General features: G+C 59.9%; 55 protein-coding genes and 4 pseudogenes (1 of these 59 running past the window's edge). 31 read left to right on the forward strand and 28 right to left on the reverse strand.

Features of this window, described 5'->3' with window-relative positions:
- A pseudogene (gene chrA, locus GNZ13_RS43595) lies at positions 1-742 on the forward strand (chromate efflux transporter); the annotation flags it as partial.
- Positions 743-798: 56 nt separating this feature from the next.
- Positions 799-1,854, forward strand: coding sequence for a Cj0069 family protein (locus GNZ13_RS43600; RefSeq protein ID WP_172176691.1), 1,056 nt, complete (start codon positions 799-801; stop codon positions 1,852-1,854).
- 169 nt (positions 1,855-2,023) lie between these two features.
- Here GNZ13_RS43600 and GNZ13_RS43605 read toward each other — a convergent pair whose 3' ends face one another.
- Entirely contained in the window at positions 2,024-3,013 is a 990-nt protein-coding gene (locus GNZ13_RS43605; RefSeq protein ID WP_172176693.1) for a LysR substrate-binding domain-containing protein, read from the reverse strand.
- A 220-nt stretch (positions 3,014-3,233) separates the two neighbouring features.
- On the opposite strand from GNZ13_RS43605, the gene GNZ13_RS43610 reads away from it, so the two are divergent.
- The 3 genes from GNZ13_RS43610 (at position 3,234) to GNZ13_RS43620 (ending at position 6,657) form a co-directional block, all read left to right on the forward strand.
- Positions 3,234-4,223, forward strand: coding sequence for an alpha/beta hydrolase family protein (locus GNZ13_RS43610; protein WP_216675254.1), 990 nt, complete (start codon positions 3,234-3,236; stop codon positions 4,221-4,223).
- 151 nt (positions 4,224-4,374) lie between these two features.
- Positions 4,375-5,163, forward strand: a complete 789-nt coding sequence (locus tag GNZ13_RS43615) for an enoyl-CoA hydratase/isomerase family protein (RefSeq protein ID WP_172176697.1) — start codon at positions 4,375-4,377, stop codon at positions 5,161-5,163.
- A gap of 120 nt (positions 5,164-5,283) precedes the next feature.
- Complete coding sequence (locus GNZ13_RS43620; protein ID WP_172176699.1) at positions 5,284-6,657, forward strand: MFS transporter; 1,374 nt, start codon at positions 5,284-5,286, stop codon at positions 6,655-6,657.
- Positions 6,658-6,758: 101 nt separating this feature from the next.
- Here GNZ13_RS43620 and GNZ13_RS43625 read toward each other — a convergent pair.
- From GNZ13_RS43625 to GNZ13_RS54700, 3 genes and pseudogenes are all read right to left on the reverse strand, one after another.
- Positions 6,759-7,217, reverse strand: a pseudogene (locus GNZ13_RS43625) (IS6 family transposase); the annotation flags it as partial.
- Between the two features lie 76 nt (positions 7,218-7,293).
- Positions 7,294-8,547 carry a group II intron reverse transcriptase/maturase gene (ltrA, locus tag GNZ13_RS43630; protein ID WP_236002443.1) on the reverse strand — a complete coding sequence of 418 codons (1,254 nt, stop codon included), beginning with the start codon at positions 8,545-8,547 and terminating at the stop codon, positions 7,294-7,296.
- Between the two features lie 471 nt (positions 8,548-9,018).
- Positions 9,019-9,192: pseudogene (locus GNZ13_RS54700) on the reverse strand (IS6 family transposase); the annotation flags it as partial.
- 597 nt (positions 9,193-9,789) lie between these two features.
- Between GNZ13_RS54700 and GNZ13_RS43635 the strand changes: the two are divergent.
- The 5 genes from GNZ13_RS43635 to GNZ13_RS43655 all read left to right on the forward strand — a co-directional run bounded on the left by GNZ13_RS43635 (position 9,790) and on the right by GNZ13_RS43655 (position 15,879).
- Positions 9,790-11,367, forward strand: a complete 1,578-nt coding sequence (locus GNZ13_RS43635) for an amino acid adenylation domain-containing protein (RefSeq protein WP_172176701.1) — start codon at positions 9,790-9,792, stop codon at positions 11,365-11,367.
- A 94-nt stretch (positions 11,368-11,461) separates the two neighbouring features.
- Positions 11,462-11,746, forward strand: a complete 285-nt coding sequence (locus tag GNZ13_RS43640) for an acyl carrier protein (protein ID WP_172176703.1) — start codon at positions 11,462-11,464, stop codon at positions 11,744-11,746.
- A gap of 14 nt (positions 11,747-11,760) precedes the next feature.
- The gene (locus tag GNZ13_RS43645) at positions 11,761-13,593 is read left to right on the forward strand and encodes a serine aminopeptidase domain-containing protein (protein ID WP_236002444.1); all 1,833 of its coding nucleotides are present in this window, start codon (positions 11,761-11,763) and stop codon (positions 13,591-13,593) included.
- A gap of 241 nt (positions 13,594-13,834) precedes the next feature.
- Positions 13,835-14,572, forward strand: a complete 738-nt coding sequence (locus GNZ13_RS43650) for a DUF6875 domain-containing protein (protein WP_172176707.1) — start codon at positions 13,835-13,837, stop codon at positions 14,570-14,572.
- Positions 14,573-15,480: 908 nt separating this feature from the next.
- Positions 15,481-15,879, forward strand: a complete 399-nt coding sequence (locus GNZ13_RS43655; protein ID WP_172176709.1) for a response regulator — start codon at positions 15,481-15,483, stop codon at positions 15,877-15,879.
- Between the two features lie 110 nt (positions 15,880-15,989).
- Here GNZ13_RS43655 and GNZ13_RS43660 read toward each other — a convergent pair whose 3' ends face one another.
- The gene (locus tag GNZ13_RS43660; protein ID WP_172176711.1) at positions 15,990-16,706 is read right to left on the reverse strand and encodes a hypothetical protein; all 717 of its coding nucleotides are present in this window, start codon (positions 16,704-16,706) and stop codon (positions 15,990-15,992) included.
- A 426-nt stretch (positions 16,707-17,132) separates the two neighbouring features.
- On the opposite strand from GNZ13_RS43660, the gene GNZ13_RS43665 reads away from it, so the two are divergent.
- Together GNZ13_RS43665 and GNZ13_RS43670 are read left to right on the forward strand one after the other, a co-directional pair.
- Positions 17,133-18,389, forward strand: coding sequence for an aconitase X (locus tag GNZ13_RS43665; protein WP_172176713.1), 1,257 nt, complete (start codon positions 17,133-17,135; stop codon positions 18,387-18,389).
- The gene (locus GNZ13_RS43670; RefSeq protein ID WP_172176715.1) at positions 18,373-18,870 is read left to right on the forward strand and encodes an aconitase X swivel domain-containing protein; all 498 of its coding nucleotides are present in this window, start codon (positions 18,373-18,375) and stop codon (positions 18,868-18,870) included. The genes GNZ13_RS43665 and GNZ13_RS43670 overlap by 17 nt, the downstream gene beginning before the upstream one ends.
- A 278-nt stretch (positions 18,871-19,148) precedes the next feature.
- Here the strand turns inward: GNZ13_RS43670 and GNZ13_RS43675 are convergent, their stop codons facing one another.
- On the reverse strand, positions 19,149-19,553 hold the full coding sequence (locus tag GNZ13_RS43675; RefSeq protein ID WP_172176717.1) for a cupin domain-containing protein: 405 nt from the start codon (positions 19,551-19,553) through the stop codon (positions 19,149-19,151).
- A gap of 318 nt (positions 19,554-19,871) precedes the next feature.
- Here GNZ13_RS43675 and GNZ13_RS43680 point away from each other — a divergent pair, with 318 nt between their 5' ends.
- From GNZ13_RS43680 to GNZ13_RS43690, 3 genes are all read left to right on the forward strand, one after another.
- The gene (locus tag GNZ13_RS43680; RefSeq protein WP_328807383.1) at positions 19,872-20,402 is read left to right on the forward strand and encodes a hypothetical protein; all 531 of its coding nucleotides are present in this window, start codon (positions 19,872-19,874) and stop codon (positions 20,400-20,402) included.
- Between the two features lie 401 nt (positions 20,403-20,803).
- Positions 20,804-21,145: a hypothetical protein gene (locus GNZ13_RS43685; RefSeq protein WP_172176685.1), complete on the forward strand. Its 342-nt coding sequence runs from the start codon at positions 20,804-20,806 to the stop codon at positions 21,143-21,145.
- 190 nt (positions 21,146-21,335) lie between these two features.
- A complete protein-coding gene (locus GNZ13_RS43690; RefSeq protein ID WP_172176719.1) occupies positions 21,336-22,097 on the forward strand; it encodes a hypothetical protein in 762 nt (253 codons plus the stop codon).
- A gap of 146 nt (positions 22,098-22,243) precedes the next feature.
- On the opposite strand, the gene GNZ13_RS43695 is transcribed toward GNZ13_RS43690, so the two are convergent.
- From GNZ13_RS43695 to GNZ13_RS43705, 3 genes are all read right to left on the reverse strand, one after another.
- Positions 22,244-24,526: a putative bifunctional diguanylate cyclase/phosphodiesterase gene (locus GNZ13_RS43695; RefSeq protein WP_172176721.1), complete on the reverse strand. Its 2,283-nt coding sequence runs from the start codon at positions 24,524-24,526 to the stop codon at positions 22,244-22,246.
- Between the two features lie 776 nt (positions 24,527-25,302).
- Positions 25,303-25,851 (reverse strand): hypothetical protein, encoded by a 549-nt coding sequence (locus tag GNZ13_RS43700; protein ID WP_172176723.1) that lies wholly within the window; start codon positions 25,849-25,851, stop codon positions 25,303-25,305.
- Positions 25,852-26,117: 266 nt separating this feature from the next.
- Positions 26,118-26,714: a GNAT family N-acetyltransferase gene (locus GNZ13_RS43705; RefSeq protein WP_172176725.1), complete on the reverse strand. Its 597-nt coding sequence runs from the start codon at positions 26,712-26,714 to the stop codon at positions 26,118-26,120.
- A 216-nt stretch (positions 26,715-26,930) separates the two neighbouring features.
- On the opposite strand from GNZ13_RS43705, the gene GNZ13_RS43710 reads away from it, so the two are divergent.
- Positions 26,931-28,151, forward strand: a complete 1,221-nt coding sequence (locus tag GNZ13_RS43710; RefSeq protein WP_172176727.1) for an MFS transporter — start codon at positions 26,931-26,933, stop codon at positions 28,149-28,151.
- Positions 28,152-28,202: 51 nt separating this feature from the next.
- On the opposite strand, the gene GNZ13_RS43715 is transcribed toward GNZ13_RS43710, so the two are convergent.
- Entirely contained in the window at positions 28,203-28,700 is a 498-nt protein-coding gene (locus tag GNZ13_RS43715; protein WP_172176729.1) for an SRPBCC family protein, read from the reverse strand.
- Between the two features lie 420 nt (positions 28,701-29,120).
- On the opposite strand from GNZ13_RS43715, the gene GNZ13_RS43720 reads away from it, so the two are divergent.
- Positions 29,121-29,717 (forward strand): short chain dehydrogenase, encoded by a 597-nt coding sequence (locus GNZ13_RS43720; protein ID WP_172176731.1) that lies wholly within the window; start codon positions 29,121-29,123, stop codon positions 29,715-29,717.
- Between the two features lie 8 nt (positions 29,718-29,725).
- The gene (locus GNZ13_RS43725) at positions 29,726-30,325 is read left to right on the forward strand and encodes a DUF1571 domain-containing protein (RefSeq protein ID WP_172176733.1); all 600 of its coding nucleotides are present in this window, start codon (positions 29,726-29,728) and stop codon (positions 30,323-30,325) included.
- Between the two features lie 59 nt (positions 30,326-30,384).
- Here the strand turns inward: GNZ13_RS43725 and GNZ13_RS43730 are convergent, their stop codons facing one another.
- The 5 genes and pseudogenes from GNZ13_RS43730 to GNZ13_RS43745 form a co-directional block, all read right to left on the reverse strand.
- Positions 30,385-30,600: a CDGSH iron-sulfur domain-containing protein gene (locus tag GNZ13_RS43730; RefSeq protein ID WP_172176735.1), complete on the reverse strand. Its 216-nt coding sequence runs from the start codon at positions 30,598-30,600 to the stop codon at positions 30,385-30,387.
- Between the two features lie 89 nt (positions 30,601-30,689).
- Positions 30,690-31,034 carry a hypothetical protein gene (locus GNZ13_RS43735; RefSeq protein ID WP_172176737.1) on the reverse strand — a complete coding sequence of 115 codons (345 nt, stop codon included), beginning with the start codon at positions 31,032-31,034 and terminating at the stop codon, positions 30,690-30,692.
- A 3-nt stretch (positions 31,035-31,037) separates the two neighbouring features.
- Positions 31,038-31,187, reverse strand: a pseudogene (locus GNZ13_RS53145) (alpha/beta hydrolase); the annotation flags it as partial.
- 22 nt (positions 31,188-31,209) lie between these two features.
- Complete coding sequence (locus GNZ13_RS43740; protein WP_172176739.1) at positions 31,210-31,497, reverse strand: GYD domain-containing protein; 288 nt, start codon at positions 31,495-31,497, stop codon at positions 31,210-31,212.
- 152 nt (positions 31,498-31,649) lie between these two features.
- On the reverse strand, positions 31,650-31,976 hold the full coding sequence (locus tag GNZ13_RS43745; protein ID WP_172176741.1) for a hypothetical protein: 327 nt from the start codon (positions 31,974-31,976) through the stop codon (positions 31,650-31,652).
- Between the two features lie 355 nt (positions 31,977-32,331).
- On the opposite strand from GNZ13_RS43745, the gene GNZ13_RS43750 reads away from it, so the two are divergent.
- The 5 genes from GNZ13_RS43750 to GNZ13_RS43770 all read left to right on the forward strand — a co-directional run bounded on the left by GNZ13_RS43750 (position 32,332) and on the right by GNZ13_RS43770 (position 35,817).
- Positions 32,332-32,517 (forward strand): hypothetical protein, encoded by a 186-nt coding sequence (locus tag GNZ13_RS43750; protein WP_172176743.1) that lies wholly within the window; start codon positions 32,332-32,334, stop codon positions 32,515-32,517.
- Positions 32,518-32,669: 152 nt separating this feature from the next.
- Complete coding sequence (locus GNZ13_RS43755) at positions 32,670-33,125, forward strand: universal stress protein (protein WP_172176745.1); 456 nt, start codon at positions 32,670-32,672, stop codon at positions 33,123-33,125.
- Positions 33,126-33,294: 169 nt separating this feature from the next.
- Entirely contained in the window at positions 33,295-33,753 is a 459-nt protein-coding gene (locus GNZ13_RS43760) for a cupin domain-containing protein (protein WP_172176747.1), read from the forward strand.
- An 80-nt stretch (positions 33,754-33,833) separates the two neighbouring features.
- The gene (locus GNZ13_RS43765) at positions 33,834-34,808 is read left to right on the forward strand and encodes an alpha/beta fold hydrolase (RefSeq protein ID WP_172176749.1); all 975 of its coding nucleotides are present in this window, start codon (positions 33,834-33,836) and stop codon (positions 34,806-34,808) included.
- An 82-nt stretch (positions 34,809-34,890) separates the two neighbouring features.
- Positions 34,891-35,817: an alpha/beta fold hydrolase gene (locus GNZ13_RS43770; protein ID WP_172176751.1), complete on the forward strand. Its 927-nt coding sequence runs from the start codon at positions 34,891-34,893 to the stop codon at positions 35,815-35,817.
- Positions 35,818-36,059: 242 nt separating this feature from the next.
- Here the strand turns inward: GNZ13_RS43770 and GNZ13_RS43775 are convergent, their stop codons facing one another.
- The 3 genes from GNZ13_RS43775 to GNZ13_RS43785 form a co-directional block, all read right to left on the reverse strand.
- On the reverse strand, positions 36,060-36,641 hold the full coding sequence (locus tag GNZ13_RS43775; RefSeq protein WP_172176754.1) for a DJ-1/PfpI family protein: 582 nt from the start codon (positions 36,639-36,641) through the stop codon (positions 36,060-36,062).
- Between the two features lie 94 nt (positions 36,642-36,735).
- Complete coding sequence (locus GNZ13_RS43780; RefSeq protein WP_172176756.1) at positions 36,736-38,115, reverse strand: aldehyde dehydrogenase family protein; 1,380 nt, start codon at positions 38,113-38,115, stop codon at positions 36,736-36,738.
- Between the two features lie 11 nt (positions 38,116-38,126).
- A complete protein-coding gene (locus GNZ13_RS43785) occupies positions 38,127-38,561 on the reverse strand; it encodes a GFA family protein (RefSeq protein WP_172176758.1) in 435 nt (144 codons plus the stop codon).
- A 194-nt stretch (positions 38,562-38,755) separates the two neighbouring features.
- Here GNZ13_RS43785 and GNZ13_RS43790 point away from each other — a divergent pair, with 194 nt between their 5' ends.
- Complete coding sequence (locus GNZ13_RS43790; RefSeq protein WP_172176760.1) at positions 38,756-39,652, forward strand: LysR family transcriptional regulator; 897 nt, start codon at positions 38,756-38,758, stop codon at positions 39,650-39,652.
- A 109-nt stretch (positions 39,653-39,761) separates the two neighbouring features.
- Here the strand turns inward: GNZ13_RS43790 and GNZ13_RS43795 are convergent, their stop codons facing one another.
- The 3 genes from GNZ13_RS43795 to GNZ13_RS43805 are packed head-to-tail and all read right to left on the reverse strand — an operon-like array spanning position 39,762 to position 43,175.
- A complete protein-coding gene (locus GNZ13_RS43795) occupies positions 39,762-40,568 on the reverse strand; it encodes a sulfite exporter TauE/SafE family protein (protein WP_172176762.1) in 807 nt (268 codons plus the stop codon).
- A gap of 33 nt (positions 40,569-40,601) precedes the next feature.
- Positions 40,602-42,269 (reverse strand): bifunctional protein tyrosine phosphatase family protein/NAD(P)/FAD-dependent oxidoreductase, encoded by a 1,668-nt coding sequence (locus GNZ13_RS43800; RefSeq protein WP_172176764.1) that lies wholly within the window; start codon positions 42,267-42,269, stop codon positions 40,602-40,604.
- A 39-nt stretch (positions 42,270-42,308) separates the two neighbouring features.
- Positions 42,309-43,175, reverse strand: a complete 867-nt coding sequence (locus GNZ13_RS43805) for an MBL fold metallo-hydrolase (protein ID WP_172176766.1) — start codon at positions 43,173-43,175, stop codon at positions 42,309-42,311.
- Between the two features lie 321 nt (positions 43,176-43,496).
- On the opposite strand from GNZ13_RS43805, the gene GNZ13_RS43810 reads away from it, so the two are divergent.
- Positions 43,497-44,837, forward strand: coding sequence for a sigma-54 interaction domain-containing protein (locus GNZ13_RS43810; RefSeq protein WP_172176807.1), 1,341 nt, complete (start codon positions 43,497-43,499; stop codon positions 44,835-44,837).
- 142 nt (positions 44,838-44,979) lie between these two features.
- Here the strand turns inward: GNZ13_RS43810 and GNZ13_RS43815 are convergent, their stop codons facing one another.
- Together GNZ13_RS43815 and GNZ13_RS43820 are read right to left on the reverse strand one after the other, a co-directional pair.
- Positions 44,980-45,777 carry a substrate-binding domain-containing protein gene (locus tag GNZ13_RS43815; RefSeq protein WP_172176768.1) on the reverse strand — a complete coding sequence of 266 codons (798 nt, stop codon included), beginning with the start codon at positions 45,775-45,777 and terminating at the stop codon, positions 44,980-44,982.
- A 263-nt stretch (positions 45,778-46,040) separates the two neighbouring features.
- Positions 46,041-46,964: a LysR family transcriptional regulator gene (locus tag GNZ13_RS43820; RefSeq protein WP_172176770.1), complete on the reverse strand. Its 924-nt coding sequence runs from the start codon at positions 46,962-46,964 to the stop codon at positions 46,041-46,043.
- A 260-nt stretch (positions 46,965-47,224) separates the two neighbouring features.
- Here GNZ13_RS43820 and GNZ13_RS43825 point away from each other — a divergent pair, with 260 nt between their 5' ends.
- From GNZ13_RS43825 to GNZ13_RS43835, 3 genes are all read left to right on the forward strand, one after another.
- Positions 47,225-47,803 (forward strand): YceI family protein, encoded by a 579-nt coding sequence (locus tag GNZ13_RS43825; RefSeq protein WP_172176772.1) that lies wholly within the window; start codon positions 47,225-47,227, stop codon positions 47,801-47,803.
- Between the two features lie 69 nt (positions 47,804-47,872).
- The gene (locus GNZ13_RS43830; protein ID WP_172176774.1) at positions 47,873-48,778 is read left to right on the forward strand and encodes an NmrA/HSCARG family protein; all 906 of its coding nucleotides are present in this window, start codon (positions 47,873-47,875) and stop codon (positions 48,776-48,778) included.
- Positions 48,779-48,817: 39 nt separating this feature from the next.
- Positions 48,818-48,997 carry a hypothetical protein gene (locus GNZ13_RS43835; protein WP_172176687.1) on the forward strand — a complete coding sequence of 60 codons (180 nt, stop codon included), beginning with the start codon at positions 48,818-48,820 and terminating at the stop codon, positions 48,995-48,997.
- Positions 48,998-49,046: 49 nt separating this feature from the next.
- Here the strand turns inward: GNZ13_RS43835 and GNZ13_RS43840 are convergent, their stop codons facing one another.
- The 3 genes from GNZ13_RS43840 to GNZ13_RS53155 all read right to left on the reverse strand — a co-directional run bounded on the left by GNZ13_RS43840 (position 49,047) and on the right by GNZ13_RS53155 (position 50,153).
- Positions 49,047-49,409 (reverse strand): nuclear transport factor 2 family protein, encoded by a 363-nt coding sequence (locus GNZ13_RS43840; protein ID WP_172176776.1) that lies wholly within the window; start codon positions 49,407-49,409, stop codon positions 49,047-49,049.
- Positions 49,410-49,474: 65 nt separating this feature from the next.
- Positions 49,475-49,684 carry a glutathione binding-like protein gene (locus tag GNZ13_RS53150; protein WP_328807384.1) on the reverse strand — a complete coding sequence of 70 codons (210 nt, stop codon included), beginning with the start codon at positions 49,682-49,684 and terminating at the stop codon, positions 49,475-49,477.
- A 13-nt stretch (positions 49,685-49,697) separates the two neighbouring features.
- Entirely contained in the window at positions 49,698-50,153 is a 456-nt protein-coding gene (locus GNZ13_RS53155; protein ID WP_328807385.1) for a glutathione S-transferase family protein, read from the reverse strand.
- Positions 50,154-50,245: 92 nt separating this feature from the next.
- On the opposite strand from GNZ13_RS53155, the gene GNZ13_RS43850 reads away from it, so the two are divergent.
- On the forward strand, positions 50,246-51,181 hold the full coding sequence (locus tag GNZ13_RS43850) for a LysR family transcriptional regulator (RefSeq protein WP_172176809.1): 936 nt from the start codon (positions 50,246-50,248) through the stop codon (positions 51,179-51,181).
- 110 nt (positions 51,182-51,291) lie between these two features.
- Entirely contained in the window at positions 51,292-51,933 is a 642-nt protein-coding gene (locus tag GNZ13_RS43855) for an MAPEG family protein (protein ID WP_172176778.1), read from the forward strand.
- A gap of 56 nt (positions 51,934-51,989) precedes the next feature.
- On the opposite strand, the gene GNZ13_RS43860 is transcribed toward GNZ13_RS43855, so the two are convergent.
- Together GNZ13_RS43860 and GNZ13_RS43865 are read right to left on the reverse strand one after the other, a co-directional pair.
- A complete protein-coding gene (locus GNZ13_RS43860) occupies positions 51,990-53,312 on the reverse strand; it encodes an MFS transporter (RefSeq protein ID WP_172176780.1) in 1,323 nt (440 codons plus the stop codon).
- 70 nt (positions 53,313-53,382) lie between these two features.
- Positions 53,383-54,225: a class II aldolase/adducin family protein gene (locus GNZ13_RS43865; RefSeq protein WP_172176782.1), complete on the reverse strand. Its 843-nt coding sequence runs from the start codon at positions 54,223-54,225 to the stop codon at positions 53,383-53,385.
- A 90-nt stretch (positions 54,226-54,315) separates the two neighbouring features.
- On the opposite strand from GNZ13_RS43865, the gene GNZ13_RS43870 reads away from it, so the two are divergent.
- A protein-coding gene (locus GNZ13_RS43870) for a LysR substrate-binding domain-containing protein (protein ID WP_172176784.1) crosses the window boundary here: on the forward strand, positions 54,316-55,031 show its 5' portion. It continues 211 nt past the right edge of the window; the window shows 716 of its 927 coding nt (coding positions 1-716); it begins with the start codon at positions 54,316-54,318; the stop codon falls past the right edge of the window.

Raw genomic sequence — 55,031 nt, forward strand, 5'->3', positions numbered from 1 at the left:
AACGCCACCACGGCGACCGCACCGAGCTACACGCTCGGCCAGATGGTCCTATACATGCTGCGGCTCGGTACCTTCGGTTTTGGCGGCCCGGTGGCGCTGGTCGGCTACATGCACCGCGACCTGGTCGGCGCCGGACCTGGATCAGCGAACAGGACTACAAGGAGGGGTTGGCGCTGGCTCAAATGATGCCGGGTCCTCTCGCCGCACAACTCGGCATTTACCTCGGCTACGTACATTACCGCGTCGTCGGCGCGTTCGTGTTCGGCTCGGGACTCGCGATCGTACCGTTTCTCTACGGGGGTGTCGTGACCGAACATCACTGGCTCAACGACAAGCAATTCGTCGACGCAGTCGCCGTCGCGATGATTACGCCCGGACCGGTCGTCATCACGGTCGGCTTCATCGGCTATCTCGTCGCTGGATTTTCGGGTGCCTGCGTCGCCGCGCTCGGGACTTTCCTGCCCTGCTATCTGTTCACGGTGCTGCCCGCGCCGTACTTCAAGAAATACGTCAAATTACCTGCCGTCAAGGCGTTCGTCGATGGCATTACTGCGGCGGTGCCGTGGGCGCAATCACTGGCTCAGTCATTGTCGTCGCGCGGCGCTCCATCGTCGACTCGCCGACTGTCGTGCTCGCTCTTGCGACGGTCGTGTTGCTCTGGCGATTCAAGAAGCTGCAGGAGCCGGTGATTGTCGTTGCGGCGGCCCTGTTTGGTCTGGCCGCCTATGCGCTCATCCATTAGCACGCCATCTGAAGGCATGCGCGTGCGCGCATTCTATGAGGAAACTGGAGAATGAGATGAGTCAAACTGAAATGGCCAAGGTGGCCGTACTGTGGCGCGGCGATCATGAGGCGCGTAAAAGTGCGACACCGGCGAATAATCGCTTTTATCGCATCTTCGAAGAACTGACGGCGATCGGCATCGCGGCGCAACCCGCCGTCTATTCCGACGAGATGGTGGACGAAGTGCGCGAACAGCTCCTGAATGTCGATGGCGTACTGGTATGGGTCGACCCGATTCACGACGGACAGACCCGAGTCGTTCTCGACGCGATGTTGCGGGAGGTGGCGTCGCGCGGACCCTGGGTCAGCGCCCACCCTGACGTTATCTTGAAGATGGGCGTCAAGGAGGTTCTACATCGCACCATGCATCTCGGCTGGGGCACGGATACCCACCTATATCGCAACACATCTGCGTTCCAGTCCGAGTTCCCGTCCCGGCTTGAATCGGCAGGGCCGCGCGTTCTCAAACAAAACAGGGGCAATGGAGGTCAGGGGGTCTGGAAAGTCGAGCAAATCTCGCCGACGGGCAGCGACACCGTATTGGTTCGAGTTCTGCATGCACGCCGAGGGAGTGTGCCGGAAGAGATAACGCTTCACGAATTCATGGCGCGTTGCGAGGCATACCTCAGGCCCGACGGCTGCATTGTTGACCAACCCTTTCAGTCACGCCTGCCCGACGGGATGATTCGCTGCTACATGGGAAGAGAGAAGGTTGTCGGATTTGGACACCAATTTATCAAGGCGCTGATACCGCCACCACCGGAAGGACCCGACTCTGACGCTGCGCAGCCGGGGCCACGTATCATGCACCCCGCCTCGGCTGAGCCGTTCAAGGCCCTCAGAGCGAAAATGGAACTCGAATGGACGCCGCAAATGATGGACGTCCTGAACATCGACAGCGCTTCGCTGCCGATTATCTGGGATGCTGACTTTCTTTATGGGCCGCGCACCGAATCCGGCAAGGATACCTACGTACTCTGCGAGATCAACGTCAGCTCGGTTTTCGCCATACCAGACCAGGCACCGGCAGCCATTGCTCGCCTGGTGAACGAACGTCTGCGTAAAAAATAGACCTCGATCTGAGGTTCCGCCGAAGTACAAGCAGCATGATTTGCGTTACGTCGGGCGGAGGTGGGAATAGCTCGGGAACACTGGAATATGTATGGTCGGTTGAACGTTTAGCTCTCGTAGTAAGCAATTGACGCATGAGCAATGAACCGCGCGCAAATGCCCGCATCGATTAGAGTGTGTTAGGAACTCTGAAGTGCTTTGACACATCAGCAACCGCCATCTCACCTTCTTCTGGGCCACCTTGCAGCGCTGTATCAATCGCCGCCGCGTCCCATTGCGGCGCAATCATTTGTATGAGCGCCTGGGTATTGTGCGAGACAAAGGCATCTCGGTGAATCCAGATGCTAACCACAGAGGGGGGAAAGAGATGTTGGGCGTCGATGCCGGCGAGCTCTCTATCTCCCGCTGAATCAAACGCGATTGAAGGGATAGTGGCGACACCAAGTCCTGCCTCGACATAGGCTTTGATGACGCCGGCATCAGTCGCGCTCATCACCACTTTCGGACTCAATCCAGCAGCCTGCATAACGCTTAGCACCGAAACGCCGGCAGAGAAGCTGCTATCAAGGCTGATAAGCGGATACTTTGCCAAGTCATTCAGCGTGACTCGAGATAGCTTGGTCAGATCGTGGCCTTTGGGCGTAATGATGAAACGCCCAGTCTGGTAGCACGGTAGGCGCACCAGGTCGGTCGTTGGGCTCGCAGCTGGCGAGATACTCACACCGAAGTCGGCGACCCCGCTTGAGACCAGGCTGGCAACCTGGTCGGGATTGCATTGCATGAGGCGAAGATCCACCTCTGGAAATGCCTGCTTGAATTTTCCGACGAGGGGCAGCAGGACATAGCGCGCCTGCACATGCGTGGCTGCAACCGTGAGGGTTCCGCTTGGCGACTCACTGAAGTCTCTGCCCAGCAGACGAAGCCTCTCGACTTCACGAAGAATCCTTTTCGCGATAGTCACCGCCACCTCCCCTGCGGGGGTCAATCCCACGATGCGATTTCGGCGTCTGAGGAGCAACGTAGCGCCGACCTCGTCCTCGAGCAGCTTGAGCTGTTTGCTGATGCCTGGTTGCGAAGTGAACAGGCTTTTCGCGGCTTCCGTGAGGTTACAGGAATGGCCTTCAACCGCGACGAGGTACCGGCATTGCTGGATATTCATGAGTAGCGCGACGATACCTTTAGGTTATCGCATCATAAAAAAACATTCCTGTACATTATAGTCGCGCATTCGTAAAGTCAATCCGAACGCAGCCCTACGGTCAGCAGCTGCGCAAACGGAAGGCAAACGAGAGGAAAGGAAAACGATGACGCAAGATGCACGAGTGCGGTCAGCAATCGCACACTGGGGGCCAAGGTTCGTATCGAACGGCGTACTCCTGGTGGACTTCAACGAAGTGACAGCTGGAATCTCACGCTGGGAGGATTGGTGCCAAGCTTGGTGCGACCGGGCAGCGGAGCACGAGCAGCTCGGCACTCGAGCGCTGGCAGACGACTACTACCGCACGGCGGGGGAACACCTGAATCGGGCGGCCGTGTACTACCACTTCGCAAAGTTCGTCTTTGTGAACGACCTCGAACAGATGAGGCAGGCGCACATGAAGGCGGTGATGTGCCGCACTATGGCTCTGGCGCACATCGACCCTCCTGGTGAGCGCATCGAGTTTCCGTTCCTGGACGGAAATCTTGTCGGTGTCCTTCGCAAGCCGAATGGCATAGAAAATCCGCCGCTCGTCATCATCGTGCCTGGCCTCGACTCGGCCAAGGAAGAACTCGAAGCATACGAGCTCCCATTCTTGGCTCGCGGCATGGCCACATTCATCATGGAGGGTCCCGGCCAAGGCGAGTCGGAATATCGCTACCCCATTCGCGGCGACTATGAGGTTGCGGTCACCGCGGCAGTCGATTGGGCGCTGACACGGAACGATCTGAACACCAATGCCATCGGGTTGGTCGGCGTCAGTCTGGGCGGCTACTATGCGCCGCGCGCTGTCGCCTATGAGAAGCGCATTCGCGCCTGCGTGAGTCTGTCCGGCCCGTTCGACTTGGGCGAGCTCTGGGATGACCTGCCGGAGCTGACCAAGGAAGCGTTCCGCGTCAGGTCGAAGTGCAACTCGGATGAAGAAGCCCGCGCCCGTGCTTCCACGTTGACCCTGAAGGAAGCCGCGAAGCACATCGAATGCCCGCTGATGCTTGTGGCTGGCAAGCAAGACCGCCTGGTGCCGTGGACTGATGCGTTGAAGATTTCTGAGCTGGCGCCGGCTGAATGCGAACTCATCCTGGTGGACGACGGCAATCACATCGTCAACAACCGCCCCGAACGGTATCGTTCCCAGATTGCGGACTGGATGCTGGAGCGGCTTACCGCATAGTTCGTAGACTGCGGTTCAAAAGCCAACAAAAGGGCTCTGTCAGGTTGATGGTGAGGCGGCGGCAGTAACGCTTGCCTTGCGCGCCTGCAGCCACCTACGGGCGCGCTGGGTTCGTGATCCTATTACCATCGTTTATTAAGGATTGCTTTCAATGAGCAAAGTCTACTTCGAGCGTCGCCAAAAGGTTGGCCATATCGTACTGGCCGATCCCCCATCGAATCTCGTCACGTTCGATTTCGCTGACGGCCTCGAGAACGCCTTAAGGGAAGCTAGCAAGAGCGATATTCGGTCGCTCCTGATCCGTGCAGAGGGCCCCAATTTCAGCAAGGGCGGCGACGTCCAGGAGTTCGTCAAAAAAGGCTTCGATGACTGGCGGACATTCATCTCGCGGATTCACCATACCTACCGCTCTATCGAAGCCCTCCAGATTCCGACGATTGCCGCTGTGCGCGGCGCCGTATCCGGTGGTGCGTTCGAGCTCACGCTCGCCTGCGACATTATCGTTGCTGCGGAGAACGCCTCGTTTCGGTTCGTCGAAGCATCCGTTGGCGCAGCGCCGTGCACGGGTGGCGTGCAACGTCTGGCGGAACGAGTGGGCCGTGCTTATGCGGCGCGATACGCGTTGCTGAGCGAGCCCATGTCGGGCGTCACCGCGGGACAACTCGGCGTTGCAGCCTTCGTTGTCGGCGAAGATCAGGTCGAGAACGTGGCCGAGGAACTCGCCATCAAGCTTTCCAACGGCCCCACGCGTTCCTATGGTGCCATTCGTGCGCTCCTGAAGGCTTGGTCGGGCGGGGGCGTGCCTGGCGCCGACGCGCTGGTCCTCGACCTCACCGTGGGTCTGCACTCGACTGAAGACGCCCGAAACGGACGAACGGCACGCGCAGAAGCCCTTGCGAGCGGCAAAGAACCGGCACCGGTCGTTTTCCTCGGCAAATAAGTTGTCAGAAGAGTCAATTGCGGGGTTGCGGTCAGGGCGTCGTCGACGCAACACACTGAGTGGGATCGCGACCTGAGGCGATTTATCTGACAGAGTGGTTCATACAATGGGAGTGTCAGAATGCAAGCCGTTCAATCTGTAACAGTCCAAACGTTTATCAACAATAGAAAGGTGTCCGGATTCCAGATTCGGACGCTCATTCTATGCTTTCTGATACTCGTTCTGGATGGCTACGATACAGTTGTTCTTGGTCTCATCGCCCCCGCTCTAAAAAACCACTTCGGTGCGAGCGCTGCGCAGTTAGCTCCCGTTTTCGGGGCGGGATTTTTCGGTCTCGCAATCGGTTCATTTATCTTCGGTCCACTAGCAGATCGTTTTGGGCGGAAAATCACGCTGATCCACGCGGTACTGATTTTTGGTGTACTTAGTATTATTTCGTCATGGTCCACGTCGATTGGCATGCTGATCGCACTGCGATTCCTGATTGGCCTTGGCTTGGGCGGTGCCATGCCAAACGTCTTCACTGTCGCCGTCGAATATTGTCCAGACCGCCTACGCTCGACGCTTGTCGCCCCGCTTGGCTGCGGCATTTCCGCAGGAGGGGCAGTGTGTGGGCTTGTTGCATCACACATGATCGGGGCTTTCGGCTGGCAATCCATGCTGATCTTGGGTGGCGCTTTGCCATTACTGCTGGCGGTGATATTGGCTATTTGGCTACCAGAATCGATGTCTTACCTCGTAACGCGCAATCGCCATCTGGAGGCGCAAGCGATTATGCGGCGCATCGCACCAGATCTTTCGTCGGCTGAAATCCAGCTTACTTGCGACGAGACGCCTATGCCCGGCTTTTCTGTGACGCAACTGTTGAAACGCGGTTTGCGCGGCGGTACGTTGCTTTTGTGGGTTACGGGGTTCATGGCGTTGCTCTCCATCTACTTCCTGGTCAATTGGCTGACGCTCCTCATTCAGCAAAACGGGGTGCCATTCAGTCAGGCCTCTTTGATGACCGCAATTTACCTAACCGGACATGCACTGGGATCTATTCTGCTCGGCTTTCTGATGGATCGCACGAATCCTTACCATGCTGTGGCTGGAGCGTTTCTATTTGCTGCTGTCGGTCTGACGTCATTTGGTCATCTCACCGGGCTGCCGGCGCTCGCTCACGTTGTGCTCTTCGTCACCGGCGTTGGAACGGGGGGCGCGCTGACCGGAATCACCATTTTGTCAGCGGTTTTCTATCCGACGGAGGCGCGTGCTACTGGCGTCGCATGGACACTCGGCATGGGACGCGTAGGTGGCATTGTCGGGTCTATGATCGGTGGCCTGATGTTGGCTACGCACTGGCCTTCCGCAGTCACGTTCGCGGTAGTTTCGATTCCGTTTGTGGTCGCGGCGATCAGCGCATACTGGCTGGTGGTCTATCGTGGACGCAGTCCACTGCCGTCCGAGAGTCACTTTTTGGATGTTGTAGTCGGCCAAGGGAATTCGAGATGATTGATTACAGCCAGTTGTCCACTAACGGCTTGGACGGCGCTTAAAACGGCTCTGGTGCAAATAGCGGAAATAGTCGAGGAGGTTGATTTTGATAGGATAGCTTATTGAACCGAGACGACCGAATTCCAAACGGCCGGTGCAGCGGTGTCTTGGAGGTCGAGCGTTGCGAGATTGAACTGACCCTTGCGAATGCGATGCATCAACTCGATGCCTGCAATCGTGGTTGTGGCGCTTGTGAACCGCCTGAAGCCAGGTATGACCTTTGTCCGGGACTTGATGTTGCGATGGTCTTGCTCGATCAGGTTGTTCAAGTACTTCGAAGATCTGATCTCAGTATCCGCGGGCAGCAATTCGTCCACTTTCATCTCGCGCACGGCGCGGGGCGAGGCCGCATTGCCATCGAGCGTGATGGTTTTCGGTGGTCGCCCCTGATACTTGATGGCCTTCTTGAGAAATGCTTTTGCTGCCGCCACGTCACGTTTGGCACGCAGCATGAAGTCTACTGTCTGGCCTGCCCGATCCACTGCCCGATAGAGGTAGACCCGCTTGCCGCGGATCTGGTGAGTAGGCCCGGGGAGTTGCACCCCGAGCCTCTCGCAGAACCGTACGTGAGGCTCGCACCTCATACGGCTCCCGTTATCCAACCACTTCTCCCCGTACTGGCCAGTAGTGAAATAGCTGAGGGCATTTACTCTTCATCTTGCTGAGCCACTCGGCACTGCGCCGCTTATGGCGTAGCAGTGTTTTGTATTTCCTTCTAGCCCATTGCTCAAGTCTGCTATCGATATACCGAGAGAGCTTGCGCATTGCCGTCTGATAGAACGCCCCATAGTAATTCCACCACCCACGTAACGTGGAGTTGCATTGCTGCGCCAAATCGGCAAGCTTCATCGATGTTTGTCGATGAAGCTTCCAACCTCGCACTGTCTGCCGCATCCGTTTCAAGGCATCGTCGCTCACGCCCGGAAGGAAACTGGTAAATACCCGTCCCCCCTTGTCCCGAGCCGCTCTCGGCCGGAACGTAAAGCCTAGAAACGTGAACTGCACTTGCGGATAGGTGCCAGTGCGACGGCTCTGCTTGCAATACACGATCTTCGATTTCTCAGGATGCATCGTCAATCCGCACTCCTCCAGCCGCGATGCGATGGATTGCATCACGGCTGCCGCCTGCTTCTGACTGCGACAGTGAACTACCGCATCGTCGGCGTAGCGCGCGAAGGGCGATTGTGGATGGGTCCGACGCATCCAGCAGTCGAACGCATAATGCATAAACAGATTCATCAAGACTGGACTGACCACACCCCCTTGTGGAGTACCACGCTCCCGCGGCAGACGAGTACCGTCTTCCGCCTCGAAAGGTGCAACAAGCCACCGCTCGATGTACAGCAGGATCCAGCTTTCGCTGATGTGGGTGCGGACCGCCTTCATCAAGAGACCATGATCGATTTGATCGAACGCAGCCTTGATGTCAAACTCAACCACCCAGTCATATTGCCAGCAACGCTTGCGCGTCACGGCAATCGCCTGTTTCGCCGACTTGCCCGGCCGGTATCCATAAGAATCTTCATGGAATATCGGATCGAGCACCGCCTCGATCATGAGCTTGACCACGGTCTGTGCGATTCTGTCTGACACAGTGGGAATTCCCAACTTTCTGGTGCCGCCCTTGGCCTTCGGAATTTCAACCTGCTTGACCGGCGGCGGGAAGTACGACCCCGATGACATCCGGTTCCACAGCTTGTACAGATTTCCCGAGAGATTCTGCTCAAACATGGCGATTGTTTCGTCGTCCACGCCAGCAGTGCCACGGTTGGCCCTCACCAGTTGATACGCTTCCCACACCGTGCGCTTTGCAATGCAATACGGTTTTGTTGATGTCATGTCACTCATCCCCGCAACACCGGTTGGTGACACCCGTCAACGGGATAACGCTGCCCCTTCGCTCCACCCTCATTACAAGAGCTTCAACACTACTACGAGCAGCTCCGCCCCTCACTCCGGCATCGGTATTCTTCCTCATGGTGTCTGCCATTCGTCATTTCCCTTCACATCCGAAGCAAGGTTCTCACGTTCCATACCGAAGCCTATATTGAGCTCATGCCGCCTATACACCGACTGCCGACGGGCCCGTAAGCAGGTGTCGTCCCGACTAATCCCGGAGGTACCTGACGCCCCCGGTTTTGACAGTACTTTAGAAACTAACGATGCGTCATCGGACGGTTTGCTTTCGCTCATCTTCTCAACACGTACCTGACATCTTATCGATGCCTTTTCCACAGTCGCTCACGACCACGTCTTTTGGGCGCAGCCGCACTGGGCGGTTTGAAATCTGCTCCTGCAAGCTGATTTCGGGAGGCCGACTCCCATCTTCGGTACAGCATCGCAGACTTCCGCCTGCGTTCGTGACACACTCAGGTACATTTCGTCGACACGCCACGACTGTCCTGTGGGCGTGCTAAAACGGTTCCAGCGTTTGACGAATTCGGGCGTATAACGCTGCACCCAGCGCAGGGTCGTCGTGTGCGCGAGAGACATCGAGGGCGAGAACCCTCGACGTGTTGCCATCGGGAAGAAACCAGCGCGCATTGATCGCCAGCCCAAACGCGTCAGCGCTGCCGTCGAAAACAGGGTTTTTCAACACAATAGACCCGCCGCCGTTCGAAGTTCCACCAACTCAAACAGCACATCACGTCGGTGAGCGTAAGTACATGAATGCCGGATGGCAGACGCACGCTGTACCGCCGACATTACCCTTACTCCTCGTGCCCTCTAATATCTGCGCGTCTTATGTTGTGACGTTCAATTTGTCCCACCACGCAGCCAAAGGGGGGCGGACCCCAACAAGGCGGCCAGTTCAAGGTGCGTGTCGCAAGGGCCGCTGACGGAGGCGTGCTCCAGCATTTACATTCGCAGTCCGTATCAAATTGATTCACATCTCGTTACAAGACTCTGTCTTGACCCTGCGATCCCGTTTCCTCTATGCTGCATTGCAAGCAATTGGCCAGCCCGGCTGTCGGCAGCGAAGGTTACCTGCGAGGTTAGCCGACTGATGACCGGGTGGCATGCTGCACACACCGTTGGTGCCGTGATTGCGGCGGTGCCTGTCTTCCCGAGAACGACCGAGGGCGTCAGATGTTACACACCTTCTTCTTCGATTCTGCGGCGAGCCAGCCGCATGGCCCGACGTTATGGGTCAATGAGCGTCTTTACAGCTATGGTGAAATTGAGGCCTGGGCACGTCGCGTGTCTGCGGGTCTGGCAGCAGTTGCACGGACCAGCGACGTAAGCCGATGTTTGCTGTTTGGGCATCGCAGCGTGGCCGCCTACGTTGGCGTGCTGGGAATTCTCGACGCCGGGATGGCCTATGTGCCGCTCAGCCCGAAGATGCCGGCGATGCGGATCGCGGCCATCATCGAGCAGTCCGGCGCGCCGTTGATGCTGGTCGATCGTCGTTGCGCCGGGATGCTCGATGAAGTGCTGTCCCTGCTTGACGAACGCCCACGGATCTTCCTGCTCGACGAAGATGTGGGTGATCCCCATCTGCCCTCCGTTGCCACCCATCTGCCGCCGCTGCCCGCTGCGCCGTATGTGCAACGCCAGGGCTCCACGCACGACGTCGCTTACATACTGTTTACCTCCGGCTCGACGGGGGTGCCGAAGGGCGTGCCGATCACGCATGCGAACGCCGATGCTTATGTGAAAGTCCAGTTGCAACTGGACGACAACGCGCGCGATGCACGCTATATCCAGTTCTGCGAACTAGGCTTTGATCCGTCTGTGCACGACATGTTCGTCTGCTGGGCGAACGGCGGCTGCCTGTACGTGCCTGACACCGTCGATCCTGTCTATAACGCGGACTTCATCAAGCGTCACGAGATTACACACTGGAATAGCGTGCCTTCCGTGGCCGGCTTCATGCAGCAGATGCGCAAGCTGACGCCGGGTGCATTCCCGAGTCTTCGAGTCTCGATGTTCGGCGGCGAGCCACTATCTCGCTCGCTGGCGCTGGCGTGGGCGCGCGCCGCGCCGAACAGCCGGATCTTGCATATGTACGGGCCGACCGAAGCGACCATCGCCTGCACATGCTTCGAGGTCAGCGCCGAATTCCTCGAGGATTCGCAGCACACCGTCATGCCGCTCGGCTTGGCGCTCCCGAGCGTGGAACTGATGATTGTCGATGCCGAACTCGAACCTGTCGCCGCGGAGCAGACGGGCGAGTTGCTGATCGCGGGCCCGCAGCTCGCCGCCGGCTATCTGTCGCCTGACGAAGCCGGCAATAGCAGGTTCATCGCGAAGACCTATCCCGGTCGGCACGCGCGACGCTGGTATCGAACCCGCGACGCCGCGCGCGCAACCACGCAACACGGAATCGTGTTTCAGGGACGTCTCGATACGCAGGTCAAGATTCGCGGCAACCGGGTCGAGCTGGAAGAGGTCGAACATATCGTGCAAGCGTGCAGCCAAGCTGCGCTATGCGCGGTGATCCCATGGCCGCTCGATGAAGCCGGGAGAGCCATCGGCCTCGTCGCCTTCGTGACGAACGCCCGGGTCGAGATCGCGCTGGTTCTGCGGGCGTGCCGGCAGCGCTTGCCGGTCCATGCGGTGCCGCAACGGATCGTTGTCATCGACGCGTTTCCGCTTAACGTGAACGGCAAAATCGACAGAATGGCTCTCGCAGGACAGTGCGCACACGGCATGGTTGCCGCCTGAGGTTTGTGCCAGATCCAAGCAACGAATAGCCAGCCATCGCCGCGCATGAGTGCGTTGATGACATGCCTGAAAAGCAGGCGTTATAGGGGAGCAAATGAAAGTCGCTTTGCGCCGCATTCTTGCGGAAACCGCATGCCTCGAGGTGCCGGTCGAAACCTTGAGCGATACCGACAACCTTTACGCCGCTGGTCTGTCCTCGCTCGGCACGTTTCGTGTGATGCTGGCCGTTGAAGACGCGTTGGGCATCGAGATACCGGGAGAGTTGATTACGTTTGACCTGTTCCGAAGTATCGATTCGCTCGCGAGCGCGCTCGCACCGCTCGTAAGGGACGACTGGGCGGCGCACCGGCCGTGTGCGACTGCGCGGCGACAGCCATGACAGCGAAGGCTGCAATGAAGCCAGTCACCTTTGGTGGCTGTTACGGGTCACTGCACCTGCCGGCGGACGACGGGGCCACGACGGGCATGGTGCTGTGCAGCCCGTTCGGCTACGACGCGCTATGCGTGCACCGCGGCTGGCGCGACTTTGCAGAAGGGTCGACGGTGGCCGGCGGTATCCCCGTTCTGCGCTTCGACTATCCGGGAGCGGGCGATTCGGAGGGCAACGAGGAAGATCCGCAGCGCTTTCGCGCATGGATCGACAGCATCAAGGCTGCGACACAGTATCTGCGGACGGCTACCGGTGTGACGCGCGTGATCCTGTGCGGCCTACGTCTGGGAGCGACGTTGGCAGTCGTGGCGGCCGAAGAACTGGGCGACGTCGATAGCCTGATTTTGATGGCGCCCGTCATAGCTGGCAAGCGTTATATCCGGGAGCTGAACATGCAGCATCAGAGCTGGCTCAAGACCCCAAGCGGCCGCGCAGCGGTGCAAGCGGATGACGACGGGCGAGCCGTGGGCGCATTCGGATTCCAGCTGTATGCCGACACGCTCGAGCAACTCGCTGCCGTCGACCTCGTACAGCGCGAGCGGCCCCCCGCGCGCCGTGTGCTGCTGCATGATGCCTGCGACAGCGCTCCCATGCGCCAGTTGATAGAGCGTTATCGTGGTCATGGTGCGAGCGCAGACGTGCAGATCTTTCCCGAGTACGACAAGTTCCTGGTCGACCCACGGTTTAGCGTGCCGCCGCGACGGGCCTTCGACAGTGTGCTCGAGTGGCTCGGCTTTCAGTCCGGCACGCCGGCGACGCCTGCGGTGGAGATACTTCCACCGGCCGCCGATGCCCGGATCGATTTTGCGGCAGGTCATGAGACGCCTGTCGTGTTCGGAGGCGGGCGCTATGTCGGCGTGTTCTGCCAGCCGCGCTGCACGCAAGAGCGGGCCCCCGCTGTGCTGCTCGTCAACACGGCCGGCGCTCATCGCGTCGGCGACGGACGGCTTGCCGTACTGATGGCGCGACGGCTTGCGGGGCAAGGCATCGCCTCGTTACGCATGGACCTGGGCGGCCTTGGCGATAGTCTGCATCACGAAGATTCGCCGACGCTCGAAGCCATGTACGCCCGTCATTCGGTCACCGACGCGACGGCGGGAGTGGATTGGCTGATGGCGGCCGGGCACCCGGGGGTTGTCACGTTCGGCGTCTGCACGGGCGCATACGTCAGCATTCATACGGCGTTAGCGCATCCTCGCGTGGTGGGCTGCATGTCGGTCAACTTGCCGTTTTTCTTTTGGGGCGGCCCGCAAACGAAGCCAGGCGCTCACCATATCGAATCCAGTCAGGTGTACTGGCGTTCGATCCGCACCCCCCATAAGTGGCTCCGGCTGCTGACCGGCCGGGCGAATGGGCGAGCGATCGCCGTGGAGTTGGGACGCCGCTGGTACGTGCGCTTGACTTCGCTCGCCAGCAGTCCGTTCGAAGGCAGGTTGGGCGTCAACACGTCGACGGGTGCTATCCGCCAACTCTTGATGGACCTCGAGCGCAAGGGCGTGCGAACGTCGCTGGTGTACGGCTCGCTCGATGCGGGACTCGATGAACTGGCGATCCGTTTTGGACCGAACGGTAGCGAACTTGGAAAGCTGACGAACGTAACGGCAAAGATACTGGAGAAAGTCGATCACTCGTTGTTCTCGCGCACCGCGCGTGAAATTGTGATGGCGCATTTCGAGGAATTTTTGCAAGAGCGGACTCTCCATGCCGGGCGCGCTGTCCTGGACGCTACAGATTTACACATGAGTTCGTTGCGGCGGATGTCGATCCAGACCGGCCCGCGCAAAGCTGTCCGATGACGGCGCAGTTCCGCCCCTGCATCGAAGACGCGCAGCAATAAGTGACACGCGCCGGGCGACACGCAAGACTGGACGCCCATTGCCGTCGTCACCCTCAATCCGGAGCGCGATTCCGTCGTCAGCGGCGTCGCAAAATGCAAACAAACAGCCCTTGGCTGCGTGACTGAGGCGACAAGTGTCTTAACACGCGCCGCGTGCACATCGTGCATTGCTTCTTTTCAACGAATCGACGGCTTAGATCATGGCGACTGATATTGAAGAATGCGGACCTCTCCTTTCGATGTTCGATTTGGAAATCAAGAAAATAGAGCGGTCGGCATGCTTGTCGACAGACATCGAATCTGTGCCAGACGAATTCACCAGGAGGGTATTTGAATCGGGCCTCGACTGGCTTGCGGGCTTTATCATGAGGCCTCATGCTGAACTGGGCCGTCGTGGCGCGGTTTGCCCTTTTGCCAAGCCAGTTCATGACGAAGGATCATTGGTTTTTTGCGCCTGGGATGTAAATGAACTACCGTTCGAGATTTTCCTCTCGGTATTGAACAGGCTGCCTGCGCTTTATCATCGGCTGTCTTCCGGCACGCCCGGAAAATCGCGGCTCTTTTCGATATGCATATTCTTGAATGGCCTGAAAGAAGAGCAATATTCGAAATATATAGACAAGGCGCATTCGATGTCGAAGCCCGTTTTTATGGAGGCAGGATTGATGATCGGTGAATTTCACCCTTTAAGCATGACGAAAGGGGTTCATTCAAAAACATTCCAGCCGATGCGTAGTAGCCGGCCAGCTTTTGTTGTGCGAGCTATAACGCCTCATGATGCGATGTTTATTGATCGAGAGGATAGCCCATCCGAAGTACGTCTTCGCGAACTATTGGACTATAAGTTATGGGTTGGAGAAGCTCTGCCCAAAGACGACATCCTGAGAATTGAGAAACGGATCGCGGAACTGAGATTAGCGATAGCAAGGCGAAGTTGATCACGGTAGCTGGATGCGCCGCTAGCAGCCCAAATGCGTTCCCGAAGCCGGCGTCGCCCGCAAGAATTAAAGCAGATGAACCGCTTATCTGCTTTGCTCGCGCAATGGCATGACCCTTGCCTCCATCGACTTCAGTCGAAGGCCTCGCTCGAAGCAGTCATTCGCACAACGCGTGGCGCGAAAGGTTGCGGATGACCGCAAAGGCGGTGAAGCGGTCGTTACGGTCTCATTTCGCTGGCGTACAACGGGGGCGGTAGCGCAGCAAGTAAGCCAGCCGGAGCAAATGAACACAACGCAGCAAGAGGAAATTCTTTTGCATAGACCATCGGTCGGTTCCATCGATTCATCTCGGCAAGCACCAAATGGCACGCCGGAACACCGCCAATCGGCCGTGGCAAGGGGCCACTCACGCGTGCGCCGACGTCGTCTCGACTGCACTGACGCCCACGAGCTGCACGTTGGACCATATCCAGGCTGACGTCGCGAGGTCTTCCAATAGCCGGCCTTTCAACTGGTCGCGCCAGCATGATGCGGTATATCGGCGGCCCGGTGAGGCATGTGGGCAAGCCATCCGGCGAGGCCGAGGATCGGCATCCTTCGACTGAAAAATCAGCTTAAAAAGTATGAAGGATTGACTAGTATGTATGAAGATACCCGGCTCCCATGCACGCTGTGCCTTGCGCCTCCTGACAGCCCCGTCCCGATCGACGCATGCCCGCGTCGACGGCAACGCGGCGGCCGTGCGAGGACGGGTGACACTGATGCGGACTCGAGGCGTTCCGGCATTCAGGCGGAACAGGCACCGAGTTGCGCGAAAGGCGGGCGCGGCGACCGCCTGCGAATCAGACTCCGGTGTGCTGCGGGTTCCCGGGCGCCCGCTGAACATTGCCCGGGGGTGGGAGTGATGCATGACGACAGTGCTGCTGGTGGACGATGAGCCGGAGACGTTGGCTGCCTGGGAAATGTGCTGCGAGCACGACGGATACGAAGTGAAAGCCGCACTCGATGGCCAGGCGGCGCTGGCCGTCCTGACGACGAGCCCGGTTGACGTGGTAGTGGCCGATTGGCGGATGCCGAAAATGTCTGGCAGCACGCTCTGCCATCACATCCGGAACGCACCAGGTCTGGCGGGGACGGTTTTTATCCTGGTGTCGGCCGAGTCAAGTCCGCCCGCCTTTGTGCAGTACGACGGTTTTCTGCGCAAGCCCGTCGATGTGCCGGTGCTGCTGGCGACAATGCGACGCCTGCTCGCGGAGCACGCGGCCGACTCTGCCGCCGCGCAGGGGCACACTGCGCCGCGTCATTGATGCCGGGGCGCGCGATACCTCTAAATGAAAAGTGTTTGCGCCAAGCACTGCAGCGCAGTGCTCAGTGCCGGGAGCGTTCGCGCAGCCGCACGTGCTGCCGGAGAAGCCGGTTACTTGGGCGGCGGCAGCGAAGGATCGAGCTTGGCCGAATCCCTGACGAGCTGCTCCGTCATCGCGGCCGCGACCGGGTTCGAGCCCGTGCTTGGCTTCGAGCTACGTTGGTCCATGGCGGCGCGAGCGGCGGACATATCCGGCGGCGGCAACGATGGATCAAGCTTCGCCGATTCCCTGACCAGTTCGTCCGTTTCCGGTGTCGCGCCTTGAGTCGTTATCGCGCGACGGTCCAGACCGTCTCGTCCATGCTGGGCGCGCTGCGCCGGAACCACCTTCGGCGCACCCGAGTCCTGCACGTTCACCGACGCGACTGCAATCGATGGCGCCTGCTTCGGTTGTGCCTCCGGTTTCGGTTGCCCGGTGACTTGTGCGGCGGCCGGACTGGATGCGGGCGCGGCCGTCATGGGCGCAGGTGCTACGGCCAGAGCGGGAGCTGGAGCGGGAACCGAAGCCGGAGCGGGAACCACCGGCTGCTGCGCGTTGGCAGTGCTTTTCGTGATTGCGCCGGATGGCTTCGACTCGCCGATGCTGCCTTCCGTCACGTGATCGCTGACGCGCGAATCGACGACGGGCGGGCGTGCGGATTCATCCATGGCGGCCGTGACTTCTGCCATTGCGCGGCGGTCCGCCTGAAGGAGCATCAGGTACGTGGTCCCTGCTGCAACGAGCAGGAGCCCTCCAATAATCATCAAAATCTTTCGGGTATTCATCATACTTACTGACGGATCCTTCAAACGACGTGAGCCAGCCATGATAAACGACTGATCACGGCTTTAATCAGACAAATGCCAGCAATGGCAGACCTCATGAGCGGGAATGGGCGAGCGATATCCAGAGAATTGCCGGGTCGTCCGTCCCTCCTGTAGAAGCACGCATTCGCGCAGGCCGGCTGTTCTGATTGGTCTAACGACTGCGAAGGCACCATCCGACGCAGAAGAGCCAAGCGAGCGACCGGTGCTCGATCAGAGCGTCCATATGGAAAAGGCCTCGCGCAACGCACGAGCATAGGTGATGGTCGACAAATTAGTTCGATGCCCGGCATCAAATTCGGAGAACGTCCACTTGGCCATACGCGGTCGTCAATGCGAACGTGGGGTATCCTGATTCCTGCTGCGAGTGACCACAACAAAGAGGCGACAGTGCTTGAGCTATCGGTTCGTGACAAAGCGATGCTGAGTGGTGAATTTGGTGATGGTGCAGCGCTTGCGATGCGTATAGTCGTCGCCACGGCGCATGTGATGAACGCTCAAAGACTTGTCGACATTTCCTCCGCTCATATCGACGGGTGTCTGTACCACGGATCCGTGAGTCTCGATTTTGTCGAGCGCTTTGTCGCGTCCGGAACGCAGGTCGCCGTTCCGACCACACTCAATGTCGGATCGCTCGACCTCATACACCCGGAGTTGTATCGCGGCAAACCGGAAACTGCGAACGCAGCAAAGCGCCTTATGGAGGCACATCTGGAACTCGGATGCGAAGCTACCTTCACGTGCGCACCGTACCAGCTAAAGCACCGCCCACGCCTAGGCGATCAGATCGCGTGGGCTGAATCGAATGCGATCGTTTTCGCCAACTCAGTTTTGGGCGCCCGGACGAGTCGCTACGGCGATTTTCTTGATCTCGCGGCGGCAATTACTGGCCGCGTCCCGTATGCCGGATTGCATGTCACCGAAAACCGGGCCGCCCATCTTGTGCTCGCAGCGCCCAACCTCAGTGATTCATCACGGCGCGACGCCTGTTTCGCCGCTCTCGGCTTTTTTCTCGGCCTTAAAGCTGGAGCAACGGTAGCCGCGATCACTGGATTACCTGCGGACACGACAGAAGACGAATTGAAATCTCTTGGCGCTGCGGCCGCATCCAGCGGCTCAGTGGCGCTCTTCCACGCGGTAGGAATTACTCCAGAAGCTTCGACGCTTGACGCCGCGCTACAGGGTGGCGAGCCGGAACAGACCATTGTTGTCAGCGAGGCGGACCTTGTTGCGATCCATCATAAGTGGAACGATGCTCGCTCCAGCGGGCCGCTCGCCGCGATCAGTCTGGGAACACCGCATTTTTCGGTCAACGAGTTCCGACGGCTCGCCAAACTGTTCGAATCACACAAAGGGCCGCTCCGATGCGACTTCTATGTAAATACGAACCGTTATGTTCTTTGGCAGATCGAAGAGGAAGGACTCGCCCAGCAACTGGCCTCGCGCGGCGTTCAGATTGTGGTGGACACATGTACTTACATCACCCCCGTGATGAAACAGATCAAGGGACTGGTGATGACTAACTCAGGGAAGTGGGCTCACTATGCCCCTGCGAACATCGGCGTCACAGTCGCGTTTGGGAGCATGACTGAATGTGTTCGCTCCGCCTTCGAAGGGAGAGTTTGCACTGATGAACTGGCCGGCTAGAGCTACGACCACGATCCCGCCCACTCTCGAGCTTGACGGCCAAGTCGTCGTGCCGGGGCGAGCACGCGGCCTTACAATCGCGCTACCCCCGCTGAGCTTCTGGGGCGGCTACGACGCTGAAAACGGGGTGATCATCGACAAGACACATCCGGGCTACGGACAAAGCTTGAAAGACCGGATGCTTGTGATGCCGCGGGCGCGCGGCTCCAGCTCCAGCAGCAGCGTGCTGGCTGAAGCATTGCACAACGGGACTGGCCCCAGCGGCATCGTACTGGCAGAACGCGACCTGATTCTTGCAATAGGCGTTATTGCCGCCAACGAACTCTATGCCCTAAACGTACCAGTCGTGAGTGTCGGCGAAGACGTGTTCGCGCAAATTGCGTCTTTCACCGCAACACTGGAGATTGACGCCGGCGATACGTCCCGCCCCGCGAGAATTTACGTCACCGACAGTGAACGTGATGGGAGCCGCAACCCATAGGGTTCCGGCATGCGGCTCGGTCATATGAATGAAATTAGTTGTACCCAAGAATCGCGACCGATGCGACGTCCGCTCGCTCAAGTGTACTGCCCACGAGGCTCGATAGCGGCGAGGTCAGCAGTGCCGCATAAGAAGAAGCCGACGCAACTGCGGCGCAGCTTTGAACGTTGCGATGCGCAATGTTTACGACCTGCCGATGAGACGAATGCAACAATTCAGTGTGTACCATGACAAGTGATGTCCTAAAACAGTAAGAGAAAGCGGTCGACGCGGGCACGCTACCCTAGGCGATTTGCTGCCACCGACGAAAAACCTGTGCTCGTTTCAATCGCTCTGACGTTCTCAGGTCTCGCGAACGCATCAGGAGCGCCGTCGGCGGGACTACGCTGCCGTCCGATGGCCTTGAAAAAGGTCTCAAGACCTGATGGCAGAAAGAACCACGCCCAGTGCAAATCTTCGGTTCCGTCGTTTATCACCGTATGCGATTTCTGTGGACCCGGGAAAACTGTCATACCTGGCGCGATCAGGTAATCGCGCCCTTCCACAACCGCGTTGCCCTTGCCTCGGATGAAGTGAAGCACCTCTTCAGCTTTACCGGTGAGAACAGGGTGCAGCCCGAAAACAGGACGACGCAGAGCATGATGAAGGTCGTCCTGCACGTATCGACTTTCGCTGCGCTTCACGCTTGTTCTGCGCGCCCCAAACCACAAAAGCAACCCGCGCGCGCCCTTACGAGTGGACAGGGCGGATGCACGTCTGTCCCGTTTTTTGAAATTTACTTTGATCTTCAGGCTTTCATTGGATAGCGACCGACACGAGAATAGTTCTCGGACACGGGAATAAGCCCGCGGCACCGGCCGTTTTATTTCTGTAGTGAGCAGGTGGCCTGAAGGATCAACGCTCGACACGTGTTCGCGCTTGACATTCCTAGCCTTGCGCGACGACTACGACTCGGACGGCGGTGCGAGCAACGCGCAAATATCAGTTACAGACACATCTTGATGTCGATCGACTGCACGCCGTTCCTAACGCTTCGTCCGGACCTTCGCCTGGCGTCACGCGTGGGGGCGATTGGCCACTCTTTGATACTCGCGGTATTCGTAGAGGAAAACGTCATGTTCTCAAGCCCACGCACCGCAGTCTTCCTTGGTATGGCCGCACTCGGCCTCGTTTGTAGCCCTAGTTACGCAGAGCAGACGATAAAAGCCACGCTCCTCATGAACACGATCCAGCTCAATGCTAGTGACGTTAAGGCAGGCACAGTCACCTTCGAGGTAAGCAACGCACCGGACACTGGTCTGAAACATGAGCTTGTCGTTCTTAAAACGGACTTGGCCGCCGATAAGCTGCCACTTAAAAATGGACAGGTGTCCGAGAGCCAGTTCAAAAAAATGGGAGAGGTGGAGGACATCGACCCCGGCAAGAGCAAGCGTTTGACACTCAAGTTGGCACCCGGCCGCTACGTACTAATCTGCAATCAGCCAGGCCACTACTCGATGGGCCTGCATACGTCTTTGCTCGTCACGCGCTGACCGGCTTGGGTCAAATGGAATAGCCCACGACGGCAAATCGTTTATACGACATATCTGAACCCGCGGCAGAGTTCGATGAGCATTCGACAATCGCACGTCATTCGATCCAGCAGCGGACTGCTGCGCGCGGCGCTTGAAGCGTAAGCCGTTGCGCACACGGGAGCGAAGAGAAAATGCGGGGCTTGAGGGGCTCGGCAACCTCGTTCTGTCACACGCGGTAACGAATTTCCCCTGCGCGGCCCCGGGACATATATGCCGCGCCGCGGTCTAAATCTTTAGCGGAGTTGTTCCGCCGTATTAGATGAGGTCCTATCGTGCAGCACATGATTTTGCCCCCTTTGACGGGGGTGCTTGCAGCCGCGGTCCTGGGCGGGTGCGCCGCGGCGCCCTACGACACATCGATGAATTCCTGTGATCAGGAGTACATGATGACCAATCCCGCGAGCGCCGAATATTACTGCGGTCCAGGCTATGGGTACCCCCTGTACGAAGGAGGCTTTCTCGGTTTTGTCGATATCGACCACTTTCACCATCGGCACCATGACCATGACCATGACCATGACTTCGATTTTCATCGCGGCCATGACCATGATCGTGACTTTCATCACGGCGGCGCCATGGCAAGCGGCGGGCACGGCGCGCGCGCCGAAGGCCACGGCGGCGGGCACGACTCAAGTGGTTTCGGCAGTGACTTTCAGCCGTCGGGAGCGAGCGGATCGCACGGCGGTGGTCCGCGCAAGTAGCCGGAATCACGCAACAGACAGCACCTCCACAATCCTCCGCGCGAACGCCCGTGCTTCTTTGCCGAACAGATAGCAATGGTCGGCGCCAGCCACTTAGCAATGCCTTCGCAGCCTCAGAGGCTGCGCGAAAGATGGAATAGACGCCCCCGCGGAATCGTTTAGACGACATACGAACCAACGGCAGACTTCGATGAGCACTCGACAACAGCACGTCATCCGTTCTGTCAGCGCAGGGCTGCTAATTGCATCCGCTGCGTTGCTCGCTGGCTGCGGCGGCGGAGGCGGTGGTAGCGCAAGCAGCACATCGATGATTTCGATCGCCGGCACGGCGGCAACGGGCAAGGCACTCGCGAATGCGACGATCAGCATCGCCTGCGCGCGGGGCTCGATGTCAGTCTCTGCAGATGCGAACGGAAACTACCACGCGACGTTCGGCGCAGCGTTGCCGTGCATGATCACTGCAACTTCGGGCGGGACGATGCTGCATTCCGCGGCGTTCGCGGGCGGCACGTACAACGTCACGCCGGAGACGGATCTGTTGTTGTCGTATCTGGCGGCGCAACTCGGTACGAATGAAAGCGCGCTCATCACCGGCTTCGCGGCGAACACGCAGTTTCAGCAGACGCTGCAGAATCAGACCGACGTTCTGACTGCGCAGGCCGCTGTCGTACAGAATCTGCAGCAAAAGTATGGTGTTACGCTTTCCGTCCCCAATTTTCTGACCACCGCATTCACTGTCGGCCAACCAGGCGAGGACAACGATCTCGAAGCGCTCCTCGCTCTCGGCGCAATCGACGCCAACGGCGAACCGGACGCAGTCGCCGTCACACTCATGGCCACGGCGGGGGCCGCACATCCGATTGCGACATCGCCAGGTACGGGCACAAGCGGAACCGGTGGGACCGGTGGGACCGGGGTGGGCGGCACAGGGAGCATGGGCGGCATGATGTGAGACGACGAGACACATGATGCCCTTGGGTCACCGTTCGACGTTTCTGAAACCTCGGGCCGTCTCACACCGTACTCATGGCGGTTCGTGAGATTGCGACGCGGCAGAGGTGGCCGATACACGCTCAACCGACAGCAGCCGCGCATGGATCAGCGCAGTTCCGTGGCGAAGTCCCCCGCGGAATGGCTGCGGCCGGAACCGGGAGAACGCGTACGAAACAGAGCGGTGAATTCCTCCGCAGGCAGAGGCCGCGAAAAAAGATAGCCCTGTCCAGCCTGGCAGGACCATTCCCGAAGGAGCCTTGCCTGCTCGCTCGTTTCAATGCCCTCGGCCGTGACGGACAGTCCAAGCGACTGCGCCATGGAGATGACGGCTCGAACGATTGCATCGTCTTCGGCACTCGTACCGATGCCCTGGACGAAGGATCGGTCGATCTTCAGCACATCCAGCGGCAGCTTGCGAAGATAACTTAGCGATGAATAGCCCGTACCGAAGTCGTCGATTGCGATCGTTACACCAAAATCTTTCAGTTTTCGGAGCGTCTCGATGCTCTTTGTCGTATCCCGCATGATCAGGCCCTCGGTGACCTCGAGTTTCAGCGAGGCAGGGCCGATATGAGCACTGGACAGCGCCGCAGCCACGTCGGCAACGAGATTGGGATCATCGAACTGCCGAGGCGAGAGATTGACGCTAATCTGCAGTGACGGCTCTGTTGGGAACTCCCGCTGCCAGCGGGCGACTTGCTGGCAAGCCTCTTCCAATACGTATCGTCCGAGCGGAATGATCAGGCCGCTTTCTTCTGCAATCGCAATGAACTCAGACGGCGGCAACAAACCTCGCGTGGGGTGCTGCCACCTCACGAGCGCTTCCATTTCACGGAACCCTGCCGCCTGAAGCTGCATGATGGGCTGAAAATACACGCGTAGTTCGCGATGCTCGATCGCGTAACGCAGGTCCGTTTCAATCTCCAGCTTTTTGACTGCTTCAGCGTGCATGTTCTCTTCGAAAACCACATAGCGGCCCTTTCCGCCGTTCTTGGCCCGGTACATGGCGACGTCGGCGTCCCGCAACAAGGTGTCAGCATCGCCGCGGCCGCGGCCAGCGTGCGCGAATGCCAGCCCGACGCTCGCGCTGACGATGTACTGTTTGTTGTCGAGATCGAACGGTTGACTGAATTGCGCAAGAATGTTGTCCGCGACCAGGGTGCCTTCGCTCGTCGCTTCACTCCCCAAGTGTTCCAGCAGGATAACGAACTCGTCTCCGCCCAGTCGCGCGACGGTGTCGGTCGGGCGAACGCATCCTTCGAGGCGCTTGGCCGCTGCGATCAGCAGCCGGTCTCCCACGTGATGCCCGAGACTGTCGTTCACCCGCTTGAAGTTGTCCAGGTCGACGAAAACGACTCCGATCATCGCATTACGTTGACGCGCGCGCGCTTCGGCCTGGCTAATACGATCAAGCAGCAGTGCGCGGTTCGGTAACGAGGTGAGCGTATCGTAGAAGGCCCGTCGCGCGAGCTGCTCTTCGAAGTTCTTTCTTTCGGTGGTGTCGCTCGCTGTCGCCACGATCGCGCCGACAGCCGGTTCGTCGAGCAGATTCGTCAAGGTAAGCTGAATATAGCGCCACGCATCGCCCTCGCCTCGAGTACGGATTTCGATGGATTTCGTGGATCGCGCCGTCGACGACACGGTCTCCAACAGGCCCTGCAGCGTGGGACGGTCAGTGGGATGGACCGGATCGAACAGACTGGTGCCGACGATCTGGCCCATGTTGTTCAACGGATCGGGTCTTCGCGTCGGCGCCTCGTAAGTCACCGTCCCATTGACGTCGGAAACGAGTATCGCATCCGACGTGTTGGCGACAAGCGCCTGCAGCCTCTGTTCGCTCGTGCGCAGCGCGTCCTGGGCCGCTGCATCGGCGTTCTCGCGAATACGCCGCAGCATCTGAAGAAACAACAACGTGAGCCCCACGCCGATCGCCAGAACTACGGGGGTTGATATCAGGACGATCCGTTGCACGACAACGAGCCGGTCGAGTTGCATCGTCGCATCGTCGCGGTGCTGTGCCGCTGCTGCGAGGACCTTTTGCTCGATATCGTCGAAGAGCGGATCGGCCGAATCCTTATCGATCTCATTGGCTCTCGCGATGTCGTGATCGTCGACGGCCTTGAACATCGGCTTGGCGAACGCTCGATACTTCGCGTGCTTCTCCAACAGGCCGAGCAGCATCGTGCTGCTGCCGGGTTCAAGTGCCATCGCCTTCTTCAGCGACGCGTCAAGTGCCTGGCCGGCCTCGCGGTGCTGGCGTAGAACCTCCGGACGTGGGTCCAGGAAGTACTTGCGTTCGGCCGATTCCTCCCATGCGACGCAGTAGCGGGCTTCCTCGAAAGCTTTATCCGCCTCGTTGGCAGCTTGCGCGGCGAAACCGGCGCTCAAGCTTTCATAGGCTCCCCAGAAGGCCAGGAGCGGCACGCTCAACAGAACGAGGACTAGACCAAATATTGCGGTCCGCCGCGCGGGGGGCACGTTCAACGACGTCTGCTCAACTCGGTTTGCTCCTGCGTTGCGTCGCCACAGATATCGACGCCTTTGAGTACCGTTCTGTCTGGTCACGATTGCTCCGATGTGGAACGGCACGTCAACGGGGTAATCTGTTCGAGCAGATTGGGCAGAAGGAAACTGGAGGTACCAGTCTGCCCGCAGATGACGTGCGCATCCGGAAGCCGTGCCCCGAAGCATGACTCGGTTCGTTGCTTAACTCCGAACCGAGTAATTGACGGACGACTCCGATCCCGGTCCACGTTTTGTCGGACCACCGCTTGTTAACGGCACGCTCTGGTCTTTCTAAAGGTCTCGCGTGGGTGGATTGCAATGGCCGGCGTGTCGTCCGGCTGGAGCCTGCGGACAATATCCATGCCTGCCAGTGCGCGCGTCAGCCTCAACTCGCTAGCGGTGGCGGCGGCAGCACGCCTGGGGGCGGCGGCTCATAGGGCCGGACCCCGGGCGCGACCATCATGTGCCCGCGGACCGGGACGCGATCGCCGGCGGCGTACATACTGATCGTCAACGGGAAGGTGCGGGCTGCGGAGACACCTCACGCCACCCGCCGGCGCCCTACTGCCCCCTGAACGGCTTTCGTAGTGGGTTCCTGAGCGGTCCCGTTGGACGATCCCATATGAGCGTGGCGAGAAGCGCGTATAGGAAAAGTTAGACTAGTGCCGATGCATTCCGCCGGATCCGTGCATGCCGCCGAATCCATGCATGCCGCCGGACCCATGCATGCCGCCGGACCCATGCATGCCGCCGAATCCCCTCATACCACCGAAGTTATGCATACCACCGCCCGGAAACGGGCCACGGTGAAAGCCCGTTCCGATTGGTGCGAAGAGATCGTGACCCAGTTGATGAAAGTGGTCGAAGTGGTGAAAGTGATGGAAATGGTCGACAAAGATCAAGCTCACGCCGCCCCCAATGAATAGCGGCGGCCCCCACCACCAGGGGTCGGGATAGGGATAGGCTGCGACGGGGTACCACAGCGCGCTGCCATCCGGGCTTTGCACAATTTGCCAGGTCCCATCACTTTGCAGGCACGCACGTCCGACGACTTGCTGCATCGTCCCATCGATTTCTGCCTGCCCGGCAACTGCGCGGCAATTCGCACTGTCGGCCGGCACCGGTAGTTCGTCATAGGTTTGCGCGAGTGCAGGCGCAGCGAAGCCGAGACAGAAGAGCAATGTCCCGCAACGAAGCAGTTTGTCCATGATGTACGGCCACATGAATCCCCGACGTTTTCGACGTCGTGTCGTCGGCGTCACCCAGCACATCGGTGTGCTTGCGCAAATTCACGCCGCGAGCGTAACTGCAGTAGAGGCTTGCCGCTCGGGGCGTAGTTGCCTGACGAGTAAACGATGAAGTACGCCGGCTTATTCCAGCAATACGTGTTCTCTGGGATTTTCGAATTCGGTCACTGGAGTGCGCGGAGGCCCGCTGACCCGATGTTCGCCACTCAGTCGGCATCGACTGGTTATTACGGGACGTCGGGGTGATCGCGACTAACGAGACTCAGGTATTCGCCTATTCCGGCCTCACCTAGCGGCTTGATCATAACCCGCATGGTATGGGTGGCATTTCTCATCACGACACCATACCGACGGCGCGTTTCAAGGTAGCCGTTGCGTTCCCAAAAGCGTTCCGCTCGCACGTTGCCGGCAATGACACCGAGGCGCAACCACCGCGCTCCCGACGCCTTAAGCCAACTCTCAAGGCCTTTGTACAAGCAACGGGCTACACCTTGGCCGTGCTTATCGGTTGACAAGATCAACAATCCTATATGCCACACACCGTCAGCGAAGAGATCTGAAACGATTGTCGCAAATGCGGTCAACTCTTTGCTCGCATCGACAAATCCAATCGTGCGCTTGTTAGTAAATGCCCATCCTTCCGGCAATTCGCTTTCGAACTCCTCCTTGGCTTGAGTCTTTGTCGGCGGGCATCCTTCTGCTGACAAGAAGTATTCGGGATTGTCTTCCAAAAATGTTTGAACGATCGGGATGTCTCCACGACCAAGTTCGATGGCACTATAGTCTTCTACCTCGAACAGTATTCCACCCATTTCAAAAGACATCGGCTGTTCTCAGATCAGTTCATAAAGGGATCCGTTAGGATACTTCAAGAAATTCCGATCTAAGTGCATCGCGAGAATTTTTTTCAAATTAGAATCGGCTGCCGTCTAAATACCTCTACCAGAAAATGAAACAGCTTGAAACGCGCCGCGTTCGCCTGAGGCTCTGCCGCAGACGTGCGCCATGATCCGCTCAAGCTCTTTCACGGACCCAAGCCGATGAACGACCGCAGGCGCTCCATCTACAATGCCCGACTCATGTACCTGGGCGTCGCCCTCGGTGCCGGAGGGGTGGCCTTCTATGTACCCTTGATGCTGTCGCAGGTGGGGCTGCACTTCTCCGGCGTATGGGCCGCATCTATCCTCTTTGCCACCAATCTCGGCCGCATGCTGGGCTCGCATTTCGCAAGCCGACATTCGATCTTCACGGAACGTCCGGCCGCCATCGTCTCGACCATCCTGCTTGAAGGTGTCGCACTATTCAGCATGGCATTTATGCATTTGCCATGGACATTCGCTACCGTCGCGCTGGCGGCCGGCCTTGGCAGCGGGTTGTCGTTTCCGGGGTTAAAGAACTACCTGCTTAAGCTGAAAGATCTGGAAAGCGCGCGGTTGTTCGCCGGCCTGTCGATGGCCATTCGGCTGGGTATGTTGTTCGGTTACCTCAGCGGTGCCCTGATCACCGCGCGCCACATGACAGCCGTGTTCACCGCGATCCTGGTGATGTTCATCGGATATGCGACGTTCATGCGCCTGGCAATAGCCGACATTCTGGCCAATCCGCCAGCGGAAGCGCAAGCTTCACCCGATGCGGTGCCGAAGGCGGCTGCCGGACCCACAGCCGTCGTGGAAGCTCGCCAGCCGGCACTGCGTTCCCTGTTGCTGTCCAACGTCGTGTTCTGGTTCCTCACTATCCAGCCGACGGTAGCGATGAGTCTGTACGTTCCGCGCTTCGTGCCAGGCATGTCGGTATCCACAACGTTCTGGATTTCCTCGCTCACGGTACTGCTGCTGCAGATGCGCGTGACACGGATGGCCAAAAGCGCTGACAGGCACTTCCGCTTCCTGCTCTTCGGCTTCGGCAGCTTGCTGGCAAGCTTTGGCCTGATGGCCATGGCAGGCAGCGAGGCGTGGCTGGTCATGAGCGCAGCGGTACTTCTGGCTCTGGGGCAAATTTTCTACGTGCCGTCGTTCGACGTGATCGTGTCAGGCTATGCGAAGGCACACGGCATACAAACTGGCCCAATGATGGCGCGCCAGCACTTCTATCAAAACATTGGCGTCATGTGCGGTAGCCTGGTAGCCGGAGGGCTGTTCGATCTTGGCATGCGCTGGCGGATCCCAGCCTTGAACTGGTGCGTGCTCGCAGTGCTGTCTGCAGGGATGTTGCTGCTGCTTACTGCCGCTACCCGGCGCAGGACAGTCCCCGCACTGGGATAACACCATGCTACGACTGCACATGACCTGGCGAGGCGGATAAGGCAAGTGCGATCAAGGCGTTTCCGATTCAACTCGCTGTTTGACCGCTGCATTCATCGCCTGAAAGTTACGCCGAGTGTCCTCAATTACATCTTTCGTCAAGCGCCCGACAAGCAATCCAGAGAAGTGCTCCGTTTGCTCAAGACGAGTGCCGCCAGCTACGGCCGTCAGGTGAATGCAATGGTTACCGTCGAATACGCCGCGAATCCACAGACTGCCGCGCCAGCAAAGATCCTGGTCCGGACGAACGAGCAGGACAGTCGGCTTGAACACCATCGAATCCGATCCAGCGCCCAACACAATGCGGATTGTCGCTCCTTCCCTGAAGTCGCCGTCAACCCGGGTAATGAAGGGATTCCAATCAGGATACGCAGCGCCATTCGATACGACTTTCCACACGTCGGCAGGCGGTCGGTTGATAAGAATGTCCGCATGCGCACTACTATCTTCGTGTAGGAAGAAAAGGACTCCAATTATGCCGACAACACCGGCGACGATGCCGGTCAGCACCACGCTCCTTAAGCCCATATTCGCCCCTCAATCCGTTGCAATTGTTTTGCTGCAGCCTTGAGTTCACAGATTGTCGATAATCCGGGCTGCTGCATCAGTTGCTCCGATGGCTTGTCTGGCGTGGCGGGTGCCATGGTTGGCGCCAGGCACGCGTCAGAGGCCGCCGGGCCCAACTCGGCCATTTGGCTGCTGGTTGTTGAAAGGCCGAAGAGGCCGATGAAGAGTCAGTGGTCGAGTCACGGGTCGGCGATTGGCTCCTCATCGGCCTCAACCGTCATTCAAGTATCCTGGCTGGCGTGTCGATTATCGGCTACTGATCGGTCGTTTGCCACTCAGGAACTGCAACGGTAGAACGGCGTTGCATCCATGCATGCGGAGCGTCAGAATGGACGTTCTTCACCTGTGAGTACAGGAGGATGTATGCGCATCCTGGTGGTCGGGGCGACAGGGCTCCTCGGTAAAGAAATCGTCGGTTTGCTGTCGTCCGATCACGACGTGATCGGCGCGAGCCGCAAAGGATCGGCCATCGCCGTCGACATCTCGAGCAAGGAATCGATCGTCGCGATGTACAGGCAGGTGCAGTCGCTGGATGCGGTGGTGTGCGTCGCCGGCACTGCAAGATTTGCGCCGCTCAACACGCTCGCAGACGATGACTTCGCGTTCAGCCTCGCGAACAAGCTGATGGGCCAGGTGAATCTGGTTCGCTGCGGCGTATCGAGCATCAAACAGGGCGGCTCGATCACGTTGACGAGCGGCGTGCTCGCGCATCACCCGATCGCGGGCAGCGCAGCGGTGAGCATCGTCAATGCCGGCGTGGAAGCGTTCGCCCACGCGGCGGCGCTCGAACTGAAAGACAGGCTGCGCGTGAATGTCGTGAGTCCGGGCTGGGTGGCCGAAACGCTTGAGGCAATGGGGCGCAATCCGAACGACGGCGTGCGCGCGTCGGTCGTCGCGCATGCGTTTCGCAAGTGCGTGGAAGAAGACATCACCGGGCAGGTCGTGTCGGCAACTCATTGACGCGCACCATGACAGATTGCCTCTTTGCGGCGCCCGATCTCATCGCGGATGCCCAAGCCCGATTCGACGCGCTGACGAATTACGAGGCGACGCTCCGGTCGACACCGTCCGTAGGCGTTCCGGTCGAAGTCCGCTATTGCTACAGCAAGCCGGGATTCATCCGGATGGACTTCATCCGCCCGCATGCCGGCGCCGTCCTCGCCTACAGTCCGAAGACGGACAAGGTGACGCTCTGGCCATTCGGCTTTCATACGTTCCCGCGGCTTGTGCTCGCACCCGACAATCCATTGATTCAAGGACCGAACGCTCACCGTGTCGATCGCTCCGATATCGGCGCCCTGCTGGGGAATGTCCGTGAACTCCAGCGCCACGGCGAGACGCAAATCGCGGGCCACGAGGCGGTTGGCTCGCGCCACGCCGTACATCTGGTCATCTCGGGCGCGCCGGAGCACGGCGCGGCCGGCGATGGCTGCTATCAGCTGTGGCTCGACGTGATGACCGGTCTGCCGATCAAGGTGATCAGCGCAGACGGGCGCGGCGAACTGATCGAAACGGTGCTGATGGAAGACCTTCGCGTCGATTTGCCTGAAATCGAGCCGTTTCTATAACCCTTCCGCATGCTGCCCGCGTCACGCACCACCGTTCGCGAGCGGCGGCTTCCTGCCGGTCAGCCTTCCTGAGGCTTCTCGTCAAGGTTGCTCGCGAACCCGGCCTTCTTGTGCGAACCGTCGCAGAACGGTTTGTTGTTCGAGTGACCGCATCGGCATAGCCAGACTTCATCCTTGCTCACCTCGATAGGCTTACCGCCCTGAGTGGTGATCCTGAATTCACCCTGGATGCGGTATGGGCCGTCATTGATCGGCGTGACGATAGCAGTTGGCATTTGCGTCTCCCATGGCGTTGAACCGGACACCGCGCAGCATTTTTGCAAACGGGTTGTTGCTGTCGTAGAGCATGGCGGTTCGTTAGAGGTCAGTTGTGTGAGGTCAGCATCCGGAGGATTTTCTGTACGATACGCTCATGCTGCTCCAGCGCCTCATCGAGCGTACCTGCTCCATAGCTCTTGTTGTCTCGCGCGTGCATTCCGGCGATGCGCGTCACGAACAACAGGGCCTCCCCGGTACTCGTTTCGGACCCACCGCGGAAGCGGGTCGTGACCGCCACGCCGGATTCTTCCAGCAACGTGCGACGGAAGATCAGTTCGTTCTCAGACATCCAGCGCGACCACTCGCTGCGGTCGAACACCTCGACAGGCCTGTTCTTCTCATCGAGGACGTAGAATCGTTCCCACCTGGGCGGGATAGAGCGGGATTTCATATTTCAATGAGAAGGCGCGAGCAGGATGCCGATCGCCTCCTGCCACCAGGCATCGTCGACGTGCCCAATCCAGTCGTTATGTTCAGCCGCCTTCACAACCATCAGATGTTTCGGATCGGCCAGCGCGTGGTAGAGCGCCTCGCCGAAGCGCGCGAGCCCGATGCATCAATCTCCGTTACAGTGCCGCGATGAACTCGTGCCACGGCGTCGCTTGCAGGGTCTCGGTGGCGGCGTGTCCGTAGCCTCGGATGATCAACGCCGCCAGTTCGAGCTGTTTCAGATCGTTCGACTCAACAACGTCCACGACGTCGAAGCGCCCGAGTGTCAGATAGCTGTCCTTCCAGGTGACGGCAGGGCATGCGGCCCTGATCTTCTCGGCCACTGTGGCGGCGAGTTGCTTCAGGTCCTCGGGATCCTTGAACGCGTCAGGAGCGAGACGACTGAGGATGACGTACGTAGCCATGACATACCTCCGTGCAAAATTTTGCTCCGCAAGCGGGCACGGCAGTCGCGCCGAAGCAAACGGCCGCGTGTCAAGCGGATGCATTGCTGCGCGTCTTGATGGCGCCGAAGTGCAAATAGCCCCGGCGGGTTGCACCGGGGCCGTTAGGTAGGTCAGTGCAGTTGTCGCTTCAGGTCAGAAAGTTCCGAATGCATCGAACTGACCGCATTCGTGATCCTGGCATCGAGACCGCCGGCCTGTTGGCAAGCGCGCTCTGCACGATCACCAATACGTTCGAGATCATCGACCCATTGCCGGATTCGACCCTCATCCCTGGACGACATGACCTTCTTTGCCGATTTGCATTCGTTATCGATCTCATCCACCCACTTCATCAAGTCCTTTGGAATCGTCGCGGCGGCATGGCAGGTCTGTGATGCCTCGCTGACGGTTTGCTGCAGATGAGTAAAGCGCTTTTGCATTTCGCTGGCTTGCAACATGACGCCCCCCTCCTGAACATCAGTTCCAGATGAACTCGGGCAGCAGATGACAGTGTGTTGCCCGTGCCATGGCCATTCGTCTGCTTCAATCAGCTGCCAACGACGTTGCATTGCGTCAAAGCGGCACTCGAGCACGCGAAAGACCGTTTTCTAGTGTAGGTCATAATCGTTCGCCTGCTCCGATGTGTCCCCGAGGCCCGGGCGTTGGGCTATCAACGATCAGTTCCCTGCGCCCGTTGCTTCGCCAGTTTGCGCATCGCAGCCAAACGCAGCGGCCGACACGGCTTTCGCGCTCCCCCAAACTCAATGCGGTCTATCATGGTAGAAACAGCATTCATCAGCGCAGGAGCAAACCATGCCCTCCGATCCGTCCGCTGAGCCGACTGACAAGCCTCTCGACCCCGCGCAACCCCCATCCGGCACGACCCGCAAGAACGGCTCACAGGAATCGACAAAACCCGCGAAAGACGACCTTCCCGACGCCGAAGCGGCAGAGCCCGTACCTCATGAGCATCTTCCAAGCCGGAGCGACGACAACTGATATAACGCCACAGGCGTTGATGTCGTCGGCATTGATCCACGCGGCACGCCCGGGAGACAATCACGCGCATATTCCCGCCGACGCCGCACAGTCTGGAAACGGTCACCGTTCAATCGAAGCATGTTCCGGTTTGAGCCGGACGGGAGCAGATCATGCAGAACGTGTTAGTTGGTTATGACGGGTCGCCATCCGCGCAATATGCCGTCACTTTTGCGGTCGATCTCGCGAAGCGCTTTGACGCGCGCCTGCATGTCCTCGTCGTTGCGCGCGCGCCGGATTGGGGTGCGATAGAACTAGAAAGAGTGCAAATTGTCGATCTCGAGTTGCGCCACGCCAACGAGATTCTCGAAGAAGTCAAAGCGAAGCTCGCCTCTTATGACGAACATCCCCAGTTCGATCTCGCGGTAGGGCAGCCCGCGAAGGAGATCGTGCTCTACGCGGAGCAGCACGATATCGATCATCTTGTCGTCGGGCATCGCGGTCATACGCCGTTCGATCGCTGGTTGATCGGTTCAGTCGCCCGCCAGGTTCTCGCCTATGCACCGTGCGCCGTCACGATCGTGCGCGATCCGGCGACGATCAAAAAGGGGCGCCACACTGATAGATAATGACCGCGTTAATTCCCGCTTCGCAGTAGTTTCCCAAGCTTCGCATCGCCATTGCACAAACTACGGAGATCCGCTGAGATGCGTGCCTGTCACGGGTGATAGACTCCGCTGCGCGCCTCGGCGCGTTGCTAACCGAACAACAATGTCGCCATCTATTCGGAGCCATCGCATGATCAATGAACGACATACGGTCACCCGCGCCAGCCCCTTGTCCGCAGACGGGCTGTGGATCCCCGAGGGTCCGGGTAAGTGGTCGCGGCCGCTGCGCTTCCTGAAAGATGATCGCGGCTGGGTGGAACTGATGCGTCTGGCGCCAGGTGTCAAGCTTGGCCTGCACCGTCATACCGGCGAAGTGCACGCCTTCAACCTTGAAGGGCAGCGTCGCCTCTGTACTGGCGAAACTGTCGGATCCGGCGACTACGTGCACGAGTCTGCCGGCAACGTCGACTGGTGGGAGGCGGTCGGTGACGAACCACTGGTCGTGATGGTCGTGGTGATGGGCACCGTCGAGTATCTTGGTCACGATGGCGAGACCAAACGCCGCATCACAACCGCCGATCGCCTTGGCGACTATCAGCGCTACTGCAGCGAGGCGGGCATCGAGCCGCAGGATCTGCTCGAGCGCTGAGCGCGGCGCCGAAGGTATCGCTGCGACAGCGCGCTGAGCCCTAAGCCGCGTGCGCTGCAGAGACCCGGAGAAAACTGACCATGACCAACAAATCGGCCACCCACGACGGCCTTTGCGCAGCGCCCGACTGCAGCGATTGCGACGCATTCCTCGGGACGCGGTACGGAACGGTGAGCGCGAACCGCGCCGACATTTTCTACCGCGAATGCGGCGCGCCGGACGCACCGGCAATCCTGTTGCTGCACGGCTATCCGTCGTCGTCGCGCATGTTCGAGCCACTGTTTCCCTTGCTGAACGGGCGTTTCCGGCTGATTGCACCGGACTATCCGGGCTTCGGCATGTCGTCCGCGCCATCGCCAGACCAATTCGAGTATTCCTTCGACAATCTGGCCGCAACGATGCTGGCGTTCACGGATGCGCTGGACCTGCGCGAATATGCCTTGTACGTGCAGGACTATGGTGGCCCGATTGGCATGCGGCTAGCGATGGCGCAGCCTGATAAGGTCAAGGCCCTGGTCGTGCAGAATGCCGTCGTGCATGAAGAAGGGTTGTCGCCGGCCTGGGCCAAGCGTCGTGCCTTCTGGGCAGATCGTGCAGCGCATGAGGCGGACCTCGTGGCCGGGCTCACGTCAGTGGCGGCAGGGATGGCGCGCCATATTGGTGGACGGGACCACCCTCAGCGCTACGACCCCGACCTGTGGATGGATGAAATCAAGCAGTTGCAACGCCCCGGACAGGCGGCGATCCAGATGGCGTTGGCCTATGACTACCGCCGCAACCTCGACAGCTATCCGCGCTGGCAGGCGTGGCTTCGCGATCGCCAGCTACCCACGCTGGTCACCTGGGGGCGTCATGATCCGATCTTTACGGTCGAGGGCGCGTGGGCGTTCCGACGGGAGTTGCCGTCCGCAGAAGTCCATATTCTGGATGCGGGGCACTTCGCACTCAACGACCTTGCGATGGAAATTGCCAATTGCATGTGCAATTTTCTTTCACCGGTGATGCCGAACGGATCCGCTGCGGAGCGCCTCCTCCAAGGAGCGCGACCGTCTTAGGACTTCGCTTCAGAATTGTGGCGCACGTTGCGAAGCGCTGCAGATAGAACGGTTCACTTTTCCGCGGGCCCGAAAACGACTCATGGCAACGAACATCCCTCAGGTTACCCATCACTACGTTGACGTCGACGGCATCAAAATCTTCTATCGGGAAGCCGGACGCAAAGACGCGCCGACCTTGCTGCTGCTCCACGGCTTTCCGTCCGCGTCTCATCAGTACCGCCGGTTGATGGAAGCGCTGGGCGATCGCTGTCACATGATCGCACCGGACTACCCGGGCTTTGGTCATAGCGACGCTCCCGTGCCTGCCACGCTGGGCGGGCCGTTCGCCTACAGCTTCGATCGCTTGGCGGATGTGATGGAGGGTTTCTGCTACGCACTCGGGCTGCATCGCTTCGTCGCCTATATGTTTGATTTCGGCGCGCCGGTGGGTTTTCGTCTGGCCGCACGGCATCCGGAGTGGATCGAGGGTCTGGTGATCCAGAACGGCAACGCTTACACGGTAGGTCTCAGCCCGATCGCGCAGAAGTTCACGGCAATGAAGCCGGGTGCGAAAGGCGCTGAGGAAGGCGTGCTCAGCCTGCTGACGCTGGAGATGACGCGGAGCCAGTACCTCACCGGTGCGGCGCATCCTGAGCTGATCGCACCCGATGGCTGGACTCTCGACCAGCACTTTCTCGACTTGCCCGGCCGGGCTCAGATCCAGGTCGATCTCGCGTTGAATTACCACTCGAATATCGCCCTGTACCCTAAATGGCAGGCGTGGCTACGCGATCACCAGCCGCGAACGCTAATCTTCTGGGGCCGTCACGACCCGTTCTTCGTGGACGCTGGCGCGCAGGCCTATCTGGACGACGTGCCGAATGCCGAACTGCATCTGCTGGATACCGGGCACTTCGCGCTCGAGGAATGCCTGCCAACGATCGCTCCGCTGATTGCGAGCTTTGTCGAACGCATCATTGATCATGAGCCTGTTAGCCAGCGTGGTACGGACACAGCGCGATCCTGACATTTTTGCTCTACCTCTCGCCACAGCTCTCGTGGGGTGGTCCCACGGCGAGTTTCCGCAGACGATCCGTTGCGGACTTTCGACGTGCTCCGCCGAACGACCGGAGTCAGACCGTCACCGGCCAAATCTCTCGACCCGCGCATTCTTGTGGATGCCCATTCGCTCTCCTTGGAAAACTAAAGCCTTAGCAACTTCGGCTTCCTCGGTTCAGACCGAGTGGGCGACCTCCTGAGACTTCATACCTAGAGCGCGATCTTGGTGCCGAGCACCGCCAGAAACTGGGTCAGCCATTGCGGATGGGCGAGCCAGGTCGGGGCGGTGACGAAATTGCCATCGGTCACCGCCGCGTCAACGGCGATCTCGGCATAGACGCCGCCGGCCATGGTCACCTCCGGCGCGCAGGCCGAATAGGCCGCGATGCGTTTGCCGCGGACCACATCGGCGGCGGTGAGAAGCTGGGGGCCGTGGCAGACGGCCGCGATCGGTTTGTTCGCCTCGGCGAAATACCGCACCAGAGCGATCACCTTGGAGTCGAGCCGAAGATATTCGGGGGCCCGTCCACCGGCGATGCACAGGGCATCGTACGAGACCGGGTCGATCGCGTCGAAGCTGGCATTCAGGACGAAGTCGTGACCGCGCTTTTCCGTATAGGTCTGATCGCCTTCGAAATCATGGATGGCGGTCTTCACCTTCTCGCCCGCGCGCTTGCCGGGACAGACGGCGTCGACCCTGTGTCCGACCATGGTCAAGGCCTGAAACGGCACCATTGTTTCGTAATCCTCGGCATAGTCGCCGGTAAGCAGCAAAATCTTCTTGACAGTCATGATCTTCTCATCGGATATACGGGCACTCTCGAGCCCGCGGGTTCGGGAACCAGGTTACACGTTCTTGTACCTGTTTGACGGGTGGCATAGACGGTCAATAGTCCATCCATTTCGCCAGCGCCTGGTTCTTAGCGTCGGTGTAAGGAGGGAACAGGTGGTCGATCGCTGAGTCGGGCGGCGATATGAGCATAGATTTCGCGTGTGTGAGCGCGTCGAAGCCATGCTTGCCATAATAGTGGCCCAGGCCGGATTGTCCTGTTCCTCCGAACGGCATGGATTCAACAAATAGATGAATGTTGACCTGGTTCACCGCGCCGCCGCCGTACGAAAGTTCGCCGATGAAGCGGTCGATCACCTTCTGGTCCCTGCTAAACACGTAAGCCGCGAGCGGATCGGGCGTACCGGCAATCCGACCCAATGCTTCGTCGAGGGTCTTATAGGTGAGGATCGGAAGGACCGGACCAAACACCTCTTCTTCCATGATTGCATCGTCCCATGTAACCGGATAGAGAATCGTCGGATCGAGGTATCGTGCCTCGGGATCGGATTGTCCGCCTGACACGACCTTGGTTGGATCGATAAGCCCGGCCAGCCGTGAAACTTCTCGGGCGTTGATCACGCGCGAGTAATCCGGATTGTTCTTCGGGTCAGTGCCGTAGAGCTCGACAACGGCTTTCTTGACCTCAGCAACGAATGCATCGGCGACAGATTCATGAACATACGCATAGCCAGGCGATGTACACCATTGGCCGCCCCAAGCCATGGCGCCCCAAACAATTTTTTTGGCAGCATCCTGAATGTTTGCGGTCGCGTCCACGAGCGCGGGGTTTTGGCCGCCGAGTTCAAGCAGCACTGGGGTTAAATTCTCGGCTGCCGCCTTCATGACGATCTTGCCAACCTTGGTGCTACCGGTGAAGAAGATGAAATTGAAGGGCAGCTTCAACAGCTCGGTGACTTCCTCGCGTCCGCCCCTCACGGCGGTCACAGCGCGTGGGTCGAAATAACGAGGCATGAGTTCCAGCAGTAGCGCGGAGGTCGCACCCAGTTGCTCGGAAAGCTTAAGTACGCAGGTATTTCCAGCTGCCAGCGCGGAAATGGCCGGTCGGAGGAGCAAGAGCAGGGGGCCATTGAACGGCCCTATGACTAGCGTCACGCCGTAAGGATCACGGTAGACAACCCCTTTGTATCCCGTCTGAGCAAGAAATTTGGGGAGTGGTGCTTCTTCCGGTTCCATCCAGCTTTTCAGTTGGCTTTTCTGGAACTGCATCTCACCGAGTGATGCTGCAGTCTCGAAGATATATTCCTGGCTGGCGGTTTTGAAATCTACTGCCATCGCCTTTTGAAGCGCGGCCTCGTTCTCGACAAGCAATTGGGCCATCCGATCGAGCTGCTCGACGCGCCAGTCGCAGGTTCGCGTAACGCCGGTTGCGAAATAGGTTTTCTGCGCATCAAAAATGGTTTGAAACGGATTCATTGGAGCCTCAACTAAAGTGTGGGATTGCCGTCGAACTGAGCCGCACCGGGAAGTGCACTGACCCAAGGCATCCGACGGCTGACAAACATCTCGAAAGTCGGCCGTAGCCAATCTGTCTGATCGAGCCCCCCTGCCTTCACAAAGAACAACGTTGGAGTGACGTCGGCCTCCGTCATCAGAGGTGAGCCGCATTGAGGGCAATATCGCCGTAGGGCTTTCATGCCACTCGCTCCTACGTCCTCGAACACAGCGGTTTCGCCATTGATCTCGAACGCATCACGCTGCACGAACATCACTGTCGAGAAGGCGCTCCCCGCCTGCGGCCTGCAACGGTCGCAATGACACAGGCCGACGGCCACCGGCGGCGCGGAAATCTTGTAAGACACCGCTCCGCACATGCAGCGGCCAGTCAGAGTTTGGGGAGGGGTAGAAGGATTTTCAATCATAAGGATTCCTTAAACTAGTGATGTACGCGCTGCTGACATCGAATTCTCCTCATGAGACGTTGAGCGTGACGCGCATCGACTTCGTCCAGCTGATTCGGCTGCGCCCCTTGAGCGCATCGGGTTGACACAAAGGTTAAAATCAAACCGGTCATTAGTCCAATATCTCGAAGTCACTTTTTGGAGACGAAAAAGATATGGAATTTCGCCAGTTGCGTTACTTCCTCGCTGTCGCCGAGCACCTGCATTTCACGGATGCCGCGACGCATCTGGGAATCGCCCAGCCGCCTTTGAGCCAGCAGATCCTGAAGCTCGAGCGGGAAATCGGCACTCAGCTGTTTATCCGGCATCCGCGTCGCATCGAATTGACTGAAGCGGGACAGCTCTTTCGCGAGCGCGCGCGGCGTATCGTCGAGGACGTGCAGCAGGCTTTCGTCGACGTACAGAACGCGGGACGCGGAGAGACGGGACGGCTTTCGCTCGGTTTCGCGGGTTCGACGGTGTTTCATCCAACTGTCGCGATGACAATGCAGCGGTATCGGCATGCGTACGAGCGCGTGTCGATCAGTTGCGAGGAGAGCAACAGTTCGCTGTTGCTCGACAAAGTCGTCGAGCGGCAGCTCGATGCCGCTCTGGTGCGCATGCCGCTGAACTGTCGGGATCTGATCGTCGAACCGCTCGTCGACGAAGACATGTTGGCGGTGTTGCCGGCGAACCATCGCTTGAACCGGCGACGGCGCATCGATCTGGCAGACCTTGCGGACGATTCGTTCATCCTCTTTCCACGACCGATCGGCCCGGATCTATACGACTCGATCATCGGCGCCTGCCGCGAAGCCGGCTTCGCGCCCTCGATTAGCATGGCGCCACAGATCTCATCGGCGGCGAACCTCGTGGCGGCCGGATTCGGCGTTGCTATGGTTCCCGCATCGATCCGGCAGATCCAGGTCGAAGGCGTGTCGTATCACGAACTGAAGGGCAAACCGCTTTCGACGGGTATTGCGTTAATCCATCGGCAACGGGAAAGGTCGCCGACCGTGCTGAACTTCGTCAGGATTTTGCGGCAGCAGCGAGTGGCCGCCCGCACGGCATGATGGTTGCGTGCGTTGGCAATGCCGAAGCGGAGGTGAGTTTCCCAAGCGTCCGTTCCGAAGTTGACATGGGACGATCGACTGCCGCACTTCTAATGTGTCGGCCCCAGGGTCACCTGCCCAGTGCGGCTTTTGCCATCAGGCCGAGCGCCACACAGATCAACACGCATCCGAAACCTACCTGTACGTGCTGCGCGGAGAGACGGTGCGAGGCCAGTCGCCCGGCCACCATGCCGGCCGCTGTCGCCACGCTGAACCACAGCGTCAGCTCGAGCGGTAGCGGCGCGCCGTGCAGGACCGTCGCGACGACACCGCCGCTGCCGACCAGCGCGATCACCATCAGCGACGTGGCGACAATGCCATGCATCGACACGTTGGTCACTTTGCGCAGCATGGGCACGATGATGAAGCCGCCGCCCACGCCGAGCAGTCCCGTCATCAGCCCGGTCAGCGCACCGGTTGCAGCGAGTGCGGCCCCGGTGGTCCACGACCAGATCAGCCGGCCGGTATCGGGGTTCATGCGGCCGACGCAAAACCGTGAATCCGCACGGTCCGGCCGCCCGCGCCGCAAAGCCTGTGACAACAGCCGTCCGGCCACCGCCAGCATGACGATGGCAAACAGGGCCAAGAGCACGCGCTGCGGCATCGCGTGCGCAAGGCGCACGCCGAGCGAGGTCAGCGGCACGCCCGCCGCGGCCATGAACAGCGCGGCGCGGTAACGGACGAGCCGCTGCCGGAATGCTTCAAGCGCGCCGATCGCAGCGCTGCCCGCCACGGCAACCAGCGCAACTGGCGTCGCCTGCTGCATCGGCCAGCCCATGCCGGCCACCAGTGCCGGAACTGCGAGGATGCCGCCACCCGCGCCGGTCAGGCCGAGCACCGCGCCAACGATGGCGCCGAGGATAAGTGAAGTTAGCATGAGGAGTCCGATAGGTTGTGAGCCACCGCTGCGTTAGCCCACGAGTTCAGGCTGCGCCAGCCACTCGCGCCCCTTGAGCATCCCCTGCCAGTAAAGCGGCGGCAGGATGCGCTCCTTCAGCAACCACGCGAGGCGCGACGGGTGCTTGCCGTCGATCAGCCAGGTCGGCAGCGTCGGCGCGACCTTCCCGCCATAGAGGAATTCCGCGAGCACGATCTTGCCGCGTTCGACGGTCAGCGGGCATGATCCATAACCGTCGTATGCTGCCTCGCCCCGGACCTTCCCGAGGGCGGCAAGCACGTTGTGGGCGACAACCGGTGCTTGCTTGCGCGCGGCGGCGGCGGTTTTCGCATTTGGCGTGTTCGCGGCATCGCCGAGCGCAAAGACGTTTGAGTAGGTCTTGTGGCGCAGCGTCGTCTGGTCGACGTCGACCCAGCCCGCCTTATCGGCCAGCGGGCTGACGCGGATGAAGTCCGGGGCCTTCTGTGGCGGCACCACGTGGATCATGTCGAACTCACGGGTCACCGATTCCACACTGCCGTTCTCGAGCGTGCGCCTGAAAATCGCGCGCCTGGCCGGCCCGTCTATCGCACTCAGGTTGAAACCGAAGTTCAACGCGATGTCGTAACGCTTGACGTACTCCATCAATGCCGGGACATAGTCGGCCACGCCGAACAACACCGCCCCGGCATTGAAGAACTGGACATCTATTTGGTCAAGCCGGCCTGAACGCCGCCAGTGATCCGAGGACAGATACATCGCCTTTTGCGGCGCCCCGGCACATTTGATCGGCATCGGCGGCTGGGTGAACAGCGCGCGGCCACCCTTGAGTTCGCGCACGAGCTGCCAGGTATAGGGAGCAAGATCGTAGCGATAGTTGGACGTCACGCCATTCTGTCCGAGGGTTTCCGGCAACCCGTCGATAGCATGCCAGTCCAGCTTCAGTCCCGGACAAACGATGAGCTGCCTGTAGCTCACCACCCGGCATCCTTCGAGAACAACCGAATTCTTTTCCGGCTCGAACGCAGCCACCGCGGCCTTGATCCAGTGCACCTTGCGCGGGAGCACGGCGGCCATCTCGCGGGCGGTGGTCTCGGGATCGAACACACCGGCTCCGACCATGGTCCAACCTGGCTGGTAATAGTGGACGTCGGCGGGGTCGATGATGGCGATGTCGAGGTTGCGCTCGCGCGCGAGCAGACTCGCGGCTGCCGCCACGCCGGCGGCGCCTGCGCCGATGATCACAATGTCGTGACTGGCCACGGCGACTTCGACGGGCACCTTGCCGTCGTTGGCAATACGTCGCGCCAGCGCGGACAGATCATAGCCTGCTGCCTTGCCAGCGGCGATGATGTCCGGCAGTGTCCGGCTCGGCGCTTCGGACAGCGCCCACAGCGTCGCGGCGCGCATCCCGGTGCGGCAATAGGCGAGCACCGGCTTCGGCAGTGCCTGCATCAGTTCGCCGAACTGTGCAGCCTCGTCATCGCCGACCTTGCCGGATTCGATTGGCAGGTAGTGGGTCTCGATACCCTGTTCACGGGCCGCCGCCTCGATCTCGCTAAAGTTGGGCTGGTCGGAACCTTCGCCGTCGGGGCGATTGCAGACGACGGCGCGAAAGCCAGCGTCCGCGATCGCACGCAGGTCGGATGCGGCAATCTGTTGTGATACCGCCAGTTCAGCCGTCAGTTTCTTGATGTCCATCGACTTCTCCTGTTGCTCCTACTAACCACGTGCACCGGCTCAGATTGCGTTGAGGGGAATCTTGAGATACGGCACTCCGTTATCTTCCGGATCGGGCATATGTCCGGCGCGCATGTTGACCTGCACCGACGGAAGCATCAGCACCGGCATGTTGAGCGTCGCGTCGCGCGCGGTGCGCATCGCAACGAAGGATTCCTCGCTGATACCGTTGCGTATATGGACGTTGTGTTCGCGTTCCTCGGCTACCGTGCTGACAAACTGCAAAGGCCGCCCGCCGGGCTGGTAGACGTGGCACATGTACAGCTTCGTGTCCGCCGGCAGGCTCAACACCTTGTTGATTGACCGGTAGAGCGTACGGGCGTCGCCGCCGGGAAAGTCGCAGCGCGCGGTGCCGTAGTCGGGCATGAACAGGGTGTCCCCGACAAAGGCTGCGGTCTGCACGCCGTCGCTGACCACAAAGGTCATGCAGGCCGGCGTATGGCCCGGGGTGTGGATGGCGCGCGCCTGCAACGCTCCGACGGCGAATGTTTCGCCGTCGCAGAGCAGGTGATCGAACTGGCTGCCATCGTGCGCGAATCCCGCGCCGGCGTTGAAGAGCTTGCCGAACACGTCCTGCACGCGCGTCACGTGCGCACCGATCGCGATTTTTCCGCCGAGTCTTTCCTTGAGGTAAGGCGCGGCCGACAGATGGTCGGCGTGCACGTGGGTTTCGAGAAGCCACTGGACCTTCGCGCCAAGTTCGTGAACGCGCGAGATGAGCTTGTCGGCTGTCGTCGTGGAGGTCCGGCCTGACTTCGGGTCAAAGTCAAGGACGCTGTCGATCAGTGCACATTCGCCCGTGCGGATATCCAGCAACAGATAACTAATCGTCGAGGTACCGGGGTCGAAGAAGCCTTCGACCTGCATGGGACTCGTGGTATTCAACATCCTCTCCTCAAAAAATGGGGCTTCCAATGCGGCAGGGTCGGTGCAATCAGCACAAGAACCGTGCCATCGTCATTCCCATCTGACTTAAGGCATATAAGTTGTTGATTTTCGTCAATATTTTTATCTACCTGGATTGGACGATGCCGTCCTCGGACGGTCAGCAGCGAGCGAAGACTGCCAGTTCTGGCTGTCAGGTGGCAGTTGTGGCAGTTGTGGCAGTGTCGACGTATAGTGAGGTTTACCGGAGCCGCCGCCGTGAAATCCCCAAAGTCATTCATACCGATCACGCCCGTCGCGACGATGCCGGACGAACTGCCTCGAGCGCTGGATGTCGATGCACTCGTGTCATATCTGGAGCACGACGCTCAACCGATGATCGTGCTCGATCCCGAGTACCGCATCCTTGCCGCCAACACCGCTTATCAACGTCAGTTCGGCGTCGCCAGCCAGCCTCACCTCGGCCGCAAGTGCTACCAGGTTTCGCATCACTACGACGTCCCTTGCGATCAGGCGGGCGAGCACTGTCCGATGAAACGGGCATTTGAACTGCGCGGCCCCGACCGCGTGCTGCATATTCATCACACGCCTCGCGGGCCGGAGCATGTCGATGTCGAGTTGCGGCCGATTTTCAATGCACAGCGGGAGGTGGTGGCATACGTCGAGCGGCTCTCGACGGTGCGCGGCGCATCCGCCAAGCCGAGCGCGGAAGGCCTTGTCGGGCGCTCGACGGCGTTCAACGCGGCGATCTCGGCGCTGCATCGCGTCGCGCCTTCGATGCTGCCGGTCCTGCTCCTCGGAGAGTCCGGCACCGGCAAGGAACTGTTCGCGCGCGCCCTTCATGAGGCAAGCGAGCGAGCGCAACACCCATTTGTCGTTGTCGAGTGCTCCGGCATCACGGAGGCCTTGTTCGAGACCGAACTCTTCGGCTATGAAAAGGGGGCGTTTACTGGCGCAGCCGCGCGCAAACCGGGTCTCGTCGAGACCGCGCAAGGCGGAACGCTGTTTCTCGACGAAATCGGCGATGTGCCACTGTCAATGCAGGTCAGGCTGCTGCGGCTCATCGAGTCCGGCACGTTCCGCCGGGTCGGCGGCATCGAGACCTTGCGCGCGGATTTCCGGCTCGTGGCGGCGACGCACAAACCGGTGCGGGAAATGATCGACGACGGCCGGTTCCGCCAGGACCTCTACTACCGCATCAGTGCATTTCCGATTCACCTGCCGGCAGTGCGCGAGCGCCCCGACGATATCGCGCTGCTCGTCGAATCGATACTCCAGCGTATCGATAGCACACAAGGCATTGCGGGCCGCAAGTTCAGCATTGCAACGGACGCGCTCGCGAGGCTCCATGCCTATTCCTGGCCGGGTAATATCCGGGAACTGCGCAACGTGCTCGACCGCGCCTGCCTGTTGGCCGACGACGGGGTGATCCGGATCGAACATCTGCCGGATGACATGGTGGCGGCGGAGTCGGCGTATCTGGGCAGCAGCACGAGCTCACCCTCATTCTCGGCACGCGGCGAGCTTACGGATCGTGAGTTCGTACGGTTCGCAAAGGAGTTCTCCGGGACACGCAGCGCGCTCGCTCAACACCTCGGGATGAGCGAACGCACGCTGTATCGTCGACTAAAGACGCGAAGGTGACTGGGCGGGAGGCAAGTCGGGTTTCGATAGACGGTGACAGCGGGGCAGGAAATGCTGGCGCCAACAATGACGTAATGATCGTTGCGCTACACCTCGGCTATCCGAAAGAAAGTCGGCCGGCGCGCTGGGCTCGCAGCTTCGCTCAGTTCGCTGCCTTCGGCGTTAGCGGTTCGAGCCCGGTCCTCGCAATCGCGGGGGCCGCGTCCGGCGATGACAGAAAACGGATCAGCGCCTCTGCGCCGGCTGGATTCTTCGCATTGGTGGCGATGGCCCCGGAGAACACCGTGTACCTTTGTACCTCCGCGGGCAAACTGCCGACCACCGTCACTCCCTTCACCGGCAACAGTTCGACGACCTGCTGAAATCCGATCTCCGCTTCGCCGTTCGCGACGACATTGGCGACCTGTTCGGCCGGGATCATGCGGCTCTTGCTCTCCACTCGCCCCTCGATACCGAGACGCGAGAACAGTTCACTGCCGATATAGACTCCACTCGCGCTGTCCGGATAGACGATCGACTTCGCTGCGAGCAGCGTGCGCCGCAACGCGTCGACCGAGCTGATATCCGGCTTCGGCGCCCTCTCGCGAACCGCGATGCCAATTGCCGAGCGTGCGAAGTCCACCTTGCTGCCAGACACGACCTTGCCAGCGTTGATCTGATCGTCGAGCGCATAGCCGACCACGATCAGCACGTCGGCCCACTCGCCGCGCGCAAGTCGCACAGGGATGGCATTCGCGGCCGTGCCCACCGCGGGCCCCCAGACGGTGACCAGGTTATCGCCGGTCGCCTCCTCGAATTGCGGGCCCAGTTCCCGATAGGCTGACGCAAACCCGCCCGAAATCATCACCTTGACTTCATCTGCCGATGCCGCGCCGCTGCCCAGTAATGCGCCCGCGACGCATAATACGAGTGCGTGAACCCTCAGCTTGCGGCCAGTCACGTCCCCACCCCATGTCGATCGGATGACCCAGCCCGGACATGAATCGAGTCCGGACGCCACTCGTTATGTTAACCGGCAGCGCGGCATCGCGCGCAGCACCGATGCCGCGCCAATTCGGCGTCCCGCGACGCCGCCGTTTGCGCGATGGCCACCGTGCACAACCATCCCTATGGGCGACGGGCTTCGTCGATGGCGCTTCCAGCGCCTCAAACGGGCGGTGAATCGACTCTTAGGCTTCGCCCGCCCTGGGTAAGGTGACGAACTTATTGGCTGGCATGGTTCCGTGACGGGTTTGTCATCGCGTCGCCCAGTTTCTCCGAAAGGAATTCGGCGAAGACCGCTACTGCGGGCGGCACCGGTGGGCGGCTCGTGTAAACGAGCTGCAGGCCGAGGCCGGTGCTGGCGCGCCGATAGGTCGGCAGCACGCGTACCAGTTTCCCCTGCGCGATGATTGGCTCAACTATTAACTGCGGCAGTAGCGCAATACCCAGTCCAGCTGTACACGCCTGCGCCAGCACTCGCATGTCGTTGACCGCGAACCGGCTGTTGATCGACACTTCCTGACTACCGCGTGGACCCTGCAGACGCCAAGTGCTGCGACCCTGGCGATTGGAAATCGTCAGACAGTCGTGTTCGGCCAGCTCACGCAGCGTGCGTGGTGCAGCGCGCCGTTCCAGATAGGCCGGACTCGCCGCGAGGATCATTCCACTCGGCGCCAGCCGCCGTACCTTAAGACCGCTACGGGTCTCGATGCCCATGCGCAAGGCCAGATCGATGCGCTCGGCGATCAGATCGGACGGCATATCGTCGAGCAGGAAGTCGATGCTGATGTGTGGGTAGCGCGCGTAGAACTCGACCAACCATTCCATGCGGAAGAACTCGAACAGGCCGGCCATCGCGGTGACGCGAACCGAGCCGGACGGTGCCTGCTCATCGGCATGGAGTCGCCCGATCTCGAGGATCTGGTCAAGCGCCGGCGCATAGCGCTCGAACAGCGCCTGACCTTCCGTGCTCGGCGCGAGTTTGCGAGTCGAGCGATGCAGCAGACGTGTGCCGAGTTGCCCTTCGAGTTGATCGATACGTCGGCTCAGCGTATTTGCCGGCATGCTCAGACGCCGCGCTGCCTCGGAAAAGCTGCCAGCGCGGACGACCTGGACAAACATCGCCAGATCATTCAGATCAAGCATGGCATTTCTCCATAAATGGATTAATTAAATCCTATTTTACCATCTAGTGTGAAGTGCCTTTAATCCCCATACTTGAGGTGTCACACAGGAGCCGGCCGTTTCCAGACTGCTGGCCGGGCAAGTCAATTCGCGATCGAGCTCGCCGGCGCACGCCGTTAGGGTGAACTGATCGTCAAGACTGCAAACAAGCTGTTCGGCTGAACGTCAGTCGCCCGATACCGCGCACGGGCGCGGCAACTTAACGATTCAAGGAGATTGATTTGAAGAAGCATCTGATGATTGCGGCTGGTGCACTCGCCGCCTCACTGTCGTTTTCGGCATTCGCGGACGTGTCGACGTATCAGCTTGATCCGGACCACACGTACCCGAGTTTCGAGGCCGACCACATCGGCGGCCTGTCGGTCTGGCGAGGCAAGTTCGACAAGTCGCAGGGCGCGGTGACGCTCGATCGCGCGGCAAAGACCGGTACCGTTGAAGTGACGACCGACATTGCGTCGATCCACACGGGTAGCACGAAGCTCGACCAGAATCTGCAGTCGGATCAGTTCTTCGACGCGTCGAAGTTCCCGGAAGCGACCTACAAAGGCACGATCAAGTTCAAGGGCGATAAGCCGGCCTCTGTCGTCGGCAATCTGACGATGCACGGCGTGACCAAGCCGCTGACGCTGAAAGTCGACTCGTTCAAGTGCATGCCGCATCCGATGCTCAAGCGCGAAGTGTGCGGTGTCGACGCGGTGGGCGAATTCGATCGCAGCGACTTCGGCGTCGACTTTGGCAAGCCGTACGGCTTCAGCATGAAGACCAAGCTGCTCATCTCGGCCGAAGCACTGAAGCAGTAATCCCGTCGGACCGCCGCGCTCGTTGCGTGAGGTAGCACCGCCCTAGCAAAATACCCCTGGAGAACATCCATGTCGAACACCCAGAAGCTCATCGCCGTCGTAGGCGCAACCGGCCAGCAAGGCGGCGCCGTTGTGCGCGCGCTGCAGGCGAGCGGTCAATTCAAAGTGCGCGCGTTAACGCGCAATCCGGCCAGGCATCCGAAGCTGGGTGACGAAGTCGTTCTGGCGGATTTCAATCGTCCGGAAACGCTTAAGACCGCGTTTGCCGGAGCACACGGCGTTTTCCTGGTGACCAATTCCTGGGAAGCACAAGCAGACGAGCCCAGGCAGGCGCTCGCAGCCGTCAACGCGGCGAAAGACGCCGGCGTCCAGCACTTCATCTGGTCGACGCTTCCCAATGTGGAGACGATCAGCGGTGGCACGATCAATGTCCCGCACTTCACGGCCAAGGCGAAAATCGACCCCATCGTGAGCGAGGCCGGATTTGCGTATCACACGTTCGTGATCGCGCCGTTCTATTACCAAAATCTGATCGGTCTGATGGCTCCGCAGAAACAAGCGGATGGTGCCGTGGGTTGGGCGCTGCCGCTTGATCCGGAGCGGCGAGTCATCCATATGGGCGACATCACCGAACTCGGCCGCCTCGTGGCCGGCGCGTTCGCGCAGCCAGAACTCGCGGGGCGCGGCGAACATTTGGCGCTGGTAGGCGATTTCCTGAGCTTCAACGAGATCATCACCACCCTGAATCAACAAGGAAACACGCTCTCGTTCAAGCAAGTCCCGCGCGAGGTTTTTGCCAGCTGGTTTCCGCACGCCGACGGTATCGCGGCGATGCTCGCCTACTTCGAAGCGCACACGTATCTCGGCTCGGATTCGCGCGACGCGATCGCGCTCGCCAACAAAGTCGCCGGCCAGCCACCGACGAAGTTTGCCGCATGGGCCAAAGCGAACTTCGCGATCCCGGCAGCCACCTGAACGAAGTGCACTCATCAAACCACGAAGGAGCTAATACCCATGAGCCGGATTCCTACTCACACAGTCGAGGGCGCGCCTGATGCGTCGCGCCCGCTTCTGCAAAAGATTGCCCAGTCTTCGCCTACGGGACGCCCCCTGAACGCGCATGCCCAGATGGCGCATTCTCCGGCGGTGCGGGCGGCGTACACATCGCTGCGCGCCCAGAGCGTGGTGAGTTGATCCGCCCTTTCGCAGACCGATGATATTACCGGGGGCCATGGCGACCCGTTTAGGGCAGCGCGTCGAAGAAGAGATAAACGGCGGCTATGCTGCCTTCCCGCGTAACGATGAAGTCAGTTCCAGCATAAGCTGGAGCCTCACCTGGACGGCCGGATACCCATCGGATCCGCCCGCCATCGCCCGACACATCGGGCTCGGCGATTGGCTGGTACTGGAAGTCAGGGTGAGTTGCTTTGATCACGCCCGCGATCCGGTCGATCTCGTCACGGCCGCGGTAGGTGCCGTTGTTGGGGTCATAGAACACGCAATCCTCGGTGAAAATTTCGTCGATGACCGCGCGCCGGCGCACGGGATCGTTCTCACCGAAGACGTCGAGATTGCGTCTCAGTAGGATCGAAATGCTGTTGGACATTGGCTGCCTCCTTAAGGCAAGTAGTTGTCTCTCAACCGTCTACCACTGGAAATCGATGCTATGGATTACTGAGCAAGCGCCAAGGTCTTCGCGATGCCTCTGGCAACCGCAGGTCGAGCCGAGATCTCGGCGTACCATCGAGCGACGAATGGGAACTTGTCGAGGGTTGCGCCGACCGCCTGATGGCGCCACGCCCACCCGAAATGGGCGATGTCCGCAATACTATAAGCGTCACCTGCAACGTACCGTCGATGCTTAAGGCCGTGATCGAGCACGCCCAGCGTCCGGTCAACCTCCGACAGCGCGCGCTTGGGCCTCGGGTTGGGGCGGCGACTGAATCGCGACCAGAAACGCCTGGAGGAACGCCGGGCTGAGGCCGGACGCGTGGAAGAAGAGTTGCTCGAAGACCTTGCTCCGGTGGGGGCCATTCTTCGGAAGAAGTTGTCCGGTCTTCTCAGCAAGGTAGACCAGGATCGCGGCGGATTCGCTGAGGACCACATCGCCGTCTCCGGGAACGGAACGGTCGATGAGAACGGGGACTTTCGCGTTGGGATTCATCGCCTTGAAGGTGTCGGTCTTCTGCTCGCCCTGGCGCAGGTTGACAGGAACGAGCCGATAGTCGAGCCCCATCTCTTCCAATGCGATCGGGACTTTGACGCTGTTGGGCGTGGGGAATGCGAGAACTTCAATGCCGGTCGTGCCGCTGGTGACGACGGCAATTTTTCCTTCGACTCTGCGTACCACGATCCATCTCCTAAGTGGGGTGAGACAAATCTACGGCGGCATGCTATTTTTCGAAATAGAAATGAATGAAAACCATCGTTGCAGGATTGTCGATGTCAAAGCTCCCGGATTTCGAAGGGCTCGCGATGTTCGCGAAGGTCGCCGAAGAAGGTTCGTTCGCCGCGGCGGCCACGGCCATGGGTGTCTCGGTCGCCACGGTCTCTCGGGCCGTTACCCGCCTTGAAGAGCGGCTGGGAGGCCGACTGTTCAACCGTACCTCCCGACGACTTGCACTCACGGACTATGGCCACACACTCGCCGAACGAGCGGCGAAAATCTATGCCGACGCCGAGGAGGCCGAGGATTTCGCCCGTGAGACCTCAAGCCGACCGCGTGGTCTCGTCAAGCTCGCTGCGCCGCTCACTTTTGGCGCTCGGTGGGTTGCCCCGCAGCTGCCCGAGTTTTTCCGGACCTACCCGGATATTTCCGTGGATCTTCATCTCACGGATGCCCATGCCGATCTGATTGGGGAAGGCTTCGATGCCGCCCTGCGCATCGCCATCATGGAAGACTCATCTCTCGTCGCGCGTCACATTGCACACGTGCGCCGGTTTGTCGTGGCATCCCCCGCCTACCTGGCTCGCTATGGTCGTCCGCAGCACCCACAAGATCTGGGCGCCCACCAGTGTCTTACCTACACGAACAGGAGTAAGCGCGACGTTTGGCGCTTTACCCACAAAAGTGGCGAGGAATGCGCGGTTACCCCAACCGGGGCGTTGCGAGGATCGAGCGTGGAAGCTTTGCTGCCCACGGTCCTCGCGGGACTTGCCATCGCTGAACTCCCTGAATTTGTTGCGACGCAGTACTTTTCCGACAATAAGCTTGAACCGATTTTGACTGACTGGCGCTTGCCCGAAGGCGGCCTTTATTTCGTCACACCCACTGCCCGCTCACGACCAGCAAAGGTTAGCGCCTTGGCCGACTTCTTCATCGCCAAGCTGACCACGGCAGATTGGAGCGCAGCGCGGCAATGCGCATCCCCAGCGTAACGCAGGTCCACTCGGCGCGAGCCAGTAACATTTTCATTTCCCACGCGTCCAACCGCTGCCCAGCAAACCCCGGCCGATGCCGCCGTACGAAACGCTCCGAGGAAAAATCCATGACCGACCCGGCCCATCACGCGTCCGACTTTCGCAGGCAGCGCACCGTCGGCATTGCCGGCATCGCGGTCGCCTCGCTGCTTGCCTCGGGGCTCTGGCTCGGCATCGATCTTTTGATGTCGCCCCTGCCCGGCATGGACAGCCTCGGCGCGCGGATGCTGCTGACGCTTAAATGCTGCTGTGCTGCGGTGCTGTTCTGCCTGGTGACGGGCGTCGAAGCCGTGGCGCACGAACGATTGACCTCGCCCGCGTTCGATCCGCTGGCGGGCTTCGAGACACACAGGTTGCGCGTCAATCAACGATACCTGCAGAACACGGTGGAGCAAATCATCGTGTTTGCGGCGTCGCTGTTCGGCCTGGCCGCGTATTGCCCCGACGGCTCGTCCATGCGCGCCGTCGTGGCGACGACCGTGGTCTGGATCGTCGCACGGTTCGCGTTCTGGCTCGGCTATCATCGCAGCGCTGCGATGCGCGGGCTCGGGGCGCCGGGCATGGCGATCAGTATGATCGTGCTGCTTTATGTGACGAGCCGGTTTGGGCATGAGATCGCAGGGACGGTGGGAGCGATTGTGCCGCTCGTTGCATTTTTCGCGGTCGAGGCGTTGTTGTTTTGGGGGACGCGGCCGGTGAAAGAGGGTTGATTCGACTGCCGTCGGATAACCGTGGCCGGCCCACTGCTTGTCAGCAGTTCGCTTTCTCAACGATTGACCAGTCGCTTTGGAAGCGCCAGAACCAGCAGACCACCAATCGTCAGACACGCGGCGAGCGTATACACGCCGAGGTCGGTCGAATGCGTCTTGTCGATGATCCAGCCGATGACGTAGGGGCTGACGAACCCAGCCAGATTGCCGAACGAATTCACCACCGCCACGCCCGTCGCCGCAGCCGCACCGGCGAGAATCGCAGTGGGCAGGCACCAGAACTGGCACAGCGTGGTCATGACGCCCATCGTCGCAACCGTCAGGCCGATCATCGCGAGCGTGACATTGCTGCTGCCGGCCGCGACGGCGACGACCCACCCGGCGGTGCCGATCAAGCCGGGCACCGCGACGTGCCAGCGGCGCTCGCGCCGGGCGTCGGAACTGCGGCCGACCACGATCATCGATATCGCCGCGGCCGCATAGGGCAGCGTGGTAAGCAGGCCGATAGTGAGCGGATCCTTCACACCAGAGCCTTTGATCAAGGTCGGCAGCCAGAAGCTGACACCATAGAGGCCCATGATGAAGAAGAGATAAATGACGCACAGCGCCCACACCATCGGACGGGTGAAGCCGTCCTTGAATGAATGCGACGTGGTGCCGCTCGCATCCGCGGCGACATTGGCGATAAGCGTGCGTTTCTCATCGTCGGTCAGCCATTTTGCCTGCTCGATGCCCCTGTCGAGCATCAGGATGACGACCACGCCCAGCACGAAAGAAGGAATCGCTTCGATCAGGAAGAGCCATTGCCAACCGGCCAAGCCGGACACACCGCCCATCGAATGCAGGATCCATCCGGAAAGCGGCCCGCCAATCACGCCCGAGATCGGAATGCCGGTCATGAACAGCGCAATGATCTTGCCGCGACGCTCCGACGGATACCAGTACGTCAGGTAAAGAATCACGCCCGGGAACAGTCCGGCTTCGGCGAGACCGAGCAGAAAGCGCAGGATGTAGAAGACGGTGGGTGTTTTCGTGAACATCATGCACGCGGAGATCACCGCCCACGTGATCATCACACGGACGATCCAGAGCCGCGCGCCGACCTTGTGGAGGATGATGTTGCTCGGCACTTCGAAGATGAAGTAGCCGATGAAAAAGATACCCGCGCCGAGGCCATAGACGGTCTCGCTGAAGTGGAGGTCCTGCAGCATCTGCAGCTTCGCGAAGCCGACATTCACGCGGTCGAGATAGGCGGCGACATAGCAAAGAAACAGCAAGGGAATGAGCCGCCACGTCACCCTTGCATAGAGTGCCGATTGCGCTTCATCGGCGGGCGCGTAGCGGGGGGGCGTCGCTAACGCTGGCCTCGACGGGTTCATGTGTGCCTCCTGTCTCGTGTTCGTTGTCGCCCCGCCTTGATCGGCATGCGAGGCGACTTATGCAAAAGGATCAGTCGAACATGTCGGGCTGCGTGTTGACCAACTGGTCCCAGATGGTCTGGAAATGCAGCCAGCCGATGTAGTCGCTGCCGACGTGCTCGCGGCTGTAGCGCGCTTTGTCTTCGGGCACAAGCCGAGGCTTCGCGCCCGTCGCTTCGATCATCAGCTGCTGCTGGCAGCAGCGCTCGAGCGCGATGAACCAGAACGCGGCGGACTCGATGCTGTGCCGGCTCGCGGTCAGGAGCCCGTGGTTCTGATGAATGGCCGCCTTCACGCCTTTGAACGCATCCGCCACCTTGTGGCCTGCCTTCACTTCGACGGCCACTTGCCCCGCCTCGTCGCCGATCACGACATGATCCTCATAGAACGCCGCGGCATCCTGGCTGATCGGATCGAGCTTCTTGCCGAGCGAAGCGAACGCGGTCCCGTAGACCGTGTGCGCATGACACATTGCGACGATGTCCGGATGTGCCTCATGCACCGCCGCATGCAGCACGAAACCCGCGCGATTGATCGCGTACTTCCCTTCGACGACACGGCCCTCATGGTCAGCGAGGATCAGATTCGAAACCTTCACCTGCGAGAAATGGACGGCCATCGGGTTGGTCCAGTAGAGCTCCGGATGCTCAGGATCGCGAACCGTCAGATGGCCCGCGAAGCCATAGTCGAACCCTTGCAGCGCGAACGCCCGGCAAGCGCCGACCAGCCGCTCTTTCAAGTGCCGCCGATGCTCGGCATGATTGGAAAACGATGGAAATTCGGGAAAGATCAGGCCTTCCTGCTCGGGCTGGTAAATCGACATGCGTCCCTTCAGGTCAATCGTCTTCGCCGGTGTCTCAATGACTTGCGACATGCTCGCCTCCTTGAAGCGCGTTGTGATCGTGGCGCCATGTTCGCTTGCCGGATCGGTGTTGACAAACTAAGGATGTTCATGGAAACCTGAATGTCATTCACCTATTGGAGTGCACAGGTGCGCAAATTGCCGAATTTCGTCTTATTGCGCGCCTTCGAAGCCGCTGCGCGTTTGCACAGCTTTGCGCTCGCAGCGCGTGAACTCTGCCTGACGCCGTCGGCAATCAGCCACCAGGTCAAGGAGCTCGAGGAATATTTCGGGCGGCCGCTGTTCATCAGACGAAATCGACGGATAGAACCCACCCCTGAGGCATTGCGTTTGCTCGACAGTGTGAGTCGCGTCTTCGATGTGCTCGAGTCGGCGTGCGCCGAGGTGTCCCTCGCGCCTCACGCACAGGTGCTCGCCGTACATTGCCCGCCAAGTTTCGCAGTGAAGTGGCTGGCTCCCCGGCTATCGGACTTCGCCCGGCATTACCCGGACATCACGCTTCGCCTGTCGACTGGTCCGGAGCCTCTGGACCTGAATCGTGCGCAAGAAATCGATGTCACCATCTCTTACGGCAGCGCGCTGGACCGTCCGGGAGTCGTGACGGTGCCGCTGGGGCGCGAGCCACTGGTTCCGATGTGCTCTCCCGCACTGCTCGAACGAGCGGCGACAGTAGAGCAACTTGTTCAGCAAGCGACGCTGATCGATAGTCCGCTCAGCCGCGTGACCTGGCGCGACTGGTTTGAAGCGAATGCGATGCCGATGCCCGAACGACCACGGCCATCGTTCGACCGCGCGGCGCTTGCGATCTCGGCTGCCGT

Source organism: Paraburkholderia elongata (assembly GCF_013177735.1).
GTDB classification, from domain to species: Bacteria; Pseudomonadota; Gammaproteobacteria; order Burkholderiales; family Burkholderiaceae; genus Paraburkholderia; species Paraburkholderia elongata.

What these genes read in the sequence shown, in the direction of transcription:
- GNZ13_RS43600 (WP_172176691.1), top strand. Translation starts at nt 799, where the DNA reads ATGAGTCAAACTGAAATGGCCAAGGTGGCCGTACTGTGGCGCGGCGAT.
- GNZ13_RS43605 (WP_172176693.1), bottom strand. Translation starts at nt 3,013, where the DNA reads ATGAATATCCAGCAATGCCGGTACCTCGTCGCGGTTGAAGGCCATTCC.
- GNZ13_RS43615 (WP_172176697.1), top strand. Translation starts at nt 4,375, where the DNA reads ATGAGCAAAGTCTACTTCGAGCGTCGCCAAAAGGTTGGCCATATCGTA.
- GNZ13_RS43620 (WP_172176699.1), top strand. Translation starts at nt 5,284, where the DNA reads ATGCAAGCCGTTCAATCTGTAACAGTCCAAACGTTTATCAACAATAGA.
- ltrA (WP_236002443.1), bottom strand. Translation starts at nt 8,547, where the DNA reads ATGAGTGACATGACATCAACAAAACCGTATTGCATTGCAAAGCGCACG.
- GNZ13_RS43635 (WP_172176701.1), top strand. Translation starts at nt 9,790, where the DNA reads ATGTTACACACCTTCTTCTTCGATTCTGCGGCGAGCCAGCCGCATGGC.
- GNZ13_RS43640 (WP_172176703.1), top strand. Translation starts at nt 11,462, where the DNA reads ATGAAAGTCGCTTTGCGCCGCATTCTTGCGGAAACCGCATGCCTCGAG.
- GNZ13_RS43645 (WP_236002444.1), top strand. Translation starts at nt 11,761, where the DNA reads ATGAAGCCAGTCACCTTTGGTGGCTGTTACGGGTCACTGCACCTGCCG.
- GNZ13_RS43650 (WP_172176707.1), top strand. Translation starts at nt 13,835, where the DNA reads ATGGCGACTGATATTGAAGAATGCGGACCTCTCCTTTCGATGTTCGAT.
- GNZ13_RS43655 (WP_172176709.1), top strand. Translation starts at nt 15,481, where the DNA reads ATGACGACAGTGCTGCTGGTGGACGATGAGCCGGAGACGTTGGCTGCC.
- GNZ13_RS43660 (WP_172176711.1), bottom strand. Translation starts at nt 16,706, where the DNA reads ATGATGAATACCCGAAAGATTTTGATGATTATTGGAGGGCTCCTGCTC.
- GNZ13_RS43670 (WP_172176715.1), top strand. Translation starts at nt 18,373, where the DNA reads ATGAACTGGCCGGCTAGAGCTACGACCACGATCCCGCCCACTCTCGAG.
- GNZ13_RS43680 (WP_328807383.1), top strand. Translation starts at nt 19,872, where the DNA reads ATGTCGATCGACTGCACGCCGTTCCTAACGCTTCGTCCGGACCTTCGC.
- GNZ13_RS43685 (WP_172176685.1), top strand. Translation starts at nt 20,804, where the DNA reads ATGAATTCCTGTGATCAGGAGTACATGATGACCAATCCCGCGAGCGCC.
- GNZ13_RS43690 (WP_172176719.1), top strand. Translation starts at nt 21,336, where the DNA reads ATGAGCACTCGACAACAGCACGTCATCCGTTCTGTCAGCGCAGGGCTG.
- GNZ13_RS43700 (WP_172176723.1), bottom strand. Translation starts at nt 25,851, where the DNA reads ATGGACAAACTGCTTCGTTGCGGGACATTGCTCTTCTGTCTCGGCTTC.
- GNZ13_RS43705 (WP_172176725.1), bottom strand. Translation starts at nt 26,714, where the DNA reads ATGTCTTTTGAAATGGGTGGAATACTGTTCGAGGTAGAAGACTATAGT.
- GNZ13_RS43710 (WP_172176727.1), top strand. Translation starts at nt 26,931, where the DNA reads ATGAACGACCGCAGGCGCTCCATCTACAATGCCCGACTCATGTACCTG.
- GNZ13_RS43720 (WP_172176731.1), top strand. Translation starts at nt 29,121, where the DNA reads ATGCGCATCCTGGTGGTCGGGGCGACAGGGCTCCTCGGTAAAGAAATC.
- GNZ13_RS43725 (WP_172176733.1), top strand. Translation starts at nt 29,726, where the DNA reads ATGACAGATTGCCTCTTTGCGGCGCCCGATCTCATCGCGGATGCCCAA.
- GNZ13_RS43730 (WP_172176735.1), bottom strand. Translation starts at nt 30,600, where the DNA reads ATGCCAACTGCTATCGTCACGCCGATCAATGACGGCCCATACCGCATC.
- GNZ13_RS43735 (WP_172176737.1), bottom strand. Translation starts at nt 31,034, where the DNA reads ATGAAATCCCGCTCTATCCCGCCCAGGTGGGAACGATTCTACGTCCTC.
- GNZ13_RS43740 (WP_172176739.1), bottom strand. Translation starts at nt 31,497, where the DNA reads ATGGCTACGTACGTCATCCTCAGTCGTCTCGCTCCTGACGCGTTCAAG.
- GNZ13_RS43745 (WP_172176741.1), bottom strand. Translation starts at nt 31,976, where the DNA reads ATGTTGCAAGCCAGCGAAATGCAAAAGCGCTTTACTCATCTGCAGCAA.
- GNZ13_RS43750 (WP_172176743.1), top strand. Translation starts at nt 32,332, where the DNA reads ATGCCCTCCGATCCGTCCGCTGAGCCGACTGACAAGCCTCTCGACCCC.
- GNZ13_RS43755 (WP_172176745.1), top strand. Translation starts at nt 32,670, where the DNA reads ATGCAGAACGTGTTAGTTGGTTATGACGGGTCGCCATCCGCGCAATAT.
- GNZ13_RS43760 (WP_172176747.1), top strand. Translation starts at nt 33,295, where the DNA reads ATGATCAATGAACGACATACGGTCACCCGCGCCAGCCCCTTGTCCGCA.
- GNZ13_RS43765 (WP_172176749.1), top strand. Translation starts at nt 33,834, where the DNA reads ATGACCAACAAATCGGCCACCCACGACGGCCTTTGCGCAGCGCCCGAC.
- GNZ13_RS43770 (WP_172176751.1), top strand. Translation starts at nt 34,891, where the DNA reads ATGGCAACGAACATCCCTCAGGTTACCCATCACTACGTTGACGTCGAC.
- GNZ13_RS43775 (WP_172176754.1), bottom strand. Translation starts at nt 36,641, where the DNA reads ATGACTGTCAAGAAGATTTTGCTGCTTACCGGCGACTATGCCGAGGAT.
- GNZ13_RS43780 (WP_172176756.1), bottom strand. Translation starts at nt 38,115, where the DNA reads ATGAATCCGTTTCAAACCATTTTTGATGCGCAGAAAACCTATTTCGCA.
- GNZ13_RS43785 (WP_172176758.1), bottom strand. Translation starts at nt 38,561, where the DNA reads ATGATTGAAAATCCTTCTACCCCTCCCCAAACTCTGACTGGCCGCTGC.
- GNZ13_RS43790 (WP_172176760.1), top strand. Translation starts at nt 38,756, where the DNA reads ATGGAATTTCGCCAGTTGCGTTACTTCCTCGCTGTCGCCGAGCACCTG.
- GNZ13_RS43795 (WP_172176762.1), bottom strand. Translation starts at nt 40,568, where the DNA reads ATGCTAACTTCACTTATCCTCGGCGCCATCGTTGGCGCGGTGCTCGGC.
- GNZ13_RS43800 (WP_172176764.1), bottom strand. Translation starts at nt 42,269, where the DNA reads ATGGACATCAAGAAACTGACGGCTGAACTGGCGGTATCACAACAGATT.
- GNZ13_RS43805 (WP_172176766.1), bottom strand. Translation starts at nt 43,175, where the DNA reads ATGCAGGTCGAAGGCTTCTTCGACCCCGGTACCTCGACGATTAGTTAT.
- GNZ13_RS43810 (WP_172176807.1), top strand. Translation starts at nt 43,497, where the DNA reads ATGCCGGACGAACTGCCTCGAGCGCTGGATGTCGATGCACTCGTGTCA.
- GNZ13_RS43820 (WP_172176770.1), bottom strand. Translation starts at nt 46,964, where the DNA reads ATGCTTGATCTGAATGATCTGGCGATGTTTGTCCAGGTCGTCCGCGCT.
- GNZ13_RS43830 (WP_172176774.1), top strand. Translation starts at nt 47,873, where the DNA reads ATGTCGAACACCCAGAAGCTCATCGCCGTCGTAGGCGCAACCGGCCAG.
- GNZ13_RS43835 (WP_172176687.1), top strand. Translation starts at nt 48,818, where the DNA reads ATGAGCCGGATTCCTACTCACACAGTCGAGGGCGCGCCTGATGCGTCG.
- GNZ13_RS43840 (WP_172176776.1), bottom strand. Translation starts at nt 49,409, where the DNA reads ATGTCCAACAGCATTTCGATCCTACTGAGACGCAATCTCGACGTCTTC.
- GNZ13_RS43850 (WP_172176809.1), top strand. Translation starts at nt 50,246, where the DNA reads ATGTCAAAGCTCCCGGATTTCGAAGGGCTCGCGATGTTCGCGAAGGTC.
- GNZ13_RS43855 (WP_172176778.1), top strand. Translation starts at nt 51,292, where the DNA reads ATGACCGACCCGGCCCATCACGCGTCCGACTTTCGCAGGCAGCGCACC.
- GNZ13_RS43860 (WP_172176780.1), bottom strand. Translation starts at nt 53,312, where the DNA reads ATGAACCCGTCGAGGCCAGCGTTAGCGACGCCCCCCCGCTACGCGCCC.
- GNZ13_RS43865 (WP_172176782.1), bottom strand. Translation starts at nt 54,225, where the DNA reads ATGTCGCAAGTCATTGAGACACCGGCGAAGACGATTGACCTGAAGGGA.